We start from the raw sequence: 56,068 nt of genomic DNA, 5'->3' as shown, positions 1-56,068 counted from the left end.
GGACGGTCGAGGCGGCGTTCTTCGGGTTCCACCCGGCGCGGGTGCGGCGGGCGGTGCCGGACGCGTGGAGCTTCGCGTCGCCGGAGGCCATCCTGCGGGCCCGGAGCGAGGCCGCGGCGCGCGCGCTGCGCCGGGCCTGCCCCGGGATCGAGGGCGTGGCGGAGGCGGCCGCTCCGCGCCTGCACGAGGTCGTCATGGCCGCCGAGGCGGCGGGCCGTCCGCTGTTCGCGGCCAACCGCGGCCTGGACGTCCCCGACGACCCGGTGGAGGCGCTCTGGCAGGCGGCCACCGCGCTGCGCGAGCACCGCGGCGACGGGCACGTCGCCCTGCTCACCGCGGAGGGGCTGAACGGTCTGGAGGCCAACGTCCTCGCGTCGGCCGCCGGCGACGTCCCGGCGGAGCGGCTGCGGCAGAGCCGCGGCTGGTCGCCCGAGGAGTGGGACGCGGCGTCCGGCGCGCTGGCGCGGCGCGGCCTGATGGCGGGGGGCGAGGCCACCGAGGAGGGGCGGGCGCTCAGGGCCCGGATCGAGCGGCGCACCGACGAGCTGGCCGCGCCCCCGTACGGCGTCCTGGACGACCCCGAGGCGCTGCACGCGTCGCTCGTCCCGGCGGCGCGGGCGGTGGCGGCCGAGATGCCGTTCCCGAACCCGATCGGCCTGCCCCGCGTCGGCTAGCCGCTCAGCCCCGGTCCGCCGGCGGGCTCGGGAAGCCGTACTTGCGGAACAGCTTCTGGGCGGCGGGCGTCAGCAGCCACGACACGAACGCGCCGGCGAGGTCCCGGTGGCCGGAGTCCCCGACGACGGCGGCGGGGAAGGCGGCGGTGACGTTCAGGTCCGCGGGGATGGCGACGCTGCTCGCCGCGATGCCCGCCGAGCGCAGGTCGGTGATGTAGACGATCCCGGCGTCGGCCTCGCCGGTGCGGATGCGGTCGAGGACGGCCCGCGCGCTGATCTCCTCGGACGTCCACCGGACGGTCAGGCCGGCGTTCGCCAGCACCCGGCGGGTGTAGCGGCCCACCGGGACCGAGCCCGCGCCGACCGCCACGCGCAGGCCCGGCCGCCGCAGGTCGCGCAGGCTGCGGATGCGCCGCGGGTTGCCGGGGCCGACGGCGATGGTGAGCGTGTCGTGGGTGACGGTCCGGGGGCGTCCGGCCAGGTCGGCGGAGACCTCCTTCATGCTCGCCGCGTCCGCGGTCACGAGGACGTCGGCGGGGGCGTGCTCCGACAGCCGATCGGTCATCTCGGCGGAGCCGCCGAACACGAAGCGCAGCCTCACGCCCGGGTTCTCCTGGTGGTAGGCCGTCCCCATCTCGCCGAACACCTCGGTGAGGGAGGAGGTGGCGAGGACGGTCAGCGTCACCGGGCCGGACGAGCCGCCGCAGCCCGCGCCGAGGCCCGGCAGGGCGAGCGCGGCGAGCAGCGCGGCCGCGCGGAGGCGCCGCCGACGGGGGGAGTCGGGCATATGGGCTCATCCTACGGTCGGGGCCCTTTCGCTCCGGTGATTGCGGCGTGGCGTGTCAGTGCCGCGCACTAGTGTTTCCGGCAACTGGAGATCACGTCCGCGGAGGCCCGACGATGTCCCTCGACCTGATGGAACTGCTGCCCGGCGACTGGCGGGAGCGGCTCGACCCGCTGCTCGACCCGATCGCCACCGCCGCGCTGGGCGCGTTCGTCGCGGGGGAGTACGGCGCGCAGACCGTGTACCCGCCGCGCGAGGACCTGTTCAACGCGTTCCGGCACTGCCCGTTCGACGCCGCCCGCGTGCTGATCCTCGGGCAGGACCCCTACCACGGCCCCGGCCAGGCGCACGGCCTCAGCTTCAGCGTCCGCGACGGGGTGCGGCTGCCGCCGTCGCTGCGCAACATCTACAAGGAGCTGGCCGCCGACCTCGGCGTCCCGGCCCCGGCGTCGGGTGACCTGACCCGCTGGGCCGACCAGGGAGTCCTGCTGCTGAACGCGGTGCTGACCGTCCGCGCCGGCGAGGCGGGCTCGCACGCCGGCAAGGGCTGGGAGGACTTCACCGACGCCGCGATCCGCGCGCTGAACGACAAGACCGAGCGGGTCGTCTTCGTGCTCTGGGGCGCCTACGCGCGCAAGAAGGCCCGGCTGATCACCGGCCCGCAGCACACCGTGATCGAGTCGGCGCACCCGAGCCCGCTGAGCGCCGGGAAGTTCTTCGGGACGCGCCCGTTCAGCGCCGCCAACAAGGCCCTAGTCGACGCCGGCCTCCCCGAGATCCGCTGGGGATAGCGGCACGGGGGCGCGCCTGCGCGGTCCCCTCTCCCCGGACGTCGCGGGCCCGGGGTCAGAGCGCGAGGCCGATCGCCAGCAGCACGCCATAGGCGATCTGGAGCCGGCCGGTCTCGCCCAGCACCGGGATCAGGGCGGGGCCGGTCGCGCCCCGCAGCACCTTCTGCGTCGGCGGCAGCGACAGCGGCGCCGCGAGCAGCGCGAGCAGCGCCCACGGGTGCGGCGCCGCCAGCGCCAGGGCGAACATGAACGGCAGCGCGGTGCACGCCGCGTACAGGATGCGCGTCCAGGGGCCGCCGAGCACCACGGCGAGGGTCCGCTTGCCCGACTCGCGGTCGGTCGGGATGTCGCGCAGGTTGTTCGCGACGAGCAGCGCGCAGGCCAGCAGCCCGATCGGCACCGCCGCCGCCCACGCCTCCCACGGCAGCGCCTCGATCAGGACGTACACCGTCCCGGCGACGGCGACGAGGCCGAAGAAGACGAACACCGACACCTCGCCCAGCGCCCGGTAGCCGTAGGGGTTCCTGCCGCCCGTGTAGAACCAGGCCGCGAGGATCGCGAACGCGCCGACGAGCAGCAGCCACCAGGTCGTGACGGCGGCGAGCACCAGCCCGGCCACGGCCGCGGCGAGGAAGCAGCCGAGCGCGGCGGCGAGGACCTGCTTCGGCGGCGCGACCTTCGAGCCGACGAGGCGGAGCGGGCCGACGCGGTCCTCGTCGGTGCCGCGGACGCCGTCGCTGTAGTCGTTGGAGTAGTTCACCCCGATCTGCAGGACGAGCGCGACGAACCCGGCGAGGACGGCGCGCCACCAGACGGGCTCGCCCTCGCCGGCCGCGACGCCGGTGCCGACGACGACGGGGACGAGGGACGCGGGCAGGGTGCGGGGCCGGGATCCGGCGACCCATTGGGAGAGCGTGGCCACAGTTACCGCTTGTTCTCGTGGGACGACAGGGGGACTACCGGTTCGATTCTCCCCGATGGAGATCACCGCCCGGGCGCAGCCGCAGCGACGCGCCCAGCCCGAGCGCCAGGATCGCGGCGGTGGTGAGCGCCGCGTTCCGGGTCGCGGCGGCGAGGCTCTCGTCGGCGGCGCGGGCCTCCGCCTCCATCCCGGGGGCAGCGTGCAGCTCGCGGCCGTAGGTCCCGGCGCTCTCCCGCAGGTCGTGCGCGACGGCGGCCCGCTCTCGGGGCGGCAGCGCGGAGTCCGCGAGCCGGTCGGTCATCGCGTGCCCGAGGCTCGTCGCGAACACCGTCCCGATGGCGGCGATGCCGAGCGCCGCGCCGACCTGCCGGGCGGTCGACTGCGTCCCGGACGCCTGCCCGGACTGCGCCGGCGGGACGTCCGCCAGCGACACGTTCGTCAGCTGCGCCGACGTCAGCCCGAGGCCGACGCCGTACAGCAGCATCCACGGCGCGAGCTGCGGCCCGCCGGTCGCCGCGGACACGGTGAGGGCGAGCGCGACGACGGCGGCGACCTCCAGCACCATGCCGATCTGCACGACCCGGTGCGCCCCCCGCTTGTTCGCGAGCCTGCCCGCGTACCCGCCGGACAGGAACGCGCCGACGGCCAGCGGCAGGATCGCGAGGCTGATCTGGAGCGGGTCGGTGCCGTGCACGCCCAGCAGGAACAGCGGCAGGACGAACAGCAGCCCCAGCTCGCCGACGTTGATCAGGGCCGAGGCGAGGTTGCCGCGGCGGAAGTTCGGGATGCGGAACAGCTCCAGGTCGAGCATCACCGGGCGCCCGGCCGCCGCCCGGGAACGCTCCACCACGACGAGCGCGGCGATCAGCACGCATCCGAGGGCGAGGACGACGGGGACGGGCGACAGCGCCGTCTCCGGCCAGTCGTGCCCGGCGATCGCGAACGGGCGCGTCGGGGTCCACCAGCCGTACGTCTGCCCCTCGATGATCCCGCACACGAGCGCGCCGAGCCCGAGCACCGACAGCAGCCCGCCCGCCCAGTCGATCTCGCGCCGGGCGCTCCCGGCGCCCGGCCGACGGGTCTCGGGCAGCAGCCAGAGCGCCCCGGCGGCGAGCAGGGCGCCGAGCGGCAGGTTGACCCCGAACGCCCAGCGCCAGCCGCCGCCCGCGGCGATCGCGCCGCCGGCGAGCGGCCCGAGCGCGGCCATGCCGCTGATCATCGAGCCCCAGACGCCGAAGGCCACCGCCCGGTCCCGCCCGGTGAAGACCGTGTTCAGCGTGGACAGCGTGGCCGGCAGGACCATCGAGGCGCCGATGCCCTGCAGCGCCCGCGCGCCGATCAGCGCCGAGCCGTCCCCGGCGAGCGCGGCGGCGACGCTCGCCGCCGCGAAGACCGCCGTGCCGAGCACGAACATCCGGCGGCGCCCGAACAGGTCCCCGGCCCGCCCGAACGGGATGAGCAGCGCCGCGAACACCAGCGCGTACACCGAGGTCACCCATTCGGCGTCCGTGGTCGTGAGGCCCAGGTCCGCGACGATCCGGGGGAGCAGCACGCCGACGATCGTGGCGTCCACGATGATCAGCGAGACGCCGAGGCTGATGACGACCATGCCGAGCACGCGGTGCCGGACGGCGGGCGCCGGCGCGGCGGCGCGCTCCGGCGACAGGGAGGTGGACTCGGGCACGGCTTCAAAGATATTGCCGGTGTGCGGGTGCCCCTCACCGACCCCTGGCCGAGCGGTCAGCCGCTGATGTCGGTGTGCAGCCGGATCTGCCGGACGGGCTCGCCCATGTCGAGCGTCCGGGCGGTCCCGTCGGGGGCCCAGCCGGCCGAGCCGAGGAACGTGCGGGTGACCTCGTCGTCCTCGAAGACCCAGCTGATCAGGGTCGTGAAGCCGTCCTCGCGGAGCAGGTCGGCGGTCGCGGCGAGCAGCCGGCTCCCGTGCCCGGCGCGGGCGTGCGCCGGGTCGACCAGCAGGGTGATCAGCTCCGCCGCGGCGGCGGGGTCGAGGTCGCCGTCCTCGGCCGGGCCGTGCGCCGCGAACCCGACCACCAGGTCGGACGCCACGGCGACCAGCAGCCGGTGCCGGGGGCTCGGCGGCGCCGCCGCGGCCTCCGCCCACCGCTCCCGCCACACCTCCACGGCGTCGGGCCCGGTCACCCGGTCGAGGACGCCGTCCGGCAGCAGGTCGCGGTAGCCGTGCCGCCACGCCCGCACCTGGATGTCCGCGACGGCGGCCGCGTCCGTGCGCCGCGCGGGCCGCACCCCCACATCGGCCATGCCGCCCCCCGTCCTCGCGCTGGAAGTCCGCCGCCCACCTTAGCGGCGGGGGCGGATCAGCCCGCCGGGGACCTGCGGCGGGCGCGGTAGGCGCGGGTCTTGGTGCGGTTCCCGCACACGCTCATCGAGCACCAGGCGCGGGACCGGTTCTTGGACGTGTCGAGGAACGCCCAGCGGCAGGTGTCCTCCTGGCAGACCTTCAGCCGGGGCCATGTCCCCGCGGCGGCGGAGTCCATGATCGCGGCAGCGACGCGGGCCAGGCCGGCGGCGGCCGTGCCGGGCGGGTCGAGCGGGACGAGCGCGGGGCGCGGGCCGGTGAGCGCGACCCGCAGCGGGAGGGCGGCCAGCGCGTCCTCCAGGTCGTCGGGGAGGTCGGCCTCCCGCGGCCCGTGGTGGCCGGCCATGGCCTCGCGGAGCCCCTCCCGGAGCGCCGCGGCGGCGCGCACGTCGGCGTCGCCGGCCGCCGTCCCGGGCGGGACGAGCCCGCGCCCCGCCAGCCAGCCGCCGAGATCGCCGGGCGCGGCGATCTCGTCCGTCGCGGACTCGACGTCCAGCGTGTTGACGAAGTCCCTGAGCAGCAGCGCGGGGTCCTCATCGGAGTGAGCGTCGGCCATAACCCCTCCCGCGTGTTCTCCGGTCAACTCTAGCAAGGCGCAACACCATCATTAAGGTTTCACCGGTTGCATCCTGGCGACACCGCCGTTACGGTTTAGATGGTTTCAACCCACGGGAGGACGAGATGAATCCGCTGCCCTACCTGGCGGGGCTCGCCATGCGGCACGCGTGGGCGGAGCGCGAGTACGCGCGGCTCCACGCCGACATCGTCGAGGCGCGGCTCACCGCCCGCGCCCGCGAGGCCGAGCGCACCGCCCGTGCCCGCCGGTGGCTGCTCGGCGGCGTGCCCGACCGGATCGCCGCCCGCCGCGCCGCGCGGCCGGCGCGGCGCCCGCAGCCCGCCGTGCACTGCGCGCGCGCCGCGGCGCGCACGGCCGGCGCGGCGGGAGGCGCCCGGTGATCCCGAAGGTGGCCAACATCGTCATCGACTGCGCCGACCTGGACGCCATGGCCGCGTTCTGGGGCGAGCTGCTCGGCATGCGCACGACGCGCGCCGACGACGACTGGCTCGACCTCGCGCCGCTCGGCGGGAACGGGCCCGTCCTGTCGTTCCAGCGGGTCCCGGAACGCAAGACGGCCAAGAACCGGCTGCACTTCGACCTGGACGTGCCCGACGTCCGGGCGGCCGGTGAGCGGGCGGCGGGCCTCGGCGCGACGCGGGCGCCCACCCCGCCGGGCGCGTCCTTCCAGGTGTGGCGCGACCCCGAGGGCAACGAGTTCTGCCTGTGCCCCCTCCCGTGACGGGGCTCCGGCGGACCCGCCCCGGGGTCGGTCCTCGACGATCTGGGCGAGCGGCGTCCCCGCGTGTCGACGGCCGGAGCGCGATCACGTCCCGACCATGATCATCCCATGGGGGGTTCCTGGGGTACGTCGTCCGGGACGCCCCGCTCGTCCGGGATCATTGCGTGATGGAGCACAAGGGGCGGGTCGCGAGAATCGCACGCAGGCTGCTGCGCTGGACCGGATGGGCGGCGGCGTACGTGCTCGGCCTCGCCGCCCTCGTCTTCGCGGGGGCGTGGGTCTGGTGGCAGCCCGAGCCGCACGCGCGCGGCACCGAGACCAACGCGCTGTGGGCGCGGCACCAGTGGGTGGGGGAGCCGCACAGCGACGCCGAGTACCGCGCGTTCGGCGACCTGCTCAAGCGGAACCGCATCACCGACGTGTTCTTCCACGCGGGCCCGGTCGAGGCGGACGGGACGGTCCCCGCGTCGAAGTACCGCTATGCGCGGCGGCTCATCGAAGCCATGCGCGAGTACGCACCGGGCGTCCGCTCCCAGGCGTACCTGGGGCAGATCCGGATGGTCGACGGCAAGGGGGTCATCGACCTGGACGACCCGGCCGTCCGGGACAGGGTCGTCAGGACCGACGCCGCCTTCCTGGACGCCGGCTTCGACGGCATCCACTACGACTTCGAGCCGATCTACCCCGACGACCGGGCGTTCATGGCGCTCCTGGACCGCACGCGCGAGCTGACCGGGGCGCGGGGCAAGGTGCTGTCGGTGGCGCTGGAGCAGCCGACGCTCATCGACGCCCTGCAGCCCGTCTACAAGGCGCTGATCCCGCGCACCGGGCCGGTCCACTACCCGCCGCGCCCGACGCGGGACTTCCTGCGCGCCGTCGCCGACCGCGCCGACCAGGTCGCGATCATGACCTACGACGTGTCGCTGCCGACCCGCTCCCTGGCCGGCCGGCACTTCGCCCGGCACACCCGCGAGACGCTGGAGCTCATCGGCGACCGGGCGACCGTGTTCATCGGCGTCCCGACCTACCGCCCCCTCATGGAGTGGGCGGAGGACCTGTCCGTCGCGCTGCGCGGCGTCCGGCGCGGGGTCGACCAGCTGGAGCGCCCGCCGAAGCGCCCCTACGGCGTCGGCGTGTACGCGGACTGGACGACCCGGCCGGACGAGTGGGCCCGTTACCGCTCCATCTGGCTGCCCCGGACGACAGAAAGTCCTGCCGGTTGAGAAACCTCCCCGGCCACGTTCCCTTTCCCTTGTCCGCGCAGGTAGAAAGGGTTGGGTAGCCCTTCACCTTCGGGGGTATTGCCCCGTGCGGAAGTCAAGACGGAACCACCGGACGGCAAAGGAAGTGGGGACGAGGCCGATGGGCGTTCAGCAGACCGCACGGCGCGACGCCGACCGGATCGGCGAGCTGTCAGCCGAGTTCGCCGGCTGGCGGATCGGACGGGGCGGATCCGGCCTCTGGTGGGCCGTCCGCGGCAACGATCTCGTGCGCACCCCCGACGTCGAGGAGCTGCGCGTCCGGCTGCATGAGATGACCGCTGGGTCACGTTATCCGATCGAGTCCGGGAAGTGGCCGGACTGACCCCGTAACGCGGCTTTTGCGTGCCACGATGTGGTGATGGAAGCCGCCGCCACGCGTACCCCCGAGCGCGTGGCGGCGGCTTCTCCTTTTATGTACGACCTGCGGGTCCAAGGAGAACGGCCGGAACGGTACCGTTCGTTGCATGGCACCCAGCACAACGACTGACGCCCCGTTTGGACGGATGCTGACCGCCATGGTCACCCCGTTCCTCCCCGACGGCGGCGTCGACTACGACGGCGCCGCGCGCCTCGCGACCCACCTGGTCGACGAGCGGCGCCACGACGGCCTCGTCGTCAACGGGACGACGGGCGAGTCGCCGACGACGAGCGACGACGAGAAGAGCAAGCTTCTGCGCGCGGTCATCGAGGCGGTCGGCGACCGCGCCGTGATCGTCGCCGGTGCCGGCACCAACCACACCGAGCACACCCTGCAGCTCGCGCGGCAGGCCGAGGCCGCCGGCGCGCACGGGCTGCTCGTGGTCACCCCCTACTACAACAAGCCCCCGCAGGAGGGCCTCGTCCGCCACTTCACCGCCGTGGCCGACGCGACGGGGCTGCCCTGCATGCTGTACGACATCCCGGGGCGCGCCGGGGTGCCGATCGAGAACGACACGCTCGTCCAGCTCGCCGAGCATCCGCGGATCATCGCCGTCAAGGACGCCAAGGGCGACCTGTTCGGCGCGTCCCGCGTGATGGCGCAGACCGACCTGGTCTGGTACTCCGGCGACGACAACCTCAACCTGCCCTGGCTCTCGGTCGGCGCGGCGGGGTTCGTCAGCGTGGTCGGGCATGTCGTCGGCGTCGAACTCCATGAGATGATCGACGCATACCGCGCCGGTGACCACGGCCGGGCGCTGGAGATCCACCGCCGGCTGCTGCCCGTGGTCACCGCCATCATGACCCGTACGCAGGGCGCCATCGCCGTCAAGGCAGCGCTGAACCTGCTCGGCCTCCCCGGAGGCGGCCCGCTCCGCGCGCCGCTGGTGGAGGCCACGCCGGAGTTCGCGGCGCGCCTGCGAGAAGACCTCACGATAGGGGGAGTCAAAGTGCCGGAGGTCGCCATCCCGGAGGTCACCCGGTGAGTCATCCTCACCCGGAGCTCTCGGACCCGCCCGCGCCGCCCGAGGGCGGCCTGCGCATCGTCGCGCTCGGCGGGCTCGGGGAGATCGGCCGCAACATGACGGTGTTCGAGTACGGCGGACGCCTGCTCGTCGTCGACTGCGGCGTGCTGTTCCCCGAGACCGAGCAGCCCGGTGTCGATCTGATACTGCCCGACTTCGAGTACATCAGGGACCGCCTCGACGACGTCGAGGCCGTCATCCTCACGCACGGCCACGAGGACCACATCGGCGCCGTCCCCTACCTGCTGCGCGAGCGCCGCGACATCCCCCTCGTCGGCTCGAGGCTGACGCTCGCGCTGCTGGAGGCCAAGCTCACCGAGCACCGCATCAAGCCGGTGACGGAGGTGGTCGCGGAGGGCGGGCGGCGGAACTTCGGCCCGTTCGACTGCGAGTTCCTCGCCGTCAACCACTCCATCCCCGACGCGCTGGCCGTCGCCGTCCGCACGCCCGCCGGGCTCGTCCTGCACACCGGCGACTTCAAGATGGACCAGCTGCCGCTGGACGGCCGGCTCACCGACCTGCCGGGCTTCGCCCGGCTCGGCGCCGAGGGCATCGACCTGCTGATGGCCGACTCGACCAACGCCGAGGTGCCCGGGTTCGTCACCAGCGAGCGCAACATCGGGCCGGTCGTGGACGAGGTGTTCCGCACCGCGCAGGAGCGGCTCATCGTCGCCTGCTTCGCCTCGCACATCCACCGCGTCCAGCAGGTCCTGGACGCCGCCGTCGCCAACGGCCGCAAGGTCTGCTTCATCGGCCGGTCCATGGTCCGCAACATGGGCGTCGCGCGGGAGCTGGGCTACCTGGACGTGCCCGACGGCATCATGGTGGAGCAGAAGGATCTGGACGACATTCCCGGCGACCGGCTGGTGCTGGTGTGCACCGGGTCGCAGGGCGAGCCGATGTCGGCGCTGTCGCGGATGGCGAACCGCGACCACTCGATCCGCATCACCGAGGGCGACACCGTGCTGCTGGCGTCCTCGCTGATCCCCGGCAACGAGAACGCGGTCAACCGCGTGATCAACGGCCTCACCCGCTGGGGCGCCCGCATCGTGCACAAGGGCAACGCGCTCGTGCACGTGTCCGGGCACGCGTCGGCCGGCGAGCTGCTGTACGTGCTGAACGTGACCAAGCCGGCCAACTTCATCCCCATCCACGGGGAGTGGCGGCACCTGCGCGCGCACGCCAAGCTCGCCGCGCTCACCGGCGTCCCCGAGGAGGGGATCGTCATCGCCGAGGACGGCGTCGTCGTCGACCTCGTGGACGGCCGCGCCAAGATCGCCGGTGCCGTCCCCGCCGGGTACGTGTACGTGGACGGGCTCTCGGTCGGCGAGGTCACCGAGACCTCGCTGAAGGACCGGCGCATCCTCGGCGAGGAGGGGTTCGTCTCCATCGTCGTCGGCATCGACTCGACGTCCGGCAAGGTCGTCGCCGGGCCGGAGGTGCACGCCCGCGGCGCCGGCATCCTCAACGAGGACTTCGACGAGGTCATCGCGCGGATCGAGGACGCGCTGCGGGACGCCGCCGGCGACGGCGTGAACGACCTGCACCAGATGAGCCAGCTGATCCGGCGCACCGTCGGCAAGTGGGTGAGCGACAACTACCGGCGCCGCCCGATGATCGTCCCGGTGGTCGTGGAGGTCTGAGGCCGGGTCCGGACGGCCGCGGGCCCCGCGGCCGTCCGTTCTCCCAACACGCCTTGCGTCATCCCCGGAACCCCCGAGGTCCTTGGTTACTCTCATAACCATGGCCACACGTGCGTCCGGGGGTGCGAGAACCTCTTCGCGTGCGGGGGGCACGACGGCTCGCAAGTCCGCAGGTTCGTCCCCCCGGAAGCGACCGAGCGGCGGCGCCTCCAAGGGCCGCGGCTCGGGTCGGGGGCGGCCCCCGCAGAAGCCCGACCCGATCTCCCAGGCCGTCCTCGGGTTCTTCAAGCTCCTGTTCAGGCTGTACCTGCTCGCGGCCGTCGCGGTCGGGTCGGTCTTCCGCGCCTACGGGCACGGCGCCCGGAACCTCGACCCCGAGCACCGGCGCGACGGGCTCGGGCTGGCGCTGCTCGGCTCCTCGATCGTGCTGGCCTCCGTCACCTGGTTCCGGCCGGACGGCGTCGTCACGATCGCGCTGGAGAAGGTCGCGCGCGGCGGCCTCGGCATCATGGCGATGGCGCTGCCCGTGCTGCTGGCGCTGCTGGCGTGGCGGACGCTGCGCCACCCCGAGGACCACGAGGACACCGGCCGCATCGTCATCGGCATGACCGCGCTCGGCGTCGGCGTGCTCGGCATCCTGCACATCGCCGCCGGCGTCCCGTCCCCGGCGAGGGACATGGCGGGCGTCCGCGAGTCCGGCGGCGTCGTCGGCTGGCTGGTGTCGGCCCCGCTGGAGGCGGCGCTCAGCGGGTGGGTGGCCGTCCCGCTGCTGCTGCTCCTGTCCGGGTTCGGGCTGCTGGTCGTCACCGCGACGCCGATCGCGAAGGTGCCCGAGCGGGTCGCCGACCTGTGGGCGATGGCGACGCTGCAGGGCCGCCCGGAGCGCGCGCCCGCCGGCGGGCGGGAGGGCGAGGACGCGCCGAAGAGGCGGCGGCGCAGGAAGCGCGCCGAGGACGGCGGCGACGAGCTGGAGGTCGGCGAGCACTCCCGGCCGTACGACTCGCCGCTGCTGGAGGACGCGCCGAAGAAGGCCGAGCCGCCGCGCCGCGACCTCGCCGACGAGCTGTTCGAGCCCGACCCGTTCGGCGCCGAGGTCCCGCCGCCGGCCCCGCCCGCCGACGACGAGCCCCCCGGCCCGCCCGGGGACGAGCGCGCGCCGGGCGAGTCCGCGGCCGGGGCGCCGCACGACGTGCCCGACCCGACGCCCGCGCCGCGCCGCTCCGAGCAGCTGCCGCTGTCGTCGTCCGGCGAGATCTACGTGCTGCCCGACCCGTCGATGCTGCGTCCCGGCAGCGTGTCCAAGCCGCGGACGAAGGCCAACGACACGGTCGTGAACGCGCTCACCGGCGTGCTGGAGCAGTTCGACATCGACGCGCAGGTCACCGGGTTCACCCGCGGCCCGACGATCACCCGGTACGAGATCGAGCTGGGCCCGGCGGTGAAGGTCGAGAAGGTCACCGCGCTCACCAAGAACATCGCCTACGCGGTGAAGAGCGCCGACGTGCGGATCATCTCCCCGATCCCCGGCAAGTCGGCGATCGGGGTGGAGATCCCCAACACCGACAAGGACATCGTCAGCCTCGGCGACGTGCTGCGCTCCCCGGCCGCGACCAACGAGCACCACCCGATGATCGTCGGGCTCGGCAAGGACGTCGAGGGCCGCACGGTCGTGGCGAACCTGGCGAAGATGCCGCACATCCTCATCGCGGGCGCCACCGGCGCGGGCAAGTCGACGTGCATCAACGGGCTCATCACCTCGATCCTGATGCGCGCCACGCCGGACGAGGTGCGGATGGTCCTGGTCGACCCCAAGCGGGTCGAGCTGACGATGTACCAGGGCATCCCGCACCTGATCACGCCGATCATCACGAACCCGAAGAAGGCCGCCGAGGCCCTCGAATGGGTCGTCGGCGAGATGGACCGCCGCTACGACGACCTGGCCGCGTCCGGGTACCGGCACATCGACGACTTCAACAAGGCGGTGAAGGCGAACAAGCTCAAGCCGCCGCCCGGCAGCGAGCGCGTCTACACCCCGTACCCGTACATGCTCGTCATCGTCGACGAGCTGGCCGACCTGATGATGGTCGCGCCCCGCGACGTGGAGGACTCGGTCGTCCGCATCACCCAGCTCGCCCGCGCCGCCGGCATCCACCTCGTCCTGGCGACGCAGCGGCCCTCGGTGGACGTCGTCACCGGGCTCATCAAGGCCAACGTGCCGTCCCGGCTGGCGTTCGCGACCTCCTCGCTGTCCGACAGCCGCGTCATCCTCGACCAGCCGGGCGCGGAGAAGCTGGTCGGGCAGGGCGACGCGCTGTTCCTGCCGATGGGCGCGAGCAAGCCGATGCGCATCCAGAACGCCTACGTGTCGGAGAAGGAGATCCACGGGGTCGTCGACCACTGCAAGCAGCAGATGGAGGCGGAGTACCGCGAGGACGTCGGCGAGTCGAACAAGCCGAAGAAGGAGATCGACGAGGAGATCGGCGACGACATGGACCTGCTCGTCCAGGCCATCGAGCTGGTCGTGTCGACGCAGTTCGGGTCGACGTCGATGCTGCAGCGCAAGCTCCGCGTCGGGTTCGCCAAGGCCGGGCGGCTGATGGACCTGATGGAGAGCCGCGACATCGTCGGGCCGAGCGAGGGGTCCAAGGCGCGGGACGTGCTGGCCAAGCCGGACGATCTTCCCCGGGTGCTCGCGGAACTGCGCGGCGAGGGCGGCTGAGCGACCACGGCCAGGGCATTACGGAATGATGCGAAATCTTGCCCTGTTTCGAACGTGTCGGCTGTCGCCCAGCGGGCATTCCCGTTCCTAGACTGGTGTCCCTGAAGATCGGCCACGAGTGCCCCCAAAGGAGGCCCGAGGTGAGCATCGGTGAGACCTTGGCGGAGGAGCGCGAGCGAGCCGGTCTCTCGGTGACACAGGTCAGTCTCCAGACGCGGATACGGGAAACCGTCATCCGCGGCATGGAGGCCGACGATTTCTCGCTCTGCGGTGGCAACTTCTACGCCCGCGGTCATATCCGCAGCATCTGCCGGGTCATCGGCATCGACCCGGAGCCGCTCGTCGCCGAGTTCGACGCCGCGCACGGCGGCGCCCCGCAGCCCGTCTCGGCGGTGTCGGCGTTCGAGCCGGAGCAGCCCGTCGCGTTCCGGGAGCGCAAGGCGCCGAACTGGAGCGCCGCGATGGCCTTCGCGCTCGCCCTCGTCGTCATCTACGGCGTCGTCCAGGTGGTCGGGCACGACGGCGGCGGCGAGCAGCGCACCGCGCAGCAGGTCGCCGGGACGCCCGCGCCGCCCTCCCCGTCGCCGTCCGCGTCCGCGCCGAAGACCGGCGCGCCCATCGCGGAGGCCCCGCGCACGAAGGTCGAGGTGCGGCTTGAGGCCAAGCGCACCACGTGGCTGAACGTCATCGGCGACAAGGGCAGGACGCTGTTCATCGGCACCCTGCACAAGGGCGATGAGAAGGAGTTCACCGCCAAGAAGAAGGTCAAGCTCGTGATCGGCGTCGGCGGCAGCGTCGACCTGACCGTGAACGGCAAGGACATCGGCTCGCCCGGCAAGGGCGAGGGCGTGCAGCGGCTGAGCTTCGACAAGAACGACCCCGAGCCCGCGTAGGGGCCGCCGGTACGTCCCGGCGCCGGGGCCCATTACCTTTAGGGGCATGTCCACTCGCCGCAAGGTCTCGCTCATCACGCTCGGCTGCGCACGCAACGAGGTCGACTCCGAGGAACTCGCCGCGCGCATCGAGAACGCCGGCTGGGACCTGGCCGACGGCGCCGACGGCGCGGACGTCGTGGTCGTCAACACCTGCGGGTTCATCGAGGCCGCGAAGAAGGACTCCATCGACACGCTGCTCGCCGCGCACGACTCGGGCGCCAAGGTGGTTGCGGCCGGCTGCATGGCCGAGCGGTACGGCAGGGAGCTGGCCGAGGCGCTGCCGGAGGCCGACGCGGTGCTCGGCTTCGACGACTACGAGGGCATCGCCGAGCGGCTCGACGACGTGATGGCGGGCCGCAGGCGGGAGGCGCACACCCCCCGCGACCGCCGCACCCTGCTGCCGATCAGCCCGGTGGACCGGCCGGCGTCGCACGTGGCGGTCCCCGGGCACGGCGCCCCGGCCGACCTGCCGGACGGGGTGGCGCCCGCGTCCGGCCCCCGGGTGCTGCGGCGGCGGCTCGGCGGCGGCCCGGTCGCGCCGCTGAAGCTGGCGTCCGGCTGCGACCGGCGCTGCACGTTCTGCGCGATCCCCGCGTTCCGCGGCGCGTACGTCTCGCGCCCGCCGGCGGAGGTGCTGGAGGAGGCGCGCTGGCTCGCCGGGCACGGCGTCCGCGAGGTAGTCCTCGTCAGCGAGAACTCGACGTCCTACGGCAAGGACCTCGGCGATCTGCGCGCGCTGGAGAGGCTGCTGCCCCGCCTCGCCGCCGTGGACGGCATCGAGCGCGTCCGGGTGAGCTACCTGCAGCCCGCCGAGACCCGGCCCGGACTCATCGAGGCGATCTGCGGCACGCCCGGCGTCGCCCCCTACTTCGACCTGTCGTTCCAGCACGCGTCCGGCCCGGTGCTGCGCTCGATGCGGCGGTTCGGCGACCGGGAGCGGTTCCTCGGGCTGCTCGACCAGATCCGCGAGCTCGCCCCCGAGGCGGGCGTGCGGTCCAACTTCATCGTCGGCTTCCCCGGCGAGACCGAGGACGACTTCGAGGAGCTGGCGGAGTTCCTGGGCGCCGCGCGGCTGGACGCGATCGGCGTGTTCGGCTACTCCGACGAGGACGGCACGGAGGCCGCCGGCCTGGACGGCAAGCTCGACCCGGCCGAGGTCGCCCGCCGCGTCGACGAGCTGTCCGGGCTCGCCGAGGAGCTGACGGCGCAGCGGGCCGAGGACCGGATCGGCTCGGCCGTCCGCGTCCTGCTGGAGGACAAGGCCCTGCCGGAGGACGGGCGGGGCGGCTTCGAGGGGCGCGCCGAGCACCAGGCGCCGGAGGTGGACGGGACGGTCCTCGTCCGCGGCGAGGGCCTGGCGCTGGGCGAGATCGTCGAGGCGCGCGTCACCGGGAGCGACGGCGTGGACCTGGTCGCGGAACCGATCGCGGGCCCGATCGCGGGCACCGCATGATCGCGGATGCCACGGGGCCGGTCGCCGGCGCCCCGGAGCCGCCCCCCGCGGGGGTGTGGAACATCGCCAACGCCCTGACGATGATCCGGATCGTGCTGGTCCCGGTCTTCGTGTGGCTGCTGTTCCTGGACGGCACCGGCTGGCGGCTCGCCGCGTTCGCGGTGTTCGCGGCCGCCTCCATCACCGACAAGATCGACGGGGACATCGCGCGGGCCCGCGGCATCGTCACCGACTTCGGCAAGATCGCCGACCCGATCGCCGACAAGGCGCTCACCGGCGCCGCGCTGGTCAGCCTGTCGCTGATGGGGGAGCTGTGGTGGTGGGTGACCGCCGCGATCATGGTCCGCGAGATCGGCATCACCGTGCTGCGCTTCGTGGTGATCCGGTACGGCGTGATCCCGGCGAGCAAGGGCGGGAAGCTGAAGACGATGCTGCAGGTCGTCGCCATCGGCTTCTACATCCTGCCCGGCCCGCTCGACTACGTCCGCTGGATCACCATGGGCGCCGCCCTCGTCGTCACCGTCGTCACCGGCGCGGACTACCTCGTCCGCGCGTGGCGGCTGCGCCGCGCGCCCCGCGCGTCCTGACCGCCTAGGACACGGCCAGTTCGTCGCCGACGCGCAGGACGCCCGTCGCGCGGGGGACGCCGAGGCGGCCGAACATGATCCCGCGGGCGCCGCCGAACCGGGCGAGGCGGTAGCGGGCGAGCGCGCGGAGCGTTCCGGGGGAGCGCCGGGCGGTCTCCTGATCGGTGTTGACGATCATGCAGCGGTCCGCCGGCCGGACCAGCTCGATCTCGGCGGCGGCGCCGCGCAGCCGGGTGGCGGCGTCCTCCCCGTAGGGGCCGAGGCCGCGCAGGACGATGTTGGGCCGGAACCGGGACATCGGCAGCGGTTCCCCGACCCGCCTGTTGAGGTCGTCCAGCGACTCGGCGGACAGCACCGAGACCGGGTAGCCGTCGGCGAACGCGAGCGTCCCGCCGCCGAGCGGGGTGGGCCGCGTGCCGGTGAACCGGACGAGGCGGCACGGGGCGCCGAGCGCGGCCGAGAACCAGCGGGCCGCGTCGTCGCCCTGGTCGACTCCCCGGCAGGGGCGCTTGTGGACGGTGACGTCGAGCGCCGGGCCGTCCGCCGCCTCGCACACCAGCGGCGTGCCCGCCAGCGGGCTGGAGACGGTGAGCTTCACGCCGTCGAAGACGGGCCGGAGCAGGGCCAGCTCGGGGATCTCCCGCTGCGACAGGTGCCGCCCGTCCGGGCGGACGAGCATGAACTCGCGGTCGTGCCGCAGCCCGGTGGGCGTCAGCTCGGCCTCGGCGAGCGCGACGCCGCCCGCGCTCTTGAGGGGGAAGACGTTGAGTCCGGCCACGATGGCGGTCATGTGCCGGACGCTACGCGGCCCCCGCCCGCGCGGGCCAGGGGAAGCGGCGATACTTGACGGCGATTCGTCAGCTTGGGGGTGAAAGGCCGGTGACGGCACTGGACTTCACGTACGCCGAGGTCGGCGCGACGCGTGACGCGGAGCGCCCGGCCGGGTACCGGCATCTGCGCGAGCGCACGCCGGTCGGGAGCGGCCCGGAGGTCTTCCGGAACGCGGCCGACGCGCTCATGGAGTTCTGGATGCACCGGGCGCTGCCGCTCCGGGTGGACGCCTCGGCTCCGCGCGCGGCCCCCGGCGTCACCGTCGTGCTCGGGCTCGGGCTCGGCCCGCTGCGGCTGCGCGCGCCCTGCCGGATCGTGTGGACCCGCGAGGAGGACCGCTGCGCCGGGTGGGCGTACGGGACGCTGCCGGGGCATCCGGAGTCGGGCGAGGAGTCGTTCGTCGTGCACCGGGACGAGGAGGACGACGTGTGGCTGACCGTCACGGCGTTCAGCCGCCCGGCGGCGGCCGCGGTGCGGCTGGCGGGCCCGCTCGGGCCGGCGTTCCAGCGCCGTTACGCCCGCCGCTGCGGCGCCGTGCTGCGCCGGCTGGCGCGCCCCTGAGCGATTGCCGCCCCCGGCGCGGGGGGCTGCGGACGGGCCGTGGCGCCCGCGGGCGGCCGCGAGGCCACGCCCACCCCGGTCGTGGTCCCGCGGCCCCGGTTCGCGGGCGCCACGCGATTCGATTATCCCCGCCCGCGTCCGTGCGGACGAATCGATCAAATGAGTTTTGACTCACAATGTGACCTGGGCTTCTCGGCATTGTTGGACCGCAGGTCAATGCCGCGCGGCGACGATGCGCGTCCACCCGGGCGTCTTCTCCGCGCGGCGTGGCGGAAGCGGTCCCGTCCCGGCGGACAAAGCGCGGCCGCCTCTTTCCCGCGGCGACGGAAAAGGTGATGGGCCGTTGGACCGGTTCGAACACCCGCGCGGCGCTTCCGTCCTCATTCGGCCGATTTTCACGGTGAACCGGGGGCGCGCCGAGGCCGTCGCGGGCGGGCGCCGGTAGATTCGGACGCCATGCGAATCGAACTGCTCACGGTCGGGGACGAGCTGCTCCTCGGCGACACGGTCAACGGCAACGCGGCCTGGCTCGGCCGGCGCCTCGCCGACCACGGCGTGGACGTCACCCGCAGCGTCGTGGTGGGCGACGAGCCGGACGTGATCGCGGCGGCCGTGACGTCGGCGCTCGAGCGGGCCGACGCGGTGATCACCACCGGCGGGCTGGGGCCCACCTACGACGACCTCACCCGGGACGCGCTCGCCGCGGCGGCGGGGGTCCCGCTCGTCCGCGACCCCGGCCTGGAGCGGCGGCTGCGCGAGCGGGTCGCCCGCGCCGGCCGCGAGCTGCAGCCGATGGCGCTGCGCATGGCCGACGTGCCGAAGGGCGCGCGGGTGCTGGCGAACTCCGCGGGCTCGGCGCCCGGCCTGCGCGTCGAGCTGCCCGGCGGGGTCGTGTACGCGCTGCCCGGCGTCCCGTTCGAGATGCGCACGATCATGGACGAGGCGGTGCTGCCGGAGCTGGTCCGCGTCGCCGGGCTGCCCGCGGTCGCGCGCCGGACGCTGCGCACCGCGCGGATGTGGGAGTCGGCCGTGGCGGCGCGGCTCGCCGAGGTCGAGGCGATGGACGGCGTGAAGCTCGCCTACCTGCCCGACCCCGCCGAGGTGAAGATCCGGATCACCGTGACCGGGCCGGACGCCGCCGGGCGGCTGGAGGGCGTGGAGGCGCACGTCCGGAGGCTGCTGGGCTCGGCCGTCTACGGGGCCGAGGACGAGACGCTGGACCGGGTCGTCCACCGGCTGCTCGCCGCCCGCGGGGAGACGGTCGCGGCGGCGGAGTCGGTGACCGGCGGGCTCATCGGCGCCGAGCTGACCGCGATGCCCGGCTCGTCCGCCACCTACGCGGGCGGCCTGGTGACGTACGCGACGGAGGCGAAGGAGCGGCTGCTCGGCGTCCCGGCGGACCTGCTCGCCGAGCACGGCGCCGTCCACCCGGACGTGGCCGCCGCGATGGCCGCGGGCGTGCGCGACGCGGTCGGCGCGACCTACGGGCTCGCCGTCACCGGCGTCGCCGGCCCCGACACGCAGGACGGCCGCCCCGTGGGAACGGTCTATATCGGCGTGGCCGGTCCCGGTAACTCGCGCACTGTGGCGAGCCCGAAACTCCCCGTGTCGGGCGCCGGACCGGAGATCCGCGCGGTGATCCGGCGGATGACCGTCGTGCACGCCCTTGAGCTGCTGAGACGCGTCCTGCTGGGGCTTGACGCCGAGGGTGAGAGCGAGGAGGCTCAGGCAGATCGGGAAGACCGGGACTGATTACAGCGTTACGTTCCGAGCGAACACGAAATCAACGGTCTGCCATGGTCACCGTCAAGGCGGGTACGGTGGAACCGGCAGATGGTCCGAACTGAGGGAGGGAGCGAGACGATGGTCCTGCTTCGCCAGCTGCTCGGTGACGTACTGCGGCAGCTGCGGCTGCGCCAGGGACGCACCCTCCGTGAGGTGTCCGCGGCGGCGCGGGTGTCACTCGGCTATCTCTCCGAGGTCGAGCGGGGACAGAAGGAGGCATCCTCGGAGCTGCTGTCCTCGATCTGCAAAGCCCTGGGCGTCCCGCTGTCGCACGTGCTGAGGGAAGTCGCGGATCAGCTCGCCCTCGCCGAGCTGCAGCACGAGCCCGTCATGGCGGGCGCGCCGGAGCACGAGCGCATTTCCGCCGAGAGCATTCCGGAGACGCCGGAGGAGATCACCGGGGAGTTCCGCGCCGACATGGTCGCGGCCTGACCCGCTCCCCTGCGTTCATGCCTGATCAGAGGCCGCGGGTGTGCGCGGCCTCACGCATGAGCGCGACATTTCTGGGGATCTTTCCGTGTTGTACGGGACAAGGTAACGACGCGGAAGGAACCCGACAATGGCGACGGTCAAGAGCCCGCTTCCCGACGATGCGGTGAAGGTGGTCGGGCAGGCCCTGCAGGGCGCACTCATCGACCTCATCGATCTCGCCCTGGTGGCCAAACAGGCGCACTGGAACCTGACCGGACGCAATTTCAAGGTCGTGCACGAGCACCTGGACGAGGTGGTCGCCCTCGCCCGCACCGGCCAGGACGACGTGGCCGAGCGCGCGGTCGCGATCGGCGTGAACCCCGACGGCCGTGCCCGCACGGTCGCCGATCGCACCGAGCTGCCGCAGCTGGAGGCCGGCTACCTGGACGACGACAAGGTCGTCGCCGCGATCACCGACATCCTGGCCCAGATGATCGCGCGTTTCCGGGAGCGCATCGCCGCGACCGACGAGCCTGACCAGGTCACCCAGGACCTGCTCATCGGCATCACCGCCGAGCTGGAGAAGCAGCACTGGATGTTCCAGGCCCAGACCTGACCCGCCACCGGGCCCGCGCCGCGCCGCCGCGATCCCGGCGCGAACCGGACCCGGGTGCGATGGCCCCGGCCCCCGCCGATCCGTTCGGCGGGGGCCGGGGCCTTTCCGCGTCCGCCCGCCGCTCCCGCCCGGCTACCGCGGGGCGGGCTGGCAGCGGGGGCACCAGAACGTGACGCGCCCGCCGGTCTGCTCGGCCCGCTCGATCCGCGTCCCGCAGCGCCGGCAGGGGCGCCCGGCCCGCCCGTACACCCAGTGCTCCCGCCCGCGCCCCCGGTCGCCGGTGGTGATGTGGCCGTGCCGGTCCTTGTTGGCGTCCAGGAGCCGGTGAGACAGCTCCACGAGCGCCGGCAGGCCGGGGACGTCCCCGACCCGCGCCCACGGGTTCACGCCCCGCAGGAACAGGACCTCGGCCTTGTAGACGTTGCCGATCCCGGCGAGCCGCGTCTGGTCGAGCAGGGCCTCGCCGATGGGCCGCGCGGGCTGCTCGCCCAGCCGCGCGACGGCCTCGGCGGCGGTCCCGGGGCCCCAGGACGGGTCGAGCAGGTCGGGCCCGAGGTGGCCGACCGCCCGGTCCTCCTCGGCGGTGCGCAGCAGCTCGACCAGGCCGAGCGAGTAGCCGACCGCCTGCCACTCCGCGTTCGCCAGCACGAGGCGGACCCTGTGGTCGCGCGGGGCGGGGCCCGCCCGGCGGATCTGCCAGCGCCCCTCCATCAGCAGGTGCGTGTGGACGGTGAGCCCGTCCTCGACCCGGGTGAGCAGGTGCTTGCCGCGCGGGACGGTGTCCAGGACGGTCCGCCCGCGCAGGTCGGCGGTGGCGTACCGGGGGACGCGGAAGTCCGAGCGCGCGAGCACCCGCCCGGTGAGCGCCTCGCGCAGCCGCCGGGCCGTCAGCCAGACGACGTCCCCTTCCGGCATGGGCCGTGCCTCCTCCGCGGGCGGGGCTCAGATCAGGGAGGGGCTCTCCCAGGCGGCCGGGTCCTCGGTGAGCTTCTGGACGGCGGGGGGCAGTTCCCCGGACGCGATGTGCGCGAGCGTGACCTGCTCCAGGATCGAGCGTTCGCTGGCGCGCAGCGCGATCCACACCTCCTGCAGGGACCGCGCCGGCCCCTCGTACCCGACGTGCTCGGGGCGCTCGCCCCGGACGCCGAGCAGCGGCCCGTCGATGGCGCGGATGATGTCGGCGAGGGAGATCCGCTCCGCGGGCCGCGCCAGCCAGTAGCCGCCCTCGGGGCCCCGCTGGCTCCGGACGAGGCCGGAGCGGCGCAGCTGGCCGAGGATGTTCTCGAGGAATTTGGGCGGGATCTGCTGCGCCTCGGCGAGCTGCACCGCGGTCACCGGGTGACTCCCGGCGACCGCCAGCTCCGCGGCGGCGCGCAACGCGTAATCGACCCGGGCGGACAATCGCATGAACGTATTATCCCTGGCCGATGGGACCAGTCGGGCATCCGGCGCCGCGGGCGGCGTGACGCGCCCGCCGGAACCGGGCTCTGTCCTCCGGCGGGCGCGCCACGGGTCTAGCCGGCCGAGCCCGGCGCGCCGGTCAGCCCGAGGATCTCGGCGGCGGCCTGGGCGTTGGCGGCGGCGGCGCCGTAGGTGGCCAGGTAGACGGCCGATCCGGGGCGCCAGACGGGCAGGCCCATCTCCACCACGACGGTGTCGGGGCGGGCGGTGAGCAGGGCCGTGGTGAGGGCGCGCTGGGCCGCGTGCCGGTGCGCGTCGCGCAGGACGACGATCAGCCCGCGCCCCTCGGCGCGCGCGAGGACGCGCTCGGCCGCCCCGTCCGAGCCGTCGGCCCGCACGGCGTCGGGCGCCCACGGGTGCAGTCCCCACGGGGTCGGTCCGACGGCGATGTTGCCGGTCGACTCGGTCTCGACGACCAGGGGCGGCCCGGTCCAGCCTGGGAGCGCTCCCGTGACGCGCACGGCGCGGCGCGCGGCCTCCATCCCGGCGGCGCGGTCCACCGCGGCGGCGCCCTGCCCGGCGAGCCACTCCTTGAGCCGCGCCGTGCGCTCCGCGGCGTCCAGCAGCCGGCCCATGGACAGCCGCCCGGTGCGGACGGCCGCGTCGATCGCGCCGAGGGTCGCCTGGACGGTCTCCGCGTGCTCGCGCGGGCCGAGGCACAGCAGGTCGGCGCCCGCGGCGAGGGCCCGCACGGACGCCTCCGGGATGCCGATCGCGCCGCTCGCGCCCTCCATGTCGAGCGCGTCGGTGACGATCACGCCCGAGTAGCCGAGCCGCTCGCGCAGCAGCCCGGTGATCGCGGCGTGCGACAGGGTCGCCGGCGCGCCCCCGGTGATCGCCGGCAGGTTCAGGTGGCCGGTCATCACCGCGCGGGTGCCGGCGGCGATCGCCGCCCGGAACGGGACCAGCTCGCGGCGGTCCAGCAGCTCCAGGTCGGCGTCCACGAGCGGGATCGACAGGTGCGAGTCGTCCACCGTGGCGCCGTGGCCGGGGAAGTGCTTCGCGCAGGCGGCGACGCCCGCCTCCTGCGTCCCGGTGACGGACGCGGCGGCGTGCCGGGCGACCAGCTCGGGGTCGGAGCCGAACGAGCGGGTGCCGATCACCGGGTTGTCGTCGGCGGTGTTGACGTCCACCGACGGCGCGAAGTTGAAGTTGACGCCGACCTCGGCCAGCTCCGCGCCCATGGAGCGGTAGATGCGCCGGGTCAGCTCCGGGTCGTCCACGGCGCCGAGCGCCGCGTTGCCCGGGTAGGGACTGCCGGTGGCGTGGCCGCCGAGCCGGGTGACGTCGCCGCCCTCCTCGTCGATCGTGATGAACGGGTCGCCCGCCTTGCGCAGCTGCGCGGTGAGCGCGGCGAGCGACTCGGGGCTCGGCACGTTGCCGGTGAGGGCGAAGAGCGTGACGCCGCCGAGGCCGGCCTCCAGCTCGTCCAGCAGCCAGCGCGGCGCGGTCGCCCCGGGGAAGGACGGGAGCAGCGTGCCGCGGGCCAGCCGGGCGATCTCCGCCGTGGTCGCGATGTCGTCGGTCGTCACCCCTTCACCGCCCCGGCGGTGAGGCCGGACACCATGCGGCGCTGGACGAGCAGGAAGAAGGCGATGACGGGAATGGTGAGCAGCGTGGACGCTGCCATGATGGGCCCCCAGGCGTTGCCGCTGCGGCCGAAGAAGAACTGCAGCATGATCGGCAAGGTGTACTTGTTCTGGTCTTCCAGGAACGTGTAGGCGAAGATGAACTCGTTCCAGGCGGTGATGAAGGAGAAGATGCTGGTCGCCACGAGTCCGGGCGCGACCAGCGGGAGCAGGACGGTGAAGAACGTCCGGACCGGGCCGGCGCCGTCGATCGCGGCGGCCTCCTCCAGCTCGCGCGGCACCGCGGCGACGAACCCGCGCAGCATCCAGATCGCGAACGGCACCGCGAACCCGATGTAGACGAGCGAGAGGCCCGCCAGGCTGTTCAGCAGGTCGAGCCGCTTCAGGTCGAGGAACAGCGGGATGACGAGCGCCTCCAGCGGCACCATCTGCACCACCAGCAGCATCACCAGGAAGGTGGTGCGGAAGCGGAAGCGGAACCGGGCGACGGCGGTCGCGGCCATCAGCGCGAGCAGGCCGGACGCGAGCACGGTGACGACGGCGAGGATCGCGCTGTTGGCGAAGTACTCCCAGAAGGAGACCTCGGCGATGCCGCCGTTCAGCACCAGGTCGAAGTGCTTGAGCGTCGGGTGGGCGGGGAGCGGTTTCGGCGTCGTGCTGAAGATCTCGTTGTTCGGCTTGAACGCGGTGGACGCCATCCAGAAGACGGGGAAGACCGCGATCGCGAAGACGAGCAGGCCCGTCCCGTTCAGCAGGATCTTGCGCGGCAGCGAGGTCCTCATCGCGTCTCCCCCTGGCGGACCATGACCCGCACGTACAGGGCGGTGACGATGAGCAGGATGAACGTGAGCACGAGCGCGATCGCCGAGCCCATGCCGAGCTTCGGATTGAGCGACCCGAACGCCTCGGAGTAGGCGTACAGCGACAGGTTGAACGCGTCGCGGTTGGCCAGCCCGGACATGATGAACAGCTGCGTGAAGACCTTGAAGTCCCAGATGATCGACATGACCAGCAGCACCATGAAGATCGGCTTGAGCATCGGGTAGGTGATGCTCCAGAACGTCCGCCACGGGCCGGAGCCGTCCACCCGGGCCGCCTCGTACAGCTCGCCGGGGACGCTCTTCAGCCCGGCCAGGACGGACACGGCGATGAACGGGCACGCCTGCCACACCACGCACACGGTCAGCACGGTGTAGGTCGACAGCGGGGTGGCGAACCAGTTGTAGTCGAGCCAGCCGCCGCCGACGAGGGCGTCGGGCAGCAGGTCGAGGAACCAGTTCACGAGGCCGCCGGTGGTGCCGAACAGCCAGCTGAAGATGATCGCCGCGGTGACCGGCGGGGTCGCCCAGGCGACCATCACGCCGCCGGCGACGAAGCCCGACATCTTCCTGCCGAGCTTGTTGAGCAGCAGCCCCACCAGCGTCCCGACGACCAGGGTCAGGGTCACCGCGACGACGGCGAACAGCACGGTGTGCTCGAAGGTCTGCCAGAAGAACGGGTCGTTGAGGATCTTGTCGAAGTTCTCGGCGCCCACCTGCTCGGCCGGCTCGCCGCGCAGCTGGCGGTTGCCGACCTTCTGGAACGACATGATCCCGATCTGGATCATCGGCCAGAACATCAGGACGGCGATCACGAGCACGGTCGGTGCGATCAGCAGGTAGGGCCCGAAACGGGGCCGGCGGCCGGGGCGCGCCCGGCCGGAGGTCCTCCGGCCGGGCGCTCTCCGCACCGCGGGAGCGGTGTCGAGCATGGACGTTCCGATCAGCCGGTACTACGGGTTCAGCAGGGTGTTGGCCTGCTCGTTCGCCTTCTTCATCTGCTCATCGGCGTTCTTGCCCTGCATGATCGCCTTGACCGTGTTCGGCAGCACCTTCTTGGCCTGCTCGAACTCGGCCCAGCCGGGGCCGATCGGGGGGAACTTGGTGTTGGTGGCGATCTGGGTGAAGATCTCCAGCTTCGGGTCGGTGAACTTCACGTCCGAGCGCATGGACGAGAAGCCGCTGTAGTCGGCCCACCCCTTGGCGTTCTTGGCGTTGTTCAGGACCGTGATGTAGTCGAAGGCCGCCGCCTTGGCCTTGCTGTCCTTCCAGACGGCGAGGTCGGAGCCGCCCGCCATGACCGGGGCGTTGCCGCCGGTCTTGCTCGGGATCGGGAAGACGCCCCACTTGTCGGCGTTCTTGGCGGAGACCTTCTTCATCTCCTTCAGGGCCCAGCTGCCGTCGATGTACATGCCGAGCTTGCCGAGGGCGAAGTCGCGCTGCGGGCCTTCCAGCTCGTTCTTGCCGATGTACTTCTCGGGCGCGACCTTCTCGGTGCTGACCAGGCCGGCGTAGTACTTGACGGCCTCGATCGCCTGCGGCTGGTCGAGCTGGCCCTTCCAGCCGCCGTTGCCGTCCTCGACGGCCACGGCGCCGTTGTTGCCCCAGATGAAGCTGAGCAGGGCGTTGGTCTGGTCGCTCGGGATGCCGATGCCGGGCACCTTCTTGGCGTCCTGCACCTTCTTCGCCGCGGCGGTCAGCTCCGCCCAGGTCTTCGGCTGCTGGATGCCGAGCTCCTGGAACCAGTCGGTGCGGTACCAGATGCCGCGGACGCCGCCGTACCACGGCACCGCGTAGATCTTGCCGTCGCTGGTGTCGTTGCCGAGCGCGGTCTTGTTGAGGGTCTTGCCGTCCGCCCAGCCGTTGAACTCGTCGGTGATGTCGGCCAGGCTGCCCTGCTCGATGTGGGACTGGACGTCGGTGTTGCCGAGCTCGGTGACGTCCGGGCCCTCGCCGCCGGCGGCCGCCTTCTGGAACGTGGTGGCGACTTGCGGCCACGGCACGTACTTGATCTGGACGTCGGTGCTCGGGTGCTTCTGCTTGAACTCCGTCTCGACGGAGTCGAGGAACTTGGTCTGCTCGGGCGTCCCGTCGCCCATCATCCAGACCTTGAGCTGCGCCGGGTCCTTGCCGGCGTCGGCCGCGTCGTCCTTCTTCTCGCCGCCGCAGGCCGTGGCGGCCAGGGCGATCGCGGCCGCCGCGGCCGCAACCTTGATGTACTTCACTGGGGGATCCTTTCCGGCATCGCCTCGCGCGGCCTTGTGGCCCGCTTACCGGGGATACGGCTCCGACCCTTTAAGGTCCTGGCCATGTCCCTCTCGCTTCCGCATCGCTCGCGGGCACCCTGCTCGCCGGTCCGCGCTCTGCGCGCGCCCCCGGCCCGGGGTACCGGACCGGTCGGCGCTTGGGCGTAAACTAACAAGAAACTTTCCTAAACAAAACTGCTCGTTAGCGGATTGAGACATCGAGGGGGCCGGCATGGCCAGACGCCCGGGAACGCCGAGGCTGCTGCGTGAGCTCAACGACCGCGCGGCGCTGGACCTGCTCGTCGAGCAGGGCCCGCTGACCCGCGCGCAGATCGGCGAGCACACCGGGCTATCGAAGGTAACCGCCTCGCAGCTGTTGTCGAGACTGGAGGACCGCGGCCTCGTCTCGGTCGTCGGCGAGCAGGCCGGGGGCCGGGGGCCCAACGCCGCCCTGTACGCGGTCGTCCCGTCCAGCGCCTACGTCGCCGGGCTCGAAGTGGGGCCGGACGGGATCACCGCCGGCGTCGCCGACATCACCGGGCGCATCGCCGCCCAGGTCACCGTGGACCCGAACGGCGCCGACGAGCCGGTGAAGGCGGTGCACAACGCCGTGGTCAAGGCGTGCCGCTCCGCCAAGGTCGCCGTGTCGCGGCTGAGCGCCTTCGTCATCGGGACGCCCGGCGTCGTCGACCCGCGCTCGGGCGACGTCCAGTTCGCCTTCGACCTGCCGTCCTGGCACGAGGGCGTCCTCGCCGCGCTGCGCACCGACCTGCGCCGGCCGGTGACCATCGAGAACGACGTCAACCTCGCCGCCATCGCCGAGCGGGCCTACGGCTCCGCGCGGGGCGCCGACGACTTCGCGCTCATGTGGTTCGACCGCGGCATGGGCCTGTCGGTCATGCTGGGCGGCCGGCTGCACCGCGGCCGGTGGGGCGGCGCCGGGGAGATCGGCTACCTGCCGGTGCCGGGCGCGCCGCTGCCGTTCGGCGCCGCCCGCCGCGGCCCGATGGACGAGGGCGTCACCGAGTCCACGACCTGGAACAAGCCGACCCTCGCCGGCGGGTACGGGGCGCTGGTCGGCGCGGACGCGGTCCGGGCCCTGGCCCACGAGCACGGCATCGCCGAGGCGACCGCGTTCGACTGCGTCAGCGCGGCCGCCGCCGACGAGGACCGCGGCGGCGCGTTCCTGGACGAGCTCGCCACCCGCATCTCCTACGGCGTGACCTCGGTCAACATCGTCCTGGACCCGGGGCTCGTGGTCCTGTCGGGCAGCCTCGGCCGGGCCGGCGGCGCGCCCCTCGCCACGCGCATAGAGCGGATCGTCGGACGGATCAGCCCGACCAGGCCGACCGTGGCCGTGACCGAGGTGGAGGGCAACCCCGTGCTCCGCGGCGCCCTGTACGCCGCGCTGCAGCAGGCCCGCGACGACGTCTTCTCGGCGGGCGGCGCGTCCTAGCCGGGGTGCCCCGGGCCGGCGTCCGTGAAGATCGCGGCAAGGGAAGAGCCCCCGGCCGGGCGGCGGGGGCTCTTCCCTTGCGCGGAACGTTCCTTCGCCGCCGCTCGGTGCGGCTACTTGGCGGACGCCGCCGCCGCGACGGCGGCCTCTTTGTGGCGCCGCGGGTCGTTGAGCGCGCGGTCGATGACGGTCTGACTGATGATCTGGCGCCTGCGCCGGAGCGCGGCGGCCTTCCGTGCCGTAGGTGTCATGCCGAACCCCGTTCCGCGGTGGCGCTTTCCCCTTGGCCACCGCAAACCCCGTGATGCCCTCATGCTCTCAAACGAGAGGGGCCGAGGGGATCCGTCCGAGGAATGAAATCGAGGTCAGACCTACAGCGTAGAGCGCCCCGGGCGGCTTCCGGGGTCCCCCTGGGATCATGGAGGGAACGACCGTCCCGTATCCGCCGTTGGGGGGACCGTGAACGAAGAACCGAGGGGCCGCCATGGCGCTGCGTGACCGGCTGCGGCGGCTCGTCCAGAAGCCGGGCAGCGTCGACCTGGCGCCCTTCCGCGCCGTGGTGGCCGAGGCGGGCGCGCGCGAGTCCCGGGTCCGGGAGCTGTCCGACGCCGGGCTGACCGCGGCCGCGGAGGCCCTGCGGGAGGAGGAGGACCTCGCGGAGCTGTGCGCCCTCGGCCGGGAGGCCGCGCGGCGGACGCTGGGGGAGCGGCCCTTCGACGTCCAGCTGCTCGGGACGCTGGCGCTGCTGTCCGGGCACGTCGCCGAGATGGCCACCGGGGAGGGCAAGACCCTGTCCGGGGCGCTGGCCGCCGCCGGGTACGCGCTGCGCGGCCGCCGGGTGCACGTGATGTCGGTCAACGACTACCTGGCGCGCCGCGACGCCGAATGGATGGGCCCGCTGTACGCGATGCTCGGCGTGACCGCGGGCTGGATCGGGCAGTCGTCCACCCCCGGCGAGCGGCGGGCCGCGTACGCGGCCGACGTGACGTACGCGCCGGTCAGCGAGGTCGGGTTCGACCTCCTCCGGGACAGGCTCGCCACCGACCCCGCCGACGTCGTCCAGCCCGAGCCGTCCGTCGCCTTGATCGACGAGGCCGACTCGGTGCTGGTGGACGAGGCCATGGTGCCGCTCGTCCTCGCGGGCGCCGCCGACCTCGACGCCGCCGACCCCCGGTACGCCGACCTCGTCCGGCGGCTCCGGCCCGGCCTGCACTACTCGACCGACGACGAGGCGCGGAACGTCCAGCTCACGCCCGCCGGGACGAGGGAGGTGGAACGCGTCCTCGGCGTCGACCTGTACGCCCCGGAGAACTTGCGCACGCTCACCGCCGTCAACGTGGCCCTGCACGCCGAGGTCCTGCTCCACCGCGACGTGGACTACATCGTCCGGGACGGCGCCGTGAAGCTGATCAGCGAGTCGCGGGGCAGGGTCGCGCTCCTGCAGCGCTGGCCGGACGGCCTCCAGGCCGCGGTCGAGGCCAAGGAGGCCCTCGAAGCGTCCCCGAGCGGGGAGATCCTCGACTCGATCACCGTCCAGGAGCTGATCGGGCGCTATCCCGTCCGGTGCGGCATGACCGGCACCGCGATGGCCGTTTCCGGCCAGCTGACCGAGTTCTACTCGCTGCAGATCGCGGTGATCCCGCCCAACCGGCCCTGCGTCCGCGAGGACCGGCCCGACCGCCTCTACGCGACCACCGCCGACAAGGAGGTCGCGATCGTCGAGGAGGTCGCCGCCGCGCACGCGACCGGCCGCCCGGTGCTGATCGGCACCGGCGACGTCGCCGAGTCCGAGCGCCTCGCCCGCAGCCTCGCCCGCGCCGGGCTGGACCGGGTCGTCCTCAACGCCAAGAACGACGCCGAGGAGGCCGCGATCATCGCGGAGGCCGGCGCGTACGGCGCGATCACCGTCTCCACCCAGATGGCGGGCCGCGGCACCGACATCCGCCTCGGCGGCAGCCCGGCCGCCGCCCCCGGCACCGCGCCCGCCGACGCGGCGGGCTCCGACCGCGACCGCGTCGCCGCGGCCGGCGGCCTCCTGGTCATCGGCACGGGCCGCTACCACAGCAGCCGCCTGGACGACCAGCTCCGCGGCCGCGCCGGACGCCAGGGCGACCCCGGCGCCTCCGTCTTCTTCACCAGCCTCCAGGACGACCTCGTCACCCGCTACGCGCCCGACGAGAAGCCCAAGGCGTCCTCCGACGACGACGGCCTCGTCACCGACAAGGGCGCGCACTGGATCGTCGGCCACGCCCAGCGCGTCGCCGAAGGCGTCGACCTCGAACTGCACCGCAACACCTGGCGCTACAACCACCTGATCGGGCTGCAGCGCCGCGAACTGCTCGCCGAGCGCTCCGCCGTCCTGCACGGCGACGCCGCCGACAAGGCCATGGCGGCCGCGGCCCCGGACAAGCACGCCGAGCTGACCAAGGCCGCCGGCGCGGAGGCGGTGGCCGCCGCCGCGCGCCAGATCGTCCTCTACCAGATGGACCGCTGCTGGGCGGAGCACCTCGCCTACCTGGCCGACCTGCGCGAGGGCATCCATCTGCGCTCCCTCGGCCGCGGTCTCGACCCGCTGGTCGAGTTCAACCGCGAGGCGGTCCCGGCGGGCAAGCGCCTGCTGTCCGACGCCCGGAAACGCTCGGTGGCGGCCTTCGAGGCCCTGACCGCCACCGAGGACGGCATCGACCTGGAGGCCGCCGGCCTGAAGCGCCCCTCGGCCACCTGGACCTACCTCGTCCACGACAACCCCTTCGGCTCCATGGACGAACGCGCCCTCCGCGGGCTGATCAGCATGTTCAAGGGCCGCCGCCGCTGACGGCCGGGTCCGGTGGGCCGGGTCCGGTGGGCCGGGTCTGCGGGTCCGGGTCTGCGGGTCCGGGTCTGCGGGGGGCGGGTCTGCGGGCCCGGGTCAGGAGCGGAGGCGGAGGCCCCGGGGCGTCGGGTGGAAGCCCGCCGACTCCAGCGCCGCGGCCAGGGGGGAGTCGTTGATCGCCTCGCCGTCGGCGCGTTCGACGGTCAGCTTGCCGAGCGCGCCCTCGCGGACGGCGAGGGCGAGCGCGTCGACCGCCGGCTGCAGGACGTCCGGCTCGTCGGCCCAGGTGAGCAGGGTGCGGCCGCCGCGTTCGACGTAGAGGACGAGGCGCCCCTCGACCAGCACGACCAGGGCGCCGGCCTTGCGGCCGGGCTTGTGCCCGCTCGCGACCTCGTCGTCGCGCTCCGGCCAGGGCAGGGCCGCCCCGTACGGGTTGGCGGGGTCGGCGGCGGCGAGGACCAGGGCGCGGACGTCCGGTTTGCGGGGCGTCTCCCAGAGCGCGGAGGCGTCGTCCGGGGCGGCGGCCGCCGGGCGGAGGGCGCGCAGGCGGTCCACGGCGCCCGGCAGGGCGAACTGGGCGGCTCCCAGGCCCTCGACGAAGTAGCCGCGGCGGCAGCGGCCCGTCTCCTCGAACGCGCGCAGCACCGGATAGACGGCGGAGAACCCGCCGGGCGCGCGTTCGGCCGCGACCGCGCCGCGTATGACGATGCCGTACCGCTCCAGGAGCGCCTCGGCGAGCGCGTGCGAGCGCAGCGTCGCGGTGGTCTCGCGTTCGGGCAGCGGCCACCAGCGCCCGGCGACCGTGGGAGGCCCGGTGCGGGAGGGCAGGACCGGACGGCCTCGGCGCGTCGTCCGCGAGCGGTGCGCCGGGCGGCCGGACCCCAGCGCGGCGCGCAGCGGCGCCATCGTGTCGTTGGTGAGGCGCCCCGACCAGACGAGGTCCCACACGGCGGTCGCGAGGTCGGCGTCGTTCGCGGTGACCTCCCTGTTCACGCGGTCGGACAGCGTGCGGAAGAAGTGGGCGCCGCCGTCGCCCAGCGCGTCCAGCACGGCCCGGTGCACGGGAGTGAGGGTGATCTCGGCGGGCTCCGGCATGAGGAGCGGCGCCGTGTCGGCCAGGTAGAGCGCCACCCAGCCGTCGCCGCCGGGCAGGCCGCCCTGGCCCGCCCACACGACCTCGCCCGCGGAGGTCAGCTCGTCCAGCATGGCCGGGGTGTAGCCGGGCACGCGGGACGGCAGGACCAGCGACTCCAGCGCCGACGCGGGGACGGCCGCGCCCTGCAGCTGCTCGACCGCCTGGACGAGCGCGTCGACGCCGCGCAGCCGCGACCCGCCGGATATGCCGTGCCAGACCGGCAGGAAGCGCCCGAGCGACTCCGGCGGGGACGGCTCCACCTCGGCCCGCAGCCGGGCCAGGCTGCGCCGCCGCAGCATGCGCAGGACGCCGGCGTCGCACCATTCGGTCCCCGGCGGGCCGGCCACCGCCTCGACGGGCAGGAACTCGCCCTCGACGACGCGTCCCGCGGCGGCGAGGCGGCGCAGCGTCTCGGCGACGACGGCGACGCCCAGCCCGAAGCGCGCGGCGGCCGCGTCCGCCCGGAACGGCCCGTGCGTGCGCGCGTAGCGGGAGACCAGGTCGCCGAGCGGGTCGCCGACCGGTTCCAGGAACGCCTCCGGGACGCCCACGGGCAGCGGCGCCCCGAGGGCGTCGCGCAGCCGCCCGGCGTCCTCGATCGCGGCCCAGCGCTCCTCGCCGGCGATCCTGACCCGGATCGCGCGCCGCGCCGCCTCCAGCTCCACCAGCCACCGCGCCGCCCGGGCGACGTCCGCGCGGGAGACCGGGGCCTCGCCGGCGCCGGCCCGCGCCGCGGGCGCTCCGCCGCCGGACGGGGCGGCCGCGGGGGCCTCGTCCTGAGCGGCGCTCTCGGGGGGCGCGCCGCCGGGCCGGACGTCGTACGCGCTGACGTCGATCGACCCCGGCGCGGGCGCGTCGGCGGGGAGGGTGCGTTCGGCGGCCTCCTCCGTGGTCAGCGGGCCGAGGGCGCGGAGCAGGTCGGCGACGCCCTCCGGGTCGCGGGCGCGGCGGCCGGGGGCCAGGCGCTGGAGCTCGCGTTCGGTCTCGGCGACCGCGTCGGGGTCGAGCAGCTCGCGGAGGTCGGCCTGGCCGAGGAGCTCGGCGAGCAGCGCGGAGTCGAGCGCGAGCGCCTGGGCGCGGCGTTCGGCCAGGGGCGAGTCGCCCTCGTACATGAACGCGCCGATGTAGCGGAAGAGCAGGGACCGGGCGTACGGCGACGGCTCGGGCGTCTCCACCTCCACCATGCGGACCTTGCGCCCCGACAGGTCGCGCATCAGCTGCACCAGGCCCGGGACGTCGAACACGTCCTGCAGGCACTCGCGCATGGTCTCCAGCACGATCGGGAACGACGGGTACTTGCTCGCGACGGCGAGGAGCTGCGCGGCGCGCTGGCGCTGCTGCCAGAGCGGCATGCGCTTGTCGGGCCGGCGGCGGGGCAGCAGCAGCGAGCGCGCGGCGCACTCGCGGAACCGGGCGGCGAAGAGCGCCGAGCCGCCCAGCTCGTCGACGACGGCGCGCTCGATGTCGTCGGCGTCGAAGACGGCGAGGTCGAGGCCCGGCGGCTCGTCCATGTCCGGGATGCGGATCACGATGCCGTCGTCGGCGTGCATGGCCTGCGCGTCGACGCCGTACCGCTCGCGCAGGCGGCCCGCCATGGCGAGGGCCCAGGGCGCGTGCACGCGCGCGCCGAGGGGGGAGTGGACGACCATCCGCCAGTCGCCGAGCTCGTCGCGGAAGCGCTCGACGACCATCGTCCGGTCGTCCGGGACGTGGCCGGTGGCCTCGCGCTGTTCGCCCAGGTACGACACGAGGTTCGCGGCCGCCCATTCGTCCAGCCCGGCGGCGGCGACGCGCTCCCGGGCCCGTTCGGCGGGCAGGCCGGCCAGCTCGCGGGTGAACGCGCCGAGCGCGCGCCCCAGCTCGGCGGGCCGGCCGAGGGTGTCGCCGTGCCAGAACGGCAGCTTGCCGGGCTGGCCGGGCGCGGGCGAGACGAGCACCCGGTCGGGCGTGATGTCCTCGATGCGCCACGAGCTGGCGCCGAGGACGAACACGTCGCCGACGCGCGACTCGTAGACCATCTCCTCGTCGAGCTCCCCGACGCGGGACGCCTTCTCGCCCACCAGGAACACCCCGAACAGGCCGCGGTCGGGGATCGTCCCGCCGCTGGTCACGGCGAGGCGCTGCGCGCCGGGGCGGTCGCGCAGGACGCCGGTGACGCGGTCCCAGACGAGGCGTGGGCGGAGCTCGCCGAACTCGTCGCTGGGGTAGCGGCCGGCGAGCATGTCGAGGGTCGCCTCCAGCGCCGAACGCGGAAGGGTCGCGTAGGGGGCGGCCCGTTTGACGAGCGATTCGAGGTCGTCGACGGTCCACTCGTCCATGGAGACCATGGCGACGATCTGCTGCGCGAGGACGTCCAGGGGGTTGCGCGGATAGCGCAGCTCCTCGATCTCACCGCCGCGCATGCGCTCGGCCACAACCGTGGTCTGGACGAGGTCGCCCCGGTACTTGGGGAAGATGACGCCCTTGGACACGGCGCCGACCTGGTGGCCCGCGCGCCCGACGCGCTGGAGGCCGTTGGCCACCGAGGGCGGCGACTCCACCTGGACGACCAGGTCGACGGCGCCCATGTCGATGCCCAGTTCGAGGCTGGACGTCGCCACGACCGCCGGGAGCCGCCCCTCCTTCAGGGCGTTCTCGATGCCGGCCCGCTCCTCTTTGGACACCGAGCCGTGGTGCGCCCTGGCGATCTCCAGGGGCGCGCCCCGGGCCGCGCCCGCCTGCGCCATCGTGGCGGCGGGGGAGTGGTCCTCGGGCATGGGCTCGCCCGTCGCGCGCTCGTAGGCGAGCTCGTTCAGGCGTCCGCAGAGCCGCTCGGCCAGCCGCCGGGAGTTCGCGAACACCAGGGTCGACCGGTGCGCCTGGATGAGGTCGAGCAGGCGGTCTTCGACGTGGGGCCAGATGCTGCGCTGCCGCGGGTCGGCGGCGCCGGAGTCGTCGACGAACCGGCCGACCTCGCCCATGTCCTCCACGGGGACGACGATGTCGAGGTCGAAGACCTTCTCCGAGCGCGGCTGGACGACCGCCGCGGGCCTGGTCCCGCCGAGGAACGCCGCCACCTCGTCCGCCGGGCGGACGGTCGCCGACAGCCCGATCCGCTGCGCGGGGCGTTCGAGCAGGGCGTCGAGGCGTTCGAGGGACAGCGCCAGGTGCGCGCCGCGCTTGGTGCCCGCCACCGCGTGCACCTCGTCCACGATGACGGTCTCGACGCCGCGCAGCGACTCGCGCGCCCGCGAGGTGAGGATCAGGAACAGCGACTCCGGCGTCGTGATCAGGATGTCCGGCGGCTTGACGGCGAGCCGGCGCCGCTCGTCGGCCGGGGTGTCGCCGGACCGCATGCCGACCCGCACGTCCGGTTCGGGCAGGCCGAGCCGCCGCGCCGCCTGCCGGATGCCGGTCAGCGGGGCGCGCAGGTTGCGCTCGACGTCCACCGCGAGGGCCTTCAGCGGCGAGACGTACAGGACGCGGCAGCGCCGCAGGGCGTCGTCCGGGACGGCCTCGGTGGCGAGCCGGTCGAGCGACCACAGGAACGCGGCCAGGGTCTTGCCGGACCCCGTCGGCGCCACCACCAGCGTGTTGTCGCCGCCCGCGACCGACTCCCACGCCCCGGCCTGCGCGGGGGTGGGCGCGGCGAACGCCCCGGCGAACCAGGCGCGGGTCGCGGGGGAGAAGCGTTCGAGCACGTCACCGCCCATGGCGCCATACTGCCTCGCGGGTCCGACAGAGTGCGCATTGTGGCGTGCGTCACGTTGTAAGCAAGCACTTGTAAGGGCATGGTCTACGGGTAGGCGCTCACCCCCACGGAGCCTTCGATGCCCTACGTCATGCTCGCCCTCGGGATCCTGTTCGCGCTGGTCGCCGCCAACGCGCACGCTCCGCGGCGCGGCACCGCCCTGCTCGTGCCGAGCTTCTTCCTCGGCTGGCTGACGATCGAGCTGGCGCCGCACGTGCTCGTCACCTGGGCCGCCGCCACCGCGCTCACCGCCGCGTTCGGCGGGCTGCACGGCTGGGCGGGCTGGACGGGTCTCGTCCTGGCGCCGGCCGCCATGGCGGGCATCGCGGCCACCATCGCCGCGTCCCGCCGCACGGTCGTCACCCTGCGGGAATGCGGCGCACCCCTCGACCTGGACCCCGAGGACGCCCCCCGCTACCCGCTGGCGCACCTGATCGTCCCGCAGCTCTGCCTCATACCCCGCAAAGGCGTGCGGGTCGACCGGAACATCGTCTACCGGGAGGAAGGCAGCCTGCGCCTGAAGCTGGACGTCTTCCGTCCCGTCGACGACGGTGAACTGCGCCCCGGGCTGATGCAGATCCACGGCGGTGCGTGGGTCATCGGGGACAAGCGCGAGCAGGGCCTTCCACTGCTCAACCACATGGCCCTGCAGGGCTGGGTGTGCTTCAACGTCAACTACCGGCTCAGCCCCCGCGCCACCTGGCCCGAGCACCTGATCGACCTCAAGTACTTCGTCGCCTGGTACAAGGAGCACGCCGAAGAGTACGGCGCCGACCCGGACTTCCTCTGCGTGACGGGCGGCTCGGCCGGCGGGCACCTCACCGCGATGGTGGCGCTGTCCGCCAACGAACCCGAGTTCCAGCCGGGTTTCGAGGACGCCGACACCACCGTGCAGGGCGCCGTCCCGTTCTACGGCGTCTACGACCTCTGCGAAGCGGGGCCATGGCCGATCCCCATGGGAGCCACCCGCCTCATGGAGAAGATGGTGGTCAAGAAGCCGTTCGCGGAGAACCGCGAGGTGTATGCCAAGGCGTCCCCTGTCACCTACATCGGCGAGGACTCGCCGCCCTTCTTCGTCATCCACGGAAGCCGCGACTCGCTCGTCCCCGTGGCGGAGGCGAGGCGGTTCGTCGAGCGGCTCCGCGACGCCTCCGGGTCACCCGTCGTCTACGCCGAGATGAAGGGCGCCCAGCACGGGTTCGACGTGTTCCCCTCCTACCGGACGGCGCGCGTCATCGAAGCCGTCGAGCGCTACCTGACGGGCCTGCACCGCCAGTACCGCCAGGGCACCGGCCCCGCCGTCCCGGGCGAGGTCGAGCGGTCCTTGCAGGAACCCTCCGTCGGATAGCGTGGAGGACGTGCGGCTAACAGTGTTCTGGGATCGGATGAACCAGCAGTTCGGCGAGCGATACGCCGAGAGCGTGGCCAAGGACTACGTCATGGCCGAGCTGGGCGGCCGCACCATCGAGCAGGCGCTCGCGGACGGGGAGCCGGCCAAGAGGGTCTGGCAGGCCGTCGTCGCCACCTTCGACGTCCCCTCGACCCTGCAATAGCGGGCAGGAGCGGATCAGTCCGGGACGGGCAGGTGGGCGTAGAGGTCCATCGCGTCCACGGACGACGGCAGGTCGCTCACCTGGCCGTCCCCGACCTCCACGACGCGCCATACGCCGTCCGTGCGGCGGGCCAGATCGGTCGTGATGAACCGGCAGCCCAGGGCGCGGACGGCCGGCGCCACGGCGTCCAGCTCCGGCTCGGGCTCCACTCCGGGGCTGTCGGGGTGCGGGCCCACCAGCGCGGGCTCGCCGTCCACCCACCACACGCGCGCCTCGCCGTTCCCGTCGTATTCCTCGAACTCGCGGACGACGAGGCCGCCCGCCAGGTGCTCGTCCCGCAGCGCGACCATCTTGGAGGCGATGTCGTGCAGCTGGCCCGGGTTCTTCACGTCGGGGACGAAGCACGCCTCCTCCCACTCGTGCTTGCACGACTTCACGTAGTCCTTGACCACCGCGGGCCCTGCGCGCAGCGGCCGGACCAGTTCGGCGAGCTCGCTGAGGTCTCCCGGATCCTGGCCGGTGCCCAGGGGGCGCCACACGCTGTGCGGGGTCAGCCCCGCGAACGTCTCGTGCCAGCCCGGCAGCTCGTGCGCGCGCCTGTAGTCGTCCGGATGCGTCAGCATGACCGTTCCGCGCTGCTTCAGGGTGGCGGCCATCGCGGCGTACTCGTCCGCCGACAGCATCCAGCCGCGGTACCAGACGGGACCGAGCCCGGCGGGGACGGCGCCCACCGCGTCCTCGACGTCCCCGCGCCGCAGGGCGTCGTGGTCGATGAGGGCGATCTCGCCGTAGTGGTCCCGCACGGCCGCGGCCTCGCGGGAGAAATGGGGGTCAACGCGCCGGGAATGGAGCGGATCGACGCAGAAGAGGACGGTCAGCGTCATCGGGATTCCTCCGTGGAGACCCCCGCCTCCTGACGGGGGAAGGAACGGGCTCCTGTGAGGCACGACACGGAGCCGTGGTCGGCCGCCGGGGCGGGCCGCCCTCCGCCGCCGTGCCGAGATGCCCGCGACCTCACACCTGAGACGCTAATGTGCGGGACGCGGCGCGGCGGGTGAAGCGGGCCTTCCGGCAGCGCTTCCCCCGCGCGGGGGAGCATGCGGCCGGGCCGCCGGCGGCGGCCTGTGGAGCCGGTGTCGGACCTCAACGGGAGTCCTCCCGGACGGGCGGTCGGCTGTGCGGCGGGAGGCACAACCGGCGGCGGTTGGCGCTCCCCGCCATCGAGTGGGGAGGAGGTCGGAATTTCGGAACCCTCCGTGACACGACGCGGCGCCAGCGTACGGGGTCCAGACCGCCGAGCGCACGGAGATTCCCGCCCGAATCGCCATACCGGACGATGATCGAACGGATGTTCGGTAAGCTGGTGCCCGGCATACGGCGCCGTCCACAATCGCGCCGGTGACTCGAAAGTGTCGGTGGCCCGCCGTAACGTCGCCCTCGACATCGCAAGGCAGCGGCCGAGAGCCGACAGTCACGACGAGAAGGACATCTCAATGGCAGCGAACGACCGGGAGAAGGCTCTCGAGACCGCACTCGCCCAGATCGAGCGGCAGTTCGGCAAGGGGTCGGTCATGCGGATGGGCGAGGAGGCGCGCGCGCCCGTCGAGGTGATCCCCACCGGCGCCATCTCCCTCGACATCGCCCTCGGCATCGGCGGCCTGCCCCGCGGCCGCGTCGTCGAGGTGTACGGCCCCGAGGGCTCCGGCAAGACCTCCATCGCCCTGCACGCCGTGGCGAGCGTGCAGAAGAAGGGCGGCATCGCCGCGTTCGTCGACGCCGAGCACGCGCTCGACCCCGAGTACGCCGCCAAGCTCGGCGTCGACATCGACGCCCTGCTGGTCTCCCAGCCCGACACCGGCGAGCAGGCGCTGGAGATCACCGACATGCTGATCCGCTCCGGCGCGATCGACATCGTCGTCATCGACTCCGTCGCCGCGCTCGTCCCCCGCGCCGAGATCGAGGGCGAGATGGGCGACAGCCACGTCGGCCTCCAGGCCCGCCTCATGTCGCAGGCGCTGCGCAAGCTCACCGGCGCGATCAACCAGACCAAGACCACCGCCATCTTCATCAACCAGCTCCGCGAGAAGGTCGGCGTCATGTTCGGGTGCATGAGTTATGGCACTCGGGTGACGCTCGCGGACGGGACGCAGGAGAAGATCGGCAAGATCGTCAACCAGAAGATGGACGTTGAAGTCCTGTCCTACGACCCGGAGCAGGACAAGGTCGTCCCCAAGCGCATCGTCAACTGGTTCGACAACGGCAACGCCGATCACTTCCTCCAGTTCACCGTCGCGAAATCGGGCGGCAATGGCAGGGCGCAGTTCGCCGCGACCGAGAACCATCTGGTCCGTACACCGGGGGGGTACCGGGAGGCCGGCGAGCTGATGGCGGGCGACCGGGTCATGCTCGCCGAGACCCACCGGCTCAGCGACCAGCAGTGGCAGGTGATACTCGGTTCGGTGATGGGGGACGGGAACCTGTCTCCGAACAGGCGTGGCCGGAGCGGCGTCCGCTTCCGCATGGGGCATGGCGCGGACCAGGAGGCATACCTCGACTGGAAGACCTCCCTGCTGGGGAACATCGAGCACAGCCGCACCACGAACGCAAAGGGCGCGGTATTCGCCGACTTCACCCCGCTTCCCGAACTGGACGAGGTGCGGCAGGTGGTCTACTTCGGTGACGGCAAGAAGCACTTCACCTGGGATTATCTGAAGGCTCTCACGCCGCTGGCGTTGGCCGTCTGGTACATGGACGACGGCTGCTTCACCGTCCGGTCGAAGGGCGTCCAGGAGCGTACCGAGGGCGGCACGGGCCGTATCGAGATCTGCGTCGAGGCCTTCAGCCCCGGTTCGCGGGAACGCATGGTCGAGTACCTTCGCGATACGCACGGCCTCGACGTGAAGCTCACGCTTCGGGGGGCCCGGGCGGTCAGCGTCATCCAGTTCACAACCGCGGCGTCCGCACAGTTCCAGAAGCTCATCGCACCGTATGTGCCGGAGGCGATGGAAAGAATGCTGCTGCCGCGCTTCCGCGGCCAGTGCGCCATCGAGCCGCAGTTTGTCGACCCCGAGCCGCGGCTGGTGCCCAGCCGCATCATCGATGTCCATGTCAAGCCGAGGGCTCGCTCGATGAAGAAGTTCGACATCGAGGTGGAAGGATCGCATAACTACTTCGTCGACGGGGTGATGGTGCACAACTCGCCCGAGACGACCACCGGCGGCCGGGCGCTGAAGTTCTACGCCTCGGTCCGCCTCGACGTCCGCCGCATCGAGACCCTCAAGGACGGCACCGAGGCCGTCGGCAACCGCGTCCGCGTCAAGGTCGTCAAGAACAAGATGGCCCCGCCGTTCCGCGTCGCCGACTTCGACCTGCTCTACGGCCAGGGCATCAGCCGCGAGGGCGGCCTGATCGACCTCGGCGTGGAGCACGGGTTCGTCCGCAAGTCCGGCGCCTGGTACACCTACGACGGCGACCAGCTCGGCCAGGGCAAGGAGAACGCGCGCAACTTCCTCAAGGCGAACCCCGACCTGGCGGACGGCATCGAGAAGAAGATCAAGGAGAAGCTGGGCATCGGCCCCAAGGTCGACAAGGAGGCCGAGCCCGCCGCCCCGGACGCCGCCCCGGCGCCTCCCGCCGCGGCCGCCGGCAAGACCGCCGCCGCCAAGAAGACCACAAAGGCCGCCAAGGCGGGCGATTCCTGACCAAGAATCCGCTGATATGGGTGACTCTTGACGAAGAGTAAGCGATGATCTCGTATGCAGGGCGGCGGCGCCTTACCCGGCACCGCGCGACCGGTGCCCGGGCCTTCCCCGATGGCGCCGCCGCTCCCACACCTCCCGCCGGCACCGTGCCCCACCCGGCGGCGAGCGGCCGGCCGCACCGGCCCTCCGCCGCTCGGAGCCTCCGGACGGCGCTCCGGACGCGGGGGTGAGCGACCGTGGCATCGCGGGACCGGCCCGCGCACGACGGGGATCATCCGGACCCTGAGGCCAGGGCCCGCGAGATCTGCCTGCGCCTGCTCTCCGCGGCGCCCCGCACCCGGGCCCAGCTGGCGGACGCCCTGCACCGCAAGAACGTCCCCGCCGACGCCGCCGAACGCGTCCTCGGCCGGTTCGCCGACGTGGGCCTCATCGACGACGAGGCGTTCGCGCAGGCGTGGGTCCAGTCCCGCCACACCGGCCGCGGCCTGGCCAGGCGCGCCCTGGCCGCCGAGCTCCGCCGCCGCGGCGTCGCCGACACCACCGTCAACGAGGCCGTCGAAACGCTCGACCCCGCGCAGGAGGAGGAGACCGCCCGGGCCATCGTCCGCCGCAGGCTCCCGTCCACCCGGGGCGCCGACCCCGCCAAGCGCATGCGCCGCCTCGTCGGCATGCTGGCCCGCAAGGGCTACCCGCCCGGCCTCTCCTACCGCGTCGTCAAAGACGCCCTGGCCGAAGAGGGCGCCGATCTGGAGACCGTCCCCGACCCCGACCCCTTCGACTGACCCGCACCCCGCGGCGGGGGTGCCGAGCCGTCTCCTGCGCCCTCCGCCGACCGGTAACCGCCCCCGCCCCCGGCAAGCGGGGGCGCCGAGCGGGCGACACGCCGGGGTTGCGGGGCGGGGTTACTTGGAGGTCGCGGGCCCCTGACTCTGACCGGCCGGAAGGCGGCCAGGTGGGAGGGGGTGCGGGCGGTCAGGAGGACCGGTAAGGAAGGACTCACGCCGACGTACGGTTAGTCCGGAATGCCCGTCGTTTGCTTGCTCATTACCTCTGTGCCGCTTACCGTTACGGCAGTGAGGAGTTACTCCGCGTCTCGCGGATTGCCATACGACCGAGCACGTTCCAGCAGCTGAGAGGCAGACAGGACACGTTCGTCGACCGGTTGCGGCCGGATCACCGGGGGCGCGCCGCGCGCGGCCCCGCGAAGTCGTGCATCCGCGCGGGAGTAAATCCTCGCTAGGCAGGGCCCGGAGTCCGGACGGGTCCGCGGCGAGGAAGGATCTGCCTCATGGAGAGCGTCCTGCTGGGTGCAGCGCTGCTGGTGACCCTGGTCGCTCTCGTCATCGTCATCCTGTGGCGCCCCGGCATGCCCGGCAGGGCCGCGGCGGAGATCGCCCGGGCGCAGAGCGAGGCCGACGAGATCCGGGCGAAGGCGCGGCAGGACGCGCGCGAAGCCGTGGAGGAGGCCGAGCGGGAGACGCAGCGGATCGCGTCCGCGGCCCGCGCCGAGGCGGAGGAGGAGGTCCGCAGCCTCCGCGACGACCTGCGGACCGTCCGGGAGGACCTGGAGCGCAGGGAGGCGCGGCTGGCCGAGCGGGAGCAGCGGCTCGACGCCGAGGTGCGCCGGCTGGAGGAGTGGCAGCGCCGGCTCGCCGAGACCCGGCAGGCCCTCGACGCCCGCAAGGAGGAGCTGGCCGAGGTCGCCGAGGAGCGCCGCAAGGTGCTGGAGCGGGCGGCCGGGCTCACCGCCGAGCAGGCCAAGAGCGAGCTGGTCGCGGCGATCGAGAACCAGGCCAAGCGCGAGTCCATCCCGATCGTCCGGGAGATCGAGAACGCGGCGCGGGCGGAGGGCGAGAAGCGCGCCCGCAAGATCGTGACGCTGGCGATCCAGCGGGTCGCCAGCGAGCAGACGGCCGAGTCGGTCGTGTCGGTGCTGCACCTGCCGAGCGACGAGATGAAGGGCCGCATCATCGGCCGGGAGGGCCGCAACATCCGGGCGTTCGAGTCGACCACGGGCGTCAACCTGATCATCGACGACACGCCCGAGGCGGTGCTGCTGAGCTGCTTCGACCCGGTGCGGCGGGAGGTCGGGCGGCTGACGCTGGAGAAGCTCGTCCTGGACGGCCGCATCCACCCGCAGCGCATCGAGGAGGTCTACGAGCGCAGCAAGAGCGACGTGGAGCAGCTGTGCGTCCGGGCCGGCGAGGACGCCCTCGTCGAGGTCGGCATCGCCGACATGCACCCGGAGTTGATCGCGCTCCTCGGGCAGCTGCGGTACCGCACGTCCTACGGGCAGAACGTGCTGAAGCACCTGATCGAGTCCGCGCACATCGCGGGCGTCATGGCGAGCGAGCTCCGGCTGCCGGTGGAGGTCGCCAAGCGGTGCACGCTGCTGCACGACATCGGCAAGGCGCTCACCCACGAGGTGGAGGGCAGCCACGCGCTGATCGGCGCCGAGATCGCGCGCCGCTACGGGGAGCACGAGGACGTCGTCCACGCGATCGAGGCGCACCACAACGAGGTCGAGGTCCGCACGGTCGAGGCGGTGCTGACGCAGGCCGCGGACGCGGTGAGCGGCAGCCGGCCGGGCGCGCGCCGGGAGTCGCTGGAGGCGTACGTCAAGCGGCTCGAACGGCTGGAGCAGATCGCCCGCGAGAAGCACGAGGGCGTGGAGAAGGTCTTCGCCATGCAGGCGGGGCGCGAGATCCGCGTGATGGTCAAGCCCGACACGGTCGACGACATCCAGGCGCAGGTCATCGCCCGCGACATCGCCAAGCAGGTCGAGGACGAGCTGACCTACCCGGGGCAGATCCGCGTCACCGTGGTACGCGAGTCCCGCGCGATCGAGTTCGCCCGCTGACCGGCCCGCCCGCCGGGAGGCGGACGGGCGGGCGTCAGCCGACCGTCAGGTTGATGGGCTCCACTCCGCGGGGCTCGAAGCCGAGGGTCTGCCCGTAGAAGGCCAGTTCGGCCTCCAGGCAGCGGATGACCGTGCCGGCCTTCCGGAACCCGTGCGACTCGCCCTCGAACGTCAGGTAGGCGTACGGCATCTTCTTGGCGGCCAGCTCCAGCGCGAAGCGCTCGGACTGGTCCGGCGGCACGATCGGGTCGTTCAGGCCCTGCAGGAGGAGGACGGGGCACGCGGTCCTGTCGGCGCGGCTGAGCGGTGAGCGCTCCTCGTAGGCGCGCTCGAAGCCGGGCAGCGGGCCGATGAGGCCGAACAGGTAGTGCGACTCGAAGTCGTGGGTGGCCTCGGCGAAGCTCTGCAGGTCGCTGATCCCGAAGTAGGACGTGGCCGCCTTGAACAGGTCGGTCTGCGTGATCGCGGCGAGCGTCGTCCAGCCGCCCGCGGAGCCGCCCCGGATGGCCAGCCGGGCCGGGTCGGCGATGCCGCCGTCCACGAGCGCCTGGGCCGCGGCTATGGCGTCCTCCACGTCGACGACGCCCCACTGCCGGCGCAGCCGCTCGCGGTAGGCGCGGCCGTACCCGGCCGATCCGCCGTAGTTGACGTCGATGACGCCGATGCCGCGGCTGGTGAAGTAGGCCCGCTCCAGGTCGAGGACCTTGGAGACGCGCCCGGTCGGGCCGCCGTGGACGAACACCACGTACGGCGGCAGCTCGCCCTCCGGGGCGGCCGCCTCCGGGTTGGTGGGCGGGAACACGTAGGCGTGGACGGGACGCCCGAACGGCCCCTCCAGGCGCTCGGCGCGCGGCTTGGACAGGTACGCGACGTCCGGCAGCTCGGCCAGCTCGCGGCGCAGCCCCTCGACGCGCCCGGTCGTGGTGTCGACGCGGACGACCGACTGCGGCAGGTCGGGGCCGCCGGCGATGCCGACGACCGTCGTCCCGTCCGCGGACAGCTGGGTCGCCCAGTCCTCGTAGGGGACCTCCAGGTCGACGAGGTCGAGCGTCTCCGGGTCGTAGACGCCGAGGCGCATGTCGCCCTCGCCGTGCAGGACGGCGAGGCGCCCGTCGCCGAGCAGCGCGTACGGCATGCCGCCGAGCTGCCACAGCGGGCCCGCGAACTCCTCCTCCGCCGGGTACAGCGCCTGCGGGGACTCGCCGTGCAGGCCGACCTGGTAGATGTTCCACCAGCCGGGCCAGTCGGAGATGACGTAGAGGGACTCCTCGTCGCGCCACAGCGGCGCCAGGGCCGACTCCTTGAGCCCGCCCTTGACGGTGCGCGGCGCGACCGTGCGGCCGTCCTCGAGCGCGGCGACGCGCACCTCGGTGCCGTCCCACGGCATGCGCGGGTGGTTCCACTGCACCCACGCCAGGTGCCCGCCGCCGGGCGACGGCGCGGGGGAGGCGTAGAACTGCGCGCCGGAGACCAGCTCGCGGATGGCGCCGGCGTCCTCGGCGGCGCGGCCGTCCAGCGGGACGGCGACGATGGCGCGCCGGATCCCCGTGACGGCGCCCTCCTCGGCCGGGGGCTGCGCCTCGCCCTCGGCGGCGGGCTCGGGCGGCGGCGCGGCGATGTGGCCCTCGCAGACGCACCAGATCTCCGTGCCGTCGGGGGACAGGACGCAGTCGGCGAACCGCAGCCCCGCCGGGACGGCCGGCACGGGCGTCAGCGGGTAGGGCTTGGGGTCGCCCTCGTCGAGCCGGTGGAGCCGCTGGTCGTCGTAGTTGGAGAACACGATCGACCAGCCCTCGGCGGTGCGGACCGGCAGGTACGACCGGCCCCCGTACTCGTGGACGCGGGTCCGCGCGTCCCACGGCGCCTGCAGCAGCTCGGTGCGGTGCCCGCCCCTGAGATGGACGACCGTGGTCCGCCCGTTCTCCTCGGGCCGGGTCTCCTGCCACCACACGTCATCGCCCGCGACAGTGGGGAAACTGAGGCGCAGCCGGGCGCGGGCGACATCGGCCGCGGAGATGGGGGAGGGCCAAGAGCCGTAGGGGAGGGTCGCACGAGCGGTCATAACAGGAATCGTCCCGCATACGGGGATCGGTTGGGGCCATGACGGGCTCTTTGACTTCGGAAAGATACAAGGCGGCGACCAGCGGACTCGCGGGTAACCCGCCCCGGGACGGCGAGGGGCGCCGCCGGAGACCGGCGGCGCCCCTCGGCGGGCGTACGGGACGTCAGGTCGACGGGACGGCCTGCTCCCTGACCCCGACCCCGGCCGCGGGCGGCGCCCCGCCGGCGCCGAGGGTCTTCGCCTGCGTCTTGCGGCTGCGGCGGCTGCGCGCCTCCAGCCACGTCGCCAATTGGCTCACCGACATGTTGATCGCGATGTAGATGACCGCGACCACGATGCCGGCCTGCAGGACGTTGTTCTCGTAGTTGGCGGGGACCTGCTTGAAGCCGGCCTGCAGCAGCTCGGGGTAGGCGATGATGAACCCGAGCGCGGTGTCCTTCAGCAGGACGACGATCTGGCTGACGATCGCCGGCATCATCACGGTGATGGCCTGCGGCAGCAGGACGAGCCGCATGACGCCGTTCTTGCGCAGCCCGATGGAGTAGGCGGCCTCCGACTGGCCCTTCGGGATCGACAGGACGCCCGCGCGGACGACCTCGGCCAGCACCGCGCCGTTGTACATGGTGAGGCCGAACACGACCGCCGCGAACGCGGGCACGGTCACCACGCCCGCGTTGCTCTCCACGCCGAAGACCGAGAAGAAGTAGTCGACCGACAGGCGCTGCAACTGGCCGAACTGCGACTCGGCGATCTCCGGGCTGATCTTGTTGGGGACGAAGAACGCCAGGAAGATCAGGATCAGCAGCGGGATGCCGCGGAAGAACTCCACCACGGCCCCGGCGGGCAGCCGGATCCACCAGTGGTCCGACAGCCGGGCCAGTCCGAACACGACGCCGAACAGCAGTGCCAGCACGGTCGCGACCGCGGCGGCCTTCAGCGTGTTCAGCAGGCCCGGGATGATCAGGTGCCGCCAGACCGTCCACTTGGTGAACGGCGTCCAGAGCCGCTCCGCGAACTGCCCCTTGTCGGCCAGCCGCCAGACGAGCGCGGCGAAGATCGCGGCGAGCGCCGCCGACACGACGACGGTGAGGATCATGTTGCGCCGGCGAGCCCTGGGCCCCGGCACATCGAACAGTACGGTCGCTTCCCTGCCACTCACCGGGCCACCGCCATTCTCTTGGCCAGCCAGCCGAAGAAGTAGCCGGTCGGCAGGGTGAGGATCAGGAAGCCGATGGCCACGCCGAGGAACAGCGGGATGACGCCGTTCGCGAACGTCGGCTTGTCGACGATCGTCTTGGTGACCAGCGCCACCTCGGCGTAGCTCGCCGCGGCGGCGACCGTGGTGTTCTTGATCATCGCGATGAAGACGCTGCCCAGCGGCGCGATGATCGCGCGGAACGCCTGCGGCAGGATGATCACGCGCAGCGACTGGTTGAAGGTCAGGCCGATCGACCGCGCGGCCTCCGCCTGCCCCAGCGGGACGGTGTTGATCCCCGACCGGAGCGTCTCGCAGACGAAGGCGCCGGTGTAGGCGGACAGGCCGAGGACGGCCCACCAGTAGTAGGTGACCGACGAGCTCGAGGAGAACTTCAGCGCGAGGATGTCGTTGAGGCCGAGGCTGCACATCAGCAGCACCAGCGTCAGCGGCGTGTTGCGGACGACGTTGACGTAGCCCGTGCCGAAGCCGCGCAGCACCGGGACGGGGGCGACGCGGAAGCTCGCGAGGACCGTGCCGATGACGAGGGAGAGCACCGCGGCGGCGGCCGCCAGGCGGATCGTCGCCCAGAACCCCTGAAGGATCTCGTCGAAGCTGTCGAAGAACGGGCTGAAGTCAAACATTGCTCAGCTGTTTCATGGCGTTCCAGCGGTGTCGAGCCGGCCCGGCCGGGCTGACGCGGCCGGGCGGGCGCGGTCGGGCGGGCGCTGTCAAGGCCACGCCGGTGCGTCCCGGGAAGCGCTCCCGCTGGGACGCACCGGCGTGGCGGGCCTCAGGCGCGGCCCCGGATCAGGAGCAGCCCTCCATCTGCGGGACGGTCGTGACGAGCTTCAGCCCGGTGCCGGCGAAGTGCTTCTCCAGCAGCGTCTTGGCGGTGCCGTCGGAGTACATGTCGTTGATGGCCTTGTTGACGGCCTCGCAGGTCTCGATGTCGCCCTTCTTGATGCCGACGCCGTACTTCTCGTCGGTGAAGGGGTCGTTGATGACCTTGAAGGAGCCCTTCTGCTGGTTGGCGAACCCGGCGAGGATCAGGTCGTCGGTGCTCACCGCGTCCAGCGCGCCGGACTTCAGCTTGCTCACGCACTCGGAGTAGCTGCTGGCGTCCACCAGCGTGACGCCCTTGATGTTGAGCTGGCCGTCCGGCGGGCCCTCGGTGATGCGGCGGAAGGAGTTGGACCCGGCCGCCTTGCAGAGCTTCTTGCCCTTGAGGTCGGCGGCCTTCTTGATGTCGTTGTTGTCGGCGTTCACCATCGTGTCCTGGTGCGCGACGTAGTAGGGACCGGCGAAGGTCACCTGCTTCTTGCGCGCCTCGGTGATGGAGTAGGTGGCGACCACGAGGTCGACCTGCCCGCCGCCGATGAACGACTCGCGGTTCGCGGAGGTGGTCTCCTTGAACGTGATGCCGTTCTCGGGGACGCCCAGCTTCTGTGCGATGTACTTGGCGACGTCCACGTCGAAGCCGTCGAAGGTGCCGTCGGGCTTCTTCAGGCCCAGCGCCGGCTGGTCGAACTTGATGCCGATGGTGAGCTTCTTTTCGTCCTTGGCCTTCTGGACGACGGTCTTGGCCTCGGTCTTCTCGGTGTCGCTGCCGCACGCGCTGAGCGCCAGCGACAGCGCCATCCCCGCCCCGATGAGGGCGCCGAAACGACGTACTCGCATTTCTCGTGTACCTCTGCTCTCTCTGCCGGAGCCCCGCGGCTTGTGAACCATTTCATCCTCGGTGGACTGGAGGGTTCGACTTCCTGGGCATGGCCGGATGAAATTGATTCAGTGCGTGAGGATCTTGGAAAGGAAGTCCTTCGCGCGGTCGGTGCGCGCGTTGGTGAAGAACTCGTCGGGGGTGTTCTCTTCGACGATCTGGCCGTCGGCCATGAACACGACCTTCTGGGCGGCCCTGCGCGCGAACCCCATCTCGTGCGTGACGACGATCATCGTCATGCCCTCGCGGGCGAGGCCGGTCATGACGTCCAGCACCTCGTTGACCATCTCGGGGTCGAGCGCCGAGGTCGGCTCGTCGAAGAGCATGACCTTCGGCCGCATCGCCAGGGAGCGGGCGATCGCGGCCCGCTGCTGCTGCCCGCCGGACAGCTGGGCCGGGTACTTGCCGGCCTGGTTGGCGATGCCGACCCGCTCGAGCAGCTCCATCGCGTGCTTCTCCGACTCCTGCCTGCCCTGCTTGCGGACCTTCACCGGCCCGAGCGTGACGTTCTCCAGGATCGTCTTGTGGGCGAACAGGTTGAACGACTGGAACACCATGCCGACGTCGGCGCGGAGCTTCGCCAGCTCCTTGCCCTCCTTCGGCAGCTCCTTGCCGTCCACGAGGATCTTCCCGCTGTCGATGGGCTCCAGCCGGTTGATCGACCGGCACAGGGTCGACTTGCCGCCGCCGGACGGGCCGATGACGACGACCACCTCGCCGGAGTCCACGGTGAGGTTGATGTCCTTGAGGACGTGGAGATCGCCGAAGTGCTTGTTGACGTTCTCCATCACGACGAGGGGCCGCCCGTCCGCGGGGGCCGGCTCCGGAACGGAGTCCTCCGGCTCGTCCTTGGTGAGGCCGAGTCCGCCTTCGCTGTCCGTCATGCGGTCGGACTCTACGTCATGGTCAGATTCGCGGAAGTCGCCGAGCGGTACCGATACGATCACGACTCCCCATGTCGGACGGGGTACGCGGTGGCGGAGAGTGATCATCGGGGCGGCGCGCCGCGCGTTCCGCCGGGGCGTTACGCCATGGCGCGCCGGGCCCGTACCCTTGGTTACCGTCATGAGTGCGCCAATGGAGACGGCCCCCCGCACGTACGAGATCCGTACCTACGGGTGCCAGATGAACGTCCACGACTCCGAGCGGCTGTCCGGGCTGCTGGAGGCGGCCGGGTACGTCCGGGCGGAGGACGCCGAGCCCGACGTGGTGGTGTTCAACACCTGCGCGGTCCGGGAGAACGCCGACAACCGGCTCTACGGCAACCTGGGCCACCTGCGGCCGGTCAAGGACGCTCACCCGGGCATGCAGATCGCCGTCGGCGGCTGCCTCGCGCAGAAGGACCGCGACGCCATCGTCAAGCGGGCGCCCTGGGTGGACGTCGTGTTCGGCACCCACAACATCGGGTCGCTTCCGGCGCTGCTGGAGCGGGCGCGCGTGCAGAGCGAGGCGCAGGTCGAGATCGAAGAGTCGCTGGTGACCTTCCCCTCGACGCTGCCGACGCGCCGGGAGTCGCCCTACGCCGCGTGGGTGTCGATCTCCGTGGGCTGCAACAACACGTGCACGTTCTGCATCGTCCCGTCGCTGCGCGGCAAGGAGAAGGACCGCCGCCCCGGGGAGATCCTCGCCGAGGTGGAGGCGCTCGTCGCGGAGGGCGTCCTGGAGGTCACGCTGCTGGGGCAGAACGTCAACGCCTACGGCTCGGGCTTCGGCGCGCTCGCCGACGCGCCCGGCGAGGTACTGGCGATGACCGGGGCGGGCGGCCGAGGCGGCGGTTCGGCGTTCGCGGGGCTGCTGCGCGCGTGCGGGGAGGTGGCGGGCCTGGAGCGCGTCCGGTTCACCTCGCCGCACCCCAAGGACTTCACCGACGACGTCATCGCGGCGATGGCCGAGACGCCGAACGTGATGCCGTCGCTGCACATGCCGCTGCAGTCCGGGTCGGACGCCGTGCTGCGCGCGATGCGCCGGTCGTACCGGCAGGAGCGCTACCTCGGGATCATCGAGAAGGTCCGGGCCGCGATCCCGGACGCGGCGATCACCACCGACATCATCGTGGGGTTCCCCGGCGAGACCGAGGCCGACTTCGAGGAGACCCTGCACGTCGTCCGGGAGGCCCGGTTCTCGTCGGCGTTCACGTTCCAGTACTCCAAGCGTCCCGGCACCCCGGCCGCGACCATGGACGGCCAGGTCCCGAAGGAGGTCGTCCAGGAGCGCTACGAGCGGCTCGTCGCCCTGCAGGAGGAGATCTCCTGGGCGGAGAACCGCAAGCAGCTCGGCCGCACCCTGGAGGTCCTGGTCGCCGAGGGCGAGGGGCGCAAGGACGAGGCGACCCGCCGGCTGTCCGGCCGCGCCCCCGACAACCGCCTGGTCCACTTCACCGCGCCGGACGAGGGGGTCCGGCCCGGCGACATGGTCACCGTCGAGGTCACCTACGCGGCGCCGCACCACCTGGTGGCCGACAAACCCGTCCTGGACGTGCGCCGCACGCGGGCGGGCGACGCGTGGGAGGCCCGCCAGGGGCGGGGCGCCGGGCAGAAGGGCGTTCCACTCGGCATGCCGTCCATCGGGCGGCCCGCCCGGCAGGCGGCGCCCGTCCGCGGGTGTTCCTGAGCACCGGTCCGCGCGTCGGGTCCGGTCCCGGAGGAGGCAGTGTGCTCGTAGCGGCGGCGGTGTGCCCGCATCCGCCCATCCTCGTCCCGGAGATGGCGGGGGAGGCGGCCCCGGAGCTCGACGGGCTGCGCGCCGCCTGCGACCGGGCCGTCGGCGGCCTGGCGGACGCGGAGGCGGACGCGCTGATCGTGGTCGGCGGCGCGCCGGAGACGCGGGCCTACGGCCCGGACGCCTACGCGTCGCTCAGGCCCTACGGGCTCGGCTGGACGAGCCCCGCCGACCCCGCGGAGGGCGCCGAGGCGCTCCCGCTGTCCCTGACGATCGGGCGCTGGCTCCTGGAGCGGCGGGGGACCGTCGCCGGCGCGCGCTACCAGGCCGTGGCGTTCGACGCCGGCCCGGAGGAGTGCCTGGCGCTCGGGCGGGAGCTGGCGAAGGAGGCCGGCGACGTCGCGCTCCTGGTGATGGGCGACGGGTCGGCGTGCCGTTCGGAGAAGGCGCCCGGCTACCTGGACGTGCGCGCGCACCCCTACGACGAGGGCGTGGCGCGCGCTCTCGCCGACGCCGACACCGCCGCCCTGGCCGCCCTGGACCCCGGCGTCTCCAGGGACGTCCGGGCGGCCGGGCGGGCGGCGTGGCAGGTGCTGGCCGGCGCGGCCGGCGGCACGCCCGGCCTCACCGGCGAGCTGCTCGCCGACGAGGCGCCGTACGGCGTCGGCTACTTCGCGGCGCGCTGGTTCCGGCCGGGTCTGTAGGGCGCGGTGCTCAGGACGGGCCGCCGCCGGGCTCCCCGCCCATGCCGGGGTCGCGGCCCTGGCCCGCCGCGCCGCCCTGGCCGCCCTCGCGCTCGATGTAGTCGCCGGCCTTCTCCTGGGCCTTGTCGACCTTGTCGGCGTGCTTGCCGCCGGTCCGCTGGTCGAACATGTCCCCGGCGCGCTCCACGCCCTCCTTCGCCTTGTCGGAGTGCTGCCCCAGCATCTGCTTGACCTTGTCGACGATGGACATTCCCGATACCCCCGGTTCCGGTCGTCCGATCGGTGCGGCGCGTGCCCGCGCGGCACCCGTACGACCTCGGCCATACCCGTTCTGTTGCGACAATCAATCCCGTGACCTCACCTGATGCGTTCGATGTCGTCGCGGTCGTCGGGGCGACGGCGGCCGGGAAGTCCGACCTGGCCGTGGAACTGGCGCTGCGGCTGGACGGCGAGGCGGTCAACGCCGACTCGATGCAGCTTTACCGCGGCATGGACATCGGCACGGCGAAGCTGTCCGCGGCCGAGATGCGCGGCGTCCCGCACCACCTGCTCGACGTGTGGGACGTGACGCAGACCGCGAGCGTCGCCGAGTACCAGCGGCTCAGCGCGGACGCGATCGCGGGCGTCCGGGCGCGGGGGCGGCTGCCGGTCCTGGTCGGCGGGTCGGGCCTGTACGTGCGGGCCGCGCTGGACCGCCTGGAGTTCCCGGGGACGGACCCGGCCGTCCGGGCGCGCCTGGAGGAGGAGCTGGCGCGGGTCGGCCCCGCCGCCCTGCACGAGCGGCTCCGCGGGCTCGATCCGGCCGCCGCGGACGCGATCCTGCCGAGCAACGGCCGCCGGATCGTCCGGGCCCTGGAGGTCGTCGAGATCACCGGCCGCCCGTTCACCGCGACGCTGCCCGAGCACCGTTACCGGTACGGCTCCGTCCTGCAGATCGGGCTGAGCGTGCCGCGCGACGCCCTGGACGAGCGCATCGCGCTGCGCGTCGAGCGGATGTGGGAGGCGGGGCTGGTCGACGAGGTCCGCGAGCTGGAGAAGCGCGGCCTGCGCGACGGCCTGACCGCCGGGCGGGCCCTCGGCTACGCGCAGGTGCTCCGCTTCCTCGCGGGGGAGTGGACGCAGGAGCAGGCCAAGGAGGACACGGTCCGGACGACCCGGCGCTTCGCCCGCCGGCAGGAGTCCTGGTTCCGCCGCGACCCGCGCGTCCGCTGGCTGCCCTACGACGCGCCCGACCTGGTCGGCCGCGCCCTCGCGCTGATCGAGGGGGAGCGGCGGCCCGGCGCCTGACGAGGCGCCGCGACCGGGCAATACGATCGGAGGATGCGGTTCCTCAAAGGCCACGGCACCGAGAACGACTTCGTGATCCTCCCCGACCCGGACGGCGTCCTCGACCTGACGCCGGAGACCGTCGCGCGGCTGTGCGACCGGCGGGCCGGGATCGGCGCCGACGGCGTCCTGCGCGCCGTCCGGACCAAGGCGATGGAGCACGGGCCGGCGGAGGGCGGCGCGGCGGAGCACGCGGGCGACGCCGAGTGGTTCATGGACTACCGCAACGCCGACGGCGGCATCGCGGAGATGTGCGGCAACGGGATACGCGTCTTCGCCCGCTACCTCGTCGACGCCGGCCTGGCCGCGCCCGGCGAGTGGGACGTCGCGACCCGCGCCGGCCTGCGCCGCGTGGCGCTCGGCGCGTCCGGCGACGTGACCGTGGACATGGGCGCGCCCGAGCTGCTCGGCTACGGCGAGGCGTCGCTGGCGGGGACGACGTTCCAGGGCCGGCGGGTCTCGGTCGGCAACCCGCATCTGGCGTGCCGCGTGGACGAGCCGGTCGCCGCCCTCGACCTGTCGCGCGCCCCCGGCTTCGACCCGGCCGCGTTCCCCGACGGCGTCAACGTCGAGTTCTTCCGGACCGTGGGGGAGCGGCACCTGGAGATGCGCGTGTACGAGCGCGGCTCCGGCGAGACGCGCTCCTGCGGCACCGGGACCGTCGCCGTGGCCGCCGCGGCGGCGCTCGGGGCGCCCGGCGCGTCCGAGTGGACCGTGGACGTCCCCGGCGGCCGGGTGACCGTCACCCTCGACGGGGAGACCGCGTTTCTGCGGGGCCCGGCCGTCCTGGTCGCGGAGGGCGAGACCCGGCCCGGCTGGATCTGAAGCACCCCTGCTCACCGGGTATTGTGGCGGTTCCAGAGCGGTCCCGGAAGGAACGGGACAGGTGTCCCTCTCCAACGGGACCATGCGCCGCATAGCTTCTTACTTGCACACCCTCTGGTGAATGGCCCGTACGGACCGGGATGGGAGCCCCGGAGCCGTACGGAGCCCGAGGGCCGGTGGCGACCTTCTTGGCGGGGGGCGGTCACCGGCCCTCCCACCGGGTGGCGCGGGAGATCCCCGGGGACGCGCGAGAACTGAGGGCGCGTCAATGATGGTTGCCGTTGCCGACCGGGAGCCTCGCCCGGACGAGAGTCCCGCCGCGCGGCCCGGGGCCCACCGTGCAGGACCCGCCGAGTTCGGCCGCGCGTTCGCGCATCGACGACATGCCGACCCCGGATCTCAGCCGCTCGGGCAGCCCCACGCCGTCATCGCCGACCGTGACGTGCAGATCCCCGTTCAGGCACAGCGTGACCTCGGCGCAGCCGGCGTTGGCGTGCCGGTGCACGTTCGTCAGCGCCTCCTGCACGATCCGGTACGCGGCGACCTCCGCGGCGGCCGGCAGGCCCGTCAGGTCGCCCTCGACGCGGACGTCGACCTGCGGGCCGTCGCCGGTGGCGACGACGCCGCCGAGCGCCTGGATCGCGCCCTCCAGCCCGAGGTCGTCCAGCGCGGGCGGGCGCAGCCCGTACACCAGGTCGCGGATGTCGCCGATGGCGCGTCCCATGGTGGTGCGCAGGTCCTCAAGGAGCGCGTCCACCGCCTCCGGGTCGGTCTTCAGCGTGATGCGGGCGGCGTCCACCGTCATCGCGAGGCTGGCGAGCGTCGGGCCGAGCCCGTCGTGCAGGTCGCGGCGCAGCCGCCGCCGCTCCTCCTCGCGGGTGCGCAGGATGTGCTCGCGGGAGCGCTGGACGTCGGCGGCGAGCCGGGCCGCGTTCGCCAGCTCGGCGAGGTTGCGGGCGAGGACGCCGGACAGCCGCGCGTCCGGGGTGCGGGTGACCCCGATCAGCAGCCGGCCGACCGGCTCGCCGTGCCACACCAGCGGGATGAGCTGCGGCCGCGCGCCGAGCACGCCGTCCTCCGCGGAGATCGTCCGGCCGTCGCGGTCCAGGACCTCGATCACCACGCCGGTCGCGTGCAGCGCCGAGCGCGCCACCTCCGCGGCGAC

General features: G+C 73.1%; 49 protein-coding genes (2 of these 49 running past the window's edge). 27 read left to right on the top strand and 22 right to left on the bottom strand.

Annotation, left to right across the window (positions count from 1 at the left end; genetic code table 11):
* Positions 1 to 674, top strand: partial view of an SCO6745 family protein gene (locus tag ABTW95_RS23220; protein ID WP_500227376.1) — the 3' portion only. The gene continues 166 nt to the left of window position 1, outside the view; only the last 674 of its 840 coding nucleotides appear in the window; the start codon falls outside the window, past its left edge; its stop codon occupies positions 672 to 674.
* 4 nt (positions 675 to 678) lie between these two features.
* On the opposite strand, the gene modA is transcribed toward ABTW95_RS23220, so the two are convergent.
* Positions 679 to 1,461, bottom strand: a complete 783-nt coding sequence (gene modA / locus ABTW95_RS23215; protein ID WP_396445303.1) for a molybdate ABC transporter substrate-binding protein — start codon at positions 1,459 to 1,461, stop codon at positions 679 to 681.
* A gap of 113 nt (positions 1,462 to 1,574) precedes the next feature.
* Between modA and ABTW95_RS23210 the strand changes: the two genes are divergently transcribed.
* Entirely contained in the window at positions 1,575 to 2,249 is a 675-nt protein-coding gene (locus tag ABTW95_RS23210; RefSeq protein ID WP_500227375.1) for a uracil-DNA glycosylase, read from the top strand.
* A gap of 55 nt (positions 2,250 to 2,304) precedes the next feature.
* Here the strand turns inward: ABTW95_RS23210 and ABTW95_RS23205 are convergent, their stop codons facing one another.
* The 4 genes from ABTW95_RS23205 to ABTW95_RS23190 are packed head-to-tail and all read right to left on the bottom strand — an operon-like array spanning position 2,305 to position 6,065.
* Positions 2,305 to 3,171, bottom strand: coding sequence for a 1,4-dihydroxy-2-naphthoate polyprenyltransferase (locus tag ABTW95_RS23205; protein WP_500227374.1), 867 nt, complete (start codon positions 3,169 to 3,171; stop codon positions 2,305 to 2,307).
* Between the two features lie 34 nt (positions 3,172 to 3,205).
* Complete coding sequence (locus ABTW95_RS23200; RefSeq protein WP_500227373.1) at positions 3,206 to 4,855, bottom strand: MFS transporter; 1,650 nt, start codon at positions 4,853 to 4,855, stop codon at positions 3,206 to 3,208.
* 56 nt (positions 4,856 to 4,911) lie between these two features.
* Positions 4,912 to 5,451 (bottom strand): GNAT family N-acetyltransferase, encoded by a 540-nt coding sequence (locus ABTW95_RS23195; RefSeq protein WP_500227372.1) that lies wholly within the window; start codon positions 5,449 to 5,451, stop codon positions 4,912 to 4,914.
* Between the two features lie 56 nt (positions 5,452 to 5,507).
* A complete protein-coding gene (locus tag ABTW95_RS23190; RefSeq protein WP_396445298.1) occupies positions 5,508 to 6,065 on the bottom strand; it encodes a CGNR zinc finger domain-containing protein in 558 nt (185 codons plus the stop codon).
* 125 nt (positions 6,066 to 6,190) lie between these two features.
* On the opposite strand from ABTW95_RS23190, the gene ABTW95_RS23185 reads away from it, so the two are divergent.
* From ABTW95_RS23185 to ABTW95_RS23140, 10 genes are all read left to right on the top strand, one after another.
* Positions 6,191 to 6,466, top strand: a complete 276-nt coding sequence (locus ABTW95_RS23185) for a hypothetical protein (protein WP_500227371.1) — start codon at positions 6,191 to 6,193, stop codon at positions 6,464 to 6,466.
* Complete coding sequence (locus ABTW95_RS23180) at positions 6,463 to 6,807, top strand: VOC family protein (protein WP_396445296.1); 345 nt, start codon at positions 6,463 to 6,465, stop codon at positions 6,805 to 6,807. Before ABTW95_RS23185 ends, ABTW95_RS23180 begins: the two co-directional genes overlap by 4 nt.
* 167 nt (positions 6,808 to 6,974) lie before the next feature.
* Positions 6,975 to 8,030 carry a hypothetical protein gene (locus tag ABTW95_RS23175; RefSeq protein ID WP_500227370.1) on the top strand — a complete coding sequence of 352 codons (1,056 nt, stop codon included), beginning with the start codon at positions 6,975 to 6,977 and terminating at the stop codon, positions 8,028 to 8,030.
* Between the two features lie 139 nt (positions 8,031 to 8,169).
* The gene (locus tag ABTW95_RS23170) at positions 8,170 to 8,391 is read left to right on the top strand and encodes a hypothetical protein (RefSeq protein ID WP_067631925.1); all 222 of its coding nucleotides are present in this window, start codon (positions 8,170 to 8,172) and stop codon (positions 8,389 to 8,391) included.
* Positions 8,392 to 8,533: 142 nt separating this feature from the next.
* A complete protein-coding gene (gene dapA, locus ABTW95_RS23165; RefSeq protein WP_396445294.1) occupies positions 8,534 to 9,472 on the top strand; it encodes a 4-hydroxy-tetrahydrodipicolinate synthase in 939 nt (312 codons plus the stop codon).
* Positions 9,469 to 11,154, top strand: a complete 1,686-nt coding sequence (locus ABTW95_RS23160; RefSeq protein ID WP_396445293.1) for a ribonuclease J — start codon at positions 9,469 to 9,471, stop codon at positions 11,152 to 11,154. The genes dapA and ABTW95_RS23160 overlap by 4 nt, the downstream gene beginning before the upstream one ends.
* A gap of 100 nt (positions 11,155 to 11,254) precedes the next feature.
* Positions 11,255 to 13,873 carry a DNA translocase FtsK gene (locus ABTW95_RS23155; RefSeq protein WP_500227369.1) on the top strand — a complete coding sequence of 873 codons (2,619 nt, stop codon included), beginning with the start codon at positions 11,255 to 11,257 and terminating at the stop codon, positions 13,871 to 13,873.
* A gap of 140 nt (positions 13,874 to 14,013) precedes the next feature.
* The gene (locus ABTW95_RS23150; RefSeq protein ID WP_396445291.1) at positions 14,014 to 14,766 is read left to right on the top strand and encodes a helix-turn-helix domain-containing protein; all 753 of its coding nucleotides are present in this window, start codon (positions 14,014 to 14,016) and stop codon (positions 14,764 to 14,766) included.
* A 46-nt stretch (positions 14,767 to 14,812) separates the two neighbouring features.
* A complete protein-coding gene (rimO, locus tag ABTW95_RS23145; protein WP_500227368.1) occupies positions 14,813 to 16,261 on the top strand; it encodes a 30S ribosomal protein S12 methylthiotransferase RimO in 1,449 nt (482 codons plus the stop codon).
* A complete protein-coding gene (locus ABTW95_RS23140) occupies positions 16,258 to 16,848 on the top strand; it encodes a CDP-alcohol phosphatidyltransferase family protein (protein WP_500227367.1) in 591 nt (196 codons plus the stop codon). Before rimO ends, ABTW95_RS23140 begins: the two co-directional genes overlap by 4 nt.
* Positions 16,849 to 16,852: 4 nt before the next feature.
* On the opposite strand, the gene ABTW95_RS23135 is transcribed toward ABTW95_RS23140, so the two are convergent.
* Positions 16,853 to 17,638, bottom strand: coding sequence for an MOSC domain-containing protein (locus tag ABTW95_RS23135; protein WP_500227366.1), 786 nt, complete (start codon positions 17,636 to 17,638; stop codon positions 16,853 to 16,855).
* Between the two features lie 89 nt (positions 17,639 to 17,727).
* Here ABTW95_RS23135 and ABTW95_RS23130 point away from each other — a divergent pair, with 89 nt between their 5' ends.
* From ABTW95_RS23130 to ABTW95_RS23115, 4 genes are all read left to right on the top strand, one after another.
* The gene (locus tag ABTW95_RS23130) at positions 17,728 to 18,240 is read left to right on the top strand and encodes a DUF1990 domain-containing protein (protein ID WP_500227365.1); all 513 of its coding nucleotides are present in this window, start codon (positions 17,728 to 17,730) and stop codon (positions 18,238 to 18,240) included.
* Between the two features lie 456 nt (positions 18,241 to 18,696).
* Positions 18,697 to 19,992: a CinA family nicotinamide mononucleotide deamidase-related protein gene (locus ABTW95_RS23125; RefSeq protein ID WP_500227364.1), complete on the top strand. Its 1,296-nt coding sequence runs from the start codon at positions 18,697 to 18,699 to the stop codon at positions 19,990 to 19,992.
* Between the two features lie 111 nt (positions 19,993 to 20,103).
* The gene (locus tag ABTW95_RS23120) at positions 20,104 to 20,457 is read left to right on the top strand and encodes a helix-turn-helix domain-containing protein (protein WP_141577403.1); all 354 of its coding nucleotides are present in this window, start codon (positions 20,104 to 20,106) and stop codon (positions 20,455 to 20,457) included.
* A gap of 127 nt (positions 20,458 to 20,584) precedes the next feature.
* The gene (locus tag ABTW95_RS23115) at positions 20,585 to 21,052 is read left to right on the top strand and encodes a Dps family protein (RefSeq protein WP_396445285.1); all 468 of its coding nucleotides are present in this window, start codon (positions 20,585 to 20,587) and stop codon (positions 21,050 to 21,052) included.
* 132 nt (positions 21,053 to 21,184) lie between these two features.
* Here ABTW95_RS23115 and ABTW95_RS23110 read toward each other — a convergent pair whose 3' ends face one another.
* From ABTW95_RS23110 to ABTW95_RS23085, 6 genes are all read right to left on the bottom strand, one after another.
* Entirely contained in the window at positions 21,185 to 21,967 is a 783-nt protein-coding gene (locus ABTW95_RS23110) for a DNA-formamidopyrimidine glycosylase family protein (RefSeq protein ID WP_396445284.1), read from the bottom strand.
* Between the two features lie 27 nt (positions 21,968 to 21,994).
* Positions 21,995 to 22,459, bottom strand: a complete 465-nt coding sequence (locus ABTW95_RS23105; RefSeq protein WP_396445283.1) for an RrF2 family transcriptional regulator — start codon at positions 22,457 to 22,459, stop codon at positions 21,995 to 21,997.
* Between the two features lie 107 nt (positions 22,460 to 22,566).
* The gene (locus tag ABTW95_RS23100) at positions 22,567 to 24,045 is read right to left on the bottom strand and encodes a glycoside hydrolase family 3 protein (protein ID WP_500227363.1); all 1,479 of its coding nucleotides are present in this window, start codon (positions 24,043 to 24,045) and stop codon (positions 22,567 to 22,569) included.
* A complete protein-coding gene (locus ABTW95_RS23095; RefSeq protein ID WP_396445281.1) occupies positions 24,042 to 24,884 on the bottom strand; it encodes a carbohydrate ABC transporter permease in 843 nt (280 codons plus the stop codon). Before ABTW95_RS23095 ends, ABTW95_RS23100 begins: the two co-directional genes overlap by 4 nt.
* Positions 24,881 to 25,852, bottom strand: coding sequence for a carbohydrate ABC transporter permease (locus ABTW95_RS23090; protein WP_500227362.1), 972 nt, complete (start codon positions 25,850 to 25,852; stop codon positions 24,881 to 24,883). The genes ABTW95_RS23095 and ABTW95_RS23090 overlap by 4 nt, the downstream gene beginning before the upstream one ends.
* 21 nt (positions 25,853 to 25,873) lie before the next feature.
* Complete coding sequence (locus ABTW95_RS23085; protein WP_396445279.1) at positions 25,874 to 27,145, bottom strand: extracellular solute-binding protein; 1,272 nt, start codon at positions 27,143 to 27,145, stop codon at positions 25,874 to 25,876.
* Positions 27,146 to 27,398: 253 nt separating this feature from the next.
* On the opposite strand from ABTW95_RS23085, the gene ABTW95_RS23080 reads away from it, so the two are divergent.
* Positions 27,399 to 28,622 (top strand): ROK family transcriptional regulator, encoded by a 1,224-nt coding sequence (locus ABTW95_RS23080; protein ID WP_396445278.1) that lies wholly within the window; start codon positions 27,399 to 27,401, stop codon positions 28,620 to 28,622.
* Between the two features lie 113 nt (positions 28,623 to 28,735).
* Here the strand turns inward: ABTW95_RS23080 and ABTW95_RS23075 are convergent, their stop codons facing one another.
* A complete protein-coding gene (locus ABTW95_RS23075) occupies positions 28,736 to 28,873 on the bottom strand; it encodes a hypothetical protein (RefSeq protein WP_396445277.1) in 138 nt (45 codons plus the stop codon).
* A gap of 233 nt (positions 28,874 to 29,106) precedes the next feature.
* Here ABTW95_RS23075 and secA2 point away from each other — a divergent pair, with 233 nt between their 5' ends.
* Positions 29,107 to 31,437 (top strand): accessory Sec system translocase SecA2, encoded by a 2,331-nt coding sequence (gene secA2, locus ABTW95_RS23070; RefSeq protein ID WP_500227361.1) that lies wholly within the window; start codon positions 29,107 to 29,109, stop codon positions 31,435 to 31,437.
* Between the two features lie 93 nt (positions 31,438 to 31,530).
* Here secA2 and ABTW95_RS23065 read toward each other — a convergent pair whose 3' ends face one another.
* Positions 31,531 to 36,261: an Lhr family helicase gene (locus tag ABTW95_RS23065; protein ID WP_500227360.1), complete on the bottom strand. Its 4,731-nt coding sequence runs from the start codon at positions 36,259 to 36,261 to the stop codon at positions 31,531 to 31,533.
* Between the two features lie 117 nt (positions 36,262 to 36,378).
* On the opposite strand from ABTW95_RS23065, the gene ABTW95_RS23060 reads away from it, so the two are divergent.
* Complete coding sequence (locus tag ABTW95_RS23060) at positions 36,379 to 37,647, top strand: alpha/beta hydrolase fold domain-containing protein (protein ID WP_500227359.1); 1,269 nt, start codon at positions 36,379 to 36,381, stop codon at positions 37,645 to 37,647.
* A 10-nt stretch (positions 37,648 to 37,657) separates the two neighbouring features.
* Positions 37,658 to 37,852, top strand: coding sequence for a DUF3046 domain-containing protein (locus ABTW95_RS23055; RefSeq protein WP_396445273.1), 195 nt, complete (start codon positions 37,658 to 37,660; stop codon positions 37,850 to 37,852).
* A 14-nt stretch (positions 37,853 to 37,866) separates the two neighbouring features.
* Here the strand turns inward: ABTW95_RS23055 and ABTW95_RS23050 are convergent, their stop codons facing one another.
* On the bottom strand, positions 37,867 to 38,736 hold the full coding sequence (locus ABTW95_RS23050; RefSeq protein ID WP_500227358.1) for an ATP-grasp domain-containing protein: 870 nt from the start codon (positions 38,734 to 38,736) through the stop codon (positions 37,867 to 37,869).
* Positions 38,737 to 39,345: 609 nt separating this feature from the next.
* On the opposite strand from ABTW95_RS23050, the gene recA reads away from it, so the two are divergent.
* The 3 genes from recA to rny all read left to right on the top strand — a co-directional run bounded on the left by recA (position 39,346) and on the right by rny (position 44,413).
* The gene (gene recA / locus ABTW95_RS23045; RefSeq protein ID WP_500227357.1) at positions 39,346 to 41,553 is read left to right on the top strand and encodes an intein-containing recombinase RecA; all 2,208 of its coding nucleotides are present in this window, start codon (positions 39,346 to 39,348) and stop codon (positions 41,551 to 41,553) included.
* Between the two features lie 236 nt (positions 41,554 to 41,789).
* Entirely contained in the window at positions 41,790 to 42,335 is a 546-nt protein-coding gene (locus ABTW95_RS23040; protein ID WP_396454022.1) for a regulatory protein RecX, read from the top strand.
* A gap of 506 nt (positions 42,336 to 42,841) precedes the next feature.
* Positions 42,842 to 44,413: a ribonuclease Y gene (gene rny, locus ABTW95_RS23035; RefSeq protein WP_396445269.1), complete on the top strand. Its 1,572-nt coding sequence runs from the start codon at positions 42,842 to 42,844 to the stop codon at positions 44,411 to 44,413.
* Positions 44,414 to 44,447: 34 nt separating this feature from the next.
* Here the strand turns inward: rny and ABTW95_RS23030 are convergent, their stop codons facing one another.
* From ABTW95_RS23030 to ABTW95_RS23010, 5 genes are all read right to left on the bottom strand, one after another.
* Positions 44,448 to 46,475, bottom strand: a complete 2,028-nt coding sequence (locus ABTW95_RS23030; RefSeq protein ID WP_396445268.1) for a S9 family peptidase — start codon at positions 46,473 to 46,475, stop codon at positions 44,448 to 44,450.
* A 163-nt stretch (positions 46,476 to 46,638) separates the two neighbouring features.
* Positions 46,639 to 47,571, bottom strand: a complete 933-nt coding sequence (locus tag ABTW95_RS23025) for an amino acid ABC transporter permease (RefSeq protein ID WP_500227356.1) — start codon at positions 47,569 to 47,571, stop codon at positions 46,639 to 46,641.
* A gap of 59 nt (positions 47,572 to 47,630) precedes the next feature.
* Positions 47,631 to 48,314 (bottom strand): amino acid ABC transporter permease, encoded by a 684-nt coding sequence (locus tag ABTW95_RS23020; RefSeq protein WP_396445266.1) that lies wholly within the window; start codon positions 48,312 to 48,314, stop codon positions 47,631 to 47,633.
* Between the two features lie 166 nt (positions 48,315 to 48,480).
* Positions 48,481 to 49,350 (bottom strand): glutamate ABC transporter substrate-binding protein, encoded by an 870-nt coding sequence (locus ABTW95_RS23015; protein WP_396445265.1) that lies wholly within the window; start codon positions 49,348 to 49,350, stop codon positions 48,481 to 48,483.
* A gap of 108 nt (positions 49,351 to 49,458) precedes the next feature.
* On the bottom strand, positions 49,459 to 50,178 hold the full coding sequence (locus tag ABTW95_RS23010) for an amino acid ABC transporter ATP-binding protein (RefSeq protein ID WP_500227378.1): 720 nt from the start codon (positions 50,176 to 50,178) through the stop codon (positions 49,459 to 49,461).
* 277 nt (positions 50,179 to 50,455) lie between these two features.
* Between ABTW95_RS23010 and miaB the strand changes: the two genes are divergently transcribed.
* Positions 50,456 to 52,000, top strand: coding sequence for a tRNA (N6-isopentenyl adenosine(37)-C2)-methylthiotransferase MiaB (gene miaB, locus ABTW95_RS23005; RefSeq protein WP_500227355.1), 1,545 nt, complete (start codon positions 50,456 to 50,458; stop codon positions 51,998 to 52,000).
* 41 nt (positions 52,001 to 52,041) lie between these two features.
* Complete coding sequence (locus ABTW95_RS23000; protein WP_500227354.1) at positions 52,042 to 52,752, top strand: class III extradiol ring-cleavage dioxygenase family protein; 711 nt, start codon at positions 52,042 to 52,044, stop codon at positions 52,750 to 52,752.
* A gap of 10 nt (positions 52,753 to 52,762) precedes the next feature.
* Here ABTW95_RS23000 and ABTW95_RS22995 read toward each other — a convergent pair whose 3' ends face one another.
* A complete protein-coding gene (locus ABTW95_RS22995) occupies positions 52,763 to 53,002 on the bottom strand; it encodes an antitoxin (protein ID WP_500227353.1) in 240 nt (79 codons plus the stop codon).
* Positions 53,003 to 53,103: 101 nt separating this feature from the next.
* Between ABTW95_RS22995 and miaA the strand changes: the two genes are divergently transcribed.
* Both miaA and dapF read left to right on the top strand, forming a co-directional pair.
* Positions 53,104 to 54,039 (top strand): tRNA (adenosine(37)-N6)-dimethylallyltransferase MiaA, encoded by a 936-nt coding sequence (gene miaA, locus ABTW95_RS22990; RefSeq protein WP_396445261.1) that lies wholly within the window; start codon positions 53,104 to 53,106, stop codon positions 54,037 to 54,039.
* A gap of 33 nt (positions 54,040 to 54,072) precedes the next feature.
* The gene (gene dapF / locus ABTW95_RS22985) at positions 54,073 to 54,903 is read left to right on the top strand and encodes a diaminopimelate epimerase (RefSeq protein WP_500227352.1); all 831 of its coding nucleotides are present in this window, start codon (positions 54,073 to 54,075) and stop codon (positions 54,901 to 54,903) included.
* A 265-nt stretch (positions 54,904 to 55,168) separates the two neighbouring features.
* On the opposite strand, the gene ABTW95_RS22980 is transcribed toward dapF, so the two are convergent.
* Positions 55,169 to 56,068: the end of a sensor histidine kinase gene (locus ABTW95_RS22980; protein ID WP_396445259.1), read on the bottom strand. Its footprint extends 1,065 nt past the window's final position; only the last 900 of its 1,965 coding nucleotides appear in the window; its start codon lies off the right edge, out of view — the gene reads right to left on this strand; its stop codon occupies positions 55,169 to 55,171.

This window comes from Spirillospora sp. NPDC127506, from assembly GCF_040302145.1.
Classification (GTDB): Bacteria; Actinomycetota; Actinomycetes; order Streptosporangiales; family Streptosporangiaceae; genus Spirillospora.
This window is presented reverse-complemented; position numbering and strand designations above follow the sequence as displayed.

Excerpts from the sequence above, each read along its gene's own strand:
- ABTW95_RS23090 (WP_500227362.1), bottom strand. The coding sequence starts at position 25,852 with ATGCTCGACACCGCTCCCGCGGTGCGGAGAGCGCCCGGCCGGAGGACC.
- ABTW95_RS23075 (WP_396445277.1), bottom strand. The coding sequence starts at position 28,873 with ATGACACCTACGGCACGGAAGGCCGCCGCGCTCCGGCGCAGGCGCCAG.
- ABTW95_RS23195 (WP_500227372.1), bottom strand. The coding sequence starts at position 5,451 with ATGGCCGATGTGGGGGTGCGGCCCGCGCGGCGCACGGACGCGGCCGCC.
- ABTW95_RS23120 (WP_141577403.1), top strand. The coding sequence starts at position 20,104 with ATGGTCCTGCTTCGCCAGCTGCTCGGTGACGTACTGCGGCAGCTGCGG.
- rimO (WP_500227368.1), top strand. The coding sequence starts at position 14,813 with ATGTCCACTCGCCGCAAGGTCTCGCTCATCACGCTCGGCTGCGCACGC.
- ABTW95_RS23025 (WP_500227356.1), bottom strand. The coding sequence starts at position 47,571 with ATGATCCTCACCGTCGTCGTGTCGGCGGCGCTCGCCGCGATCTTCGCC.
- ABTW95_RS23155 (WP_500227369.1), top strand. The coding sequence starts at position 11,255 with ATGGCCACACGTGCGTCCGGGGGTGCGAGAACCTCTTCGCGTGCGGGG.
- modA (WP_396445303.1), bottom strand. The coding sequence starts at position 1,461 with ATGCCCGACTCCCCCCGTCGGCGGCGCCTCCGCGCGGCCGCGCTGCTC.
- ABTW95_RS23135 (WP_500227366.1), bottom strand. The coding sequence starts at position 17,638 with ATGACCGCCATCGTGGCCGGACTCAACGTCTTCCCCCTCAAGAGCGCG.
- ABTW95_RS23065 (WP_500227360.1), bottom strand. The coding sequence starts at position 36,261 with ATGGGCGGTGACGTGCTCGAACGCTTCTCCCCCGCGACCCGCGCCTGG.
- ABTW95_RS23095 (WP_396445281.1), bottom strand. The coding sequence starts at position 24,884 with ATGAGGACCTCGCTGCCGCGCAAGATCCTGCTGAACGGGACGGGCCTG.
- ABTW95_RS23170 (WP_067631925.1), top strand. The coding sequence starts at position 8,170 with ATGGGCGTTCAGCAGACCGCACGGCGCGACGCCGACCGGATCGGCGAG.
- ABTW95_RS23110 (WP_396445284.1), bottom strand. The coding sequence starts at position 21,967 with ATGCCGGAAGGGGACGTCGTCTGGCTGACGGCCCGGCGGCTGCGCGAG.
- ABTW95_RS23185 (WP_500227371.1), top strand. The coding sequence starts at position 6,191 with ATGAATCCGCTGCCCTACCTGGCGGGGCTCGCCATGCGGCACGCGTGG.
- dapA (WP_396445294.1), top strand. The coding sequence starts at position 8,534 with ATGGCACCCAGCACAACGACTGACGCCCCGTTTGGACGGATGCTGACC.
- dapF (WP_500227352.1), top strand. The coding sequence starts at position 54,073 with ATGCGGTTCCTCAAAGGCCACGGCACCGAGAACGACTTCGTGATCCTC.
- ABTW95_RS23140 (WP_500227367.1), top strand. The coding sequence starts at position 16,258 with ATGATCGCGGATGCCACGGGGCCGGTCGCCGGCGCCCCGGAGCCGCCC.
- ABTW95_RS23050 (WP_500227358.1), bottom strand. The coding sequence starts at position 38,736 with ATGACGCTGACCGTCCTCTTCTGCGTCGATCCGCTCCATTCCCGGCGC.
- ABTW95_RS23210 (WP_500227375.1), top strand. The coding sequence starts at position 1,575 with ATGTCCCTCGACCTGATGGAACTGCTGCCCGGCGACTGGCGGGAGCGG.
- recA (WP_500227357.1), top strand. The coding sequence starts at position 39,346 with ATGGCAGCGAACGACCGGGAGAAGGCTCTCGAGACCGCACTCGCCCAG.
- ABTW95_RS22995 (WP_500227353.1), bottom strand. The coding sequence starts at position 53,002 with ATGTCCATCGTCGACAAGGTCAAGCAGATGCTGGGGCAGCACTCCGAC.
- ABTW95_RS23175 (WP_500227370.1), top strand. The coding sequence starts at position 6,975 with ATGGAGCACAAGGGGCGGGTCGCGAGAATCGCACGCAGGCTGCTGCGC.
- ABTW95_RS23190 (WP_396445298.1), bottom strand. The coding sequence starts at position 6,065 with ATGGCCGACGCTCACTCCGATGAGGACCCCGCGCTGCTGCTCAGGGAC.
- ABTW95_RS23115 (WP_396445285.1), top strand. The coding sequence starts at position 20,585 with ATGGCGACGGTCAAGAGCCCGCTTCCCGACGATGCGGTGAAGGTGGTC.
- ABTW95_RS23020 (WP_396445266.1), bottom strand. The coding sequence starts at position 48,314 with ATGTTTGACTTCAGCCCGTTCTTCGACAGCTTCGACGAGATCCTTCAG.
- ABTW95_RS23125 (WP_500227364.1), top strand. The coding sequence starts at position 18,697 with ATGCGAATCGAACTGCTCACGGTCGGGGACGAGCTGCTCCTCGGCGAC.
- ABTW95_RS23060 (WP_500227359.1), top strand. The coding sequence starts at position 36,379 with ATGCCCTACGTCATGCTCGCCCTCGGGATCCTGTTCGCGCTGGTCGCC.
- rny (WP_396445269.1), top strand. The coding sequence starts at position 42,842 with ATGGAGAGCGTCCTGCTGGGTGCAGCGCTGCTGGTGACCCTGGTCGCT.
- ABTW95_RS23105 (WP_396445283.1), bottom strand. The coding sequence starts at position 22,459 with ATGCGATTGTCCGCCCGGGTCGATTACGCGTTGCGCGCCGCCGCGGAG.
- miaB (WP_500227355.1), top strand. The coding sequence starts at position 50,456 with ATGAGTGCGCCAATGGAGACGGCCCCCCGCACGTACGAGATCCGTACC.
- ABTW95_RS23015 (WP_396445265.1), bottom strand. The coding sequence starts at position 49,350 with ATGCGAGTACGTCGTTTCGGCGCCCTCATCGGGGCGGGGATGGCGCTG.
- ABTW95_RS23010 (WP_500227378.1), bottom strand. The coding sequence starts at position 50,178 with ATGGAGAACGTCAACAAGCACTTCGGCGATCTCCACGTCCTCAAGGAC.
- ABTW95_RS23030 (WP_396445268.1), bottom strand. The coding sequence starts at position 46,475 with ATGACCGCTCGTGCGACCCTCCCCTACGGCTCTTGGCCCTCCCCCATC.
- secA2 (WP_500227361.1), top strand. The coding sequence starts at position 29,107 with ATGGCGCTGCGTGACCGGCTGCGGCGGCTCGTCCAGAAGCCGGGCAGC.
- ABTW95_RS23080 (WP_396445278.1), top strand. The coding sequence starts at position 27,399 with ATGGCCAGACGCCCGGGAACGCCGAGGCTGCTGCGTGAGCTCAACGAC.